At 69.2% G+C, this 43,575-nt stretch carries 39 protein-coding genes and 2 pseudogenes (1 of these 41 only partly in view); 25 read left to right on the top strand and 16 right to left on the bottom strand.

From position 1 onward, the window contains the following. Nucleotides 1–296 precede the first annotated feature (296 nt). Nucleotides 297–1,580 carry a hypothetical protein gene (locus tag QLQ12_RS40290; protein ID WP_282766269.1) on the top strand — a complete coding sequence of 428 codons (1,284 nt, stop codon included), beginning with the start codon at nt 297–299 and terminating at the stop codon, nt 1,578–1,580. Nucleotides 1,581–2,022: 442 nt separating this feature from the next. Beyond that, nucleotides 2,023–3,078, top strand: a complete 1,056-nt coding sequence (locus tag QLQ12_RS40285) for a helix-turn-helix domain-containing protein (protein ID WP_282766268.1) — start codon at nt 2,023–2,025, stop codon at nt 3,076–3,078. 181 nt (nt 3,079–3,259) lie between these two features. Here QLQ12_RS40285 and QLQ12_RS40280 read toward each other — a convergent pair whose 3' ends face one another. After that, nucleotides 3,260–3,481 carry a hypothetical protein gene (locus QLQ12_RS40280; RefSeq protein ID WP_282766267.1) on the bottom strand — a complete coding sequence of 74 codons (222 nt, stop codon included), beginning with the start codon at nt 3,479–3,481 and terminating at the stop codon, nt 3,260–3,262. Nucleotides 3,482–3,764: 283 nt separating this feature from the next. Between QLQ12_RS40280 and QLQ12_RS40275 the strand changes: the two genes are divergently transcribed. From QLQ12_RS40275 to QLQ12_RS47250, 10 genes are all read left to right on the top strand, one after another. After that, a complete protein-coding gene (locus QLQ12_RS40275) occupies nt 3,765–4,376 on the top strand; it encodes a helix-turn-helix transcriptional regulator (protein ID WP_282766266.1) in 612 nt (203 codons plus the stop codon). Nucleotides 4,377–4,556: 180 nt separating this feature from the next. Next, nucleotides 4,557–4,688, top strand: a complete 132-nt coding sequence (locus tag QLQ12_RS40270) for a hypothetical protein (protein WP_282766265.1) — start codon at nt 4,557–4,559, stop codon at nt 4,686–4,688. Between the two features lie 112 nt (nt 4,689–4,800). Next, nucleotides 4,801–5,949 (top strand): SagB/ThcOx family dehydrogenase, encoded by a 1,149-nt coding sequence (locus tag QLQ12_RS40265; protein WP_282766264.1) that lies wholly within the window; start codon nt 4,801–4,803, stop codon nt 5,947–5,949. Next, nucleotides 5,946–6,995, top strand: coding sequence for a SagB/ThcOx family dehydrogenase (locus QLQ12_RS40260; RefSeq protein ID WP_282766263.1), 1,050 nt, complete (start codon nt 5,946–5,948; stop codon nt 6,993–6,995). The genes QLQ12_RS40265 and QLQ12_RS40260 overlap by 4 nt, the downstream gene beginning before the upstream one ends. After that, on the top strand, nt 6,992–8,791 hold the full coding sequence (locus tag QLQ12_RS40255; RefSeq protein WP_282766262.1) for a S9 family peptidase: 1,800 nt from the start codon (nt 6,992–6,994) through the stop codon (nt 8,789–8,791). Before QLQ12_RS40260 ends, QLQ12_RS40255 begins: the two co-directional genes overlap by 4 nt. Then, entirely contained in the window at nt 8,736–9,995 is a 1,260-nt protein-coding gene (locus QLQ12_RS40250; protein ID WP_282766261.1) for a tetratricopeptide repeat protein, read from the top strand. Before QLQ12_RS40255 ends, QLQ12_RS40250 begins: the two co-directional genes overlap by 56 nt. Before the next feature lie 9 nt (nt 9,996–10,004). Beyond that, nucleotides 10,005–11,390, top strand: coding sequence for an MATE family efflux transporter (locus tag QLQ12_RS40245; RefSeq protein ID WP_282766260.1), 1,386 nt, complete (start codon nt 10,005–10,007; stop codon nt 11,388–11,390). Further along, entirely contained in the window at nt 11,387–11,980 is a 594-nt protein-coding gene (locus QLQ12_RS40240; protein WP_282766259.1) for an O-methyltransferase, read from the top strand. Before QLQ12_RS40245 ends, QLQ12_RS40240 begins: the two co-directional genes overlap by 4 nt. Nucleotides 11,981–11,997: 17 nt before the next feature. Beyond that, nucleotides 11,998–12,501 (top strand): flavin reductase family protein, encoded by a 504-nt coding sequence (locus QLQ12_RS40235; RefSeq protein WP_282766258.1) that lies wholly within the window; start codon nt 11,998–12,000, stop codon nt 12,499–12,501. 17 nt (nt 12,502–12,518) lie between these two features. After that, nucleotides 12,519–13,007: a hypothetical protein gene (locus QLQ12_RS47250; protein ID WP_407651689.1), complete on the top strand. Its 489-nt coding sequence runs from the start codon at nt 12,519–12,521 to the stop codon at nt 13,005–13,007. Between the two features lie 416 nt (nt 13,008–13,423). Here the strand turns inward: QLQ12_RS47250 and QLQ12_RS40225 are convergent, their stop codons facing one another. Then, nucleotides 13,424–13,945: a GAF domain-containing protein gene (locus QLQ12_RS40225; RefSeq protein WP_282766257.1), complete on the bottom strand. Its 522-nt coding sequence runs from the start codon at nt 13,943–13,945 to the stop codon at nt 13,424–13,426. Nucleotides 13,946–14,354: 409 nt separating this feature from the next. On the opposite strand from QLQ12_RS40225, the gene QLQ12_RS40220 reads away from it, so the two are divergent. Continuing rightward, nucleotides 14,355–16,394 (top strand): GGDEF domain-containing protein, encoded by a 2,040-nt coding sequence (locus QLQ12_RS40220; protein WP_282766256.1) that lies wholly within the window; start codon nt 14,355–14,357, stop codon nt 16,392–16,394. 450 nt (nt 16,395–16,844) lie between these two features. On the opposite strand, the gene QLQ12_RS40215 is transcribed toward QLQ12_RS40220, so the two are convergent. Further along, complete coding sequence (locus tag QLQ12_RS40215) at nt 16,845–17,105, bottom strand: hypothetical protein (RefSeq protein WP_282766255.1); 261 nt, start codon at nt 17,103–17,105, stop codon at nt 16,845–16,847. A 436-nt stretch (nt 17,106–17,541) separates the two neighbouring features. Between QLQ12_RS40215 and QLQ12_RS40210 the strand changes: the two genes are divergently transcribed. The 4 genes from QLQ12_RS40210 to QLQ12_RS40195 all read left to right on the top strand — a co-directional run bounded on the left by QLQ12_RS40210 (nt 17,542) and on the right by QLQ12_RS40195 (nt 20,783). Continuing rightward, entirely contained in the window at nt 17,542–18,483 is a 942-nt protein-coding gene (locus QLQ12_RS40210; RefSeq protein ID WP_282766254.1) for an aldo/keto reductase, read from the top strand. 167 nt (nt 18,484–18,650) lie between these two features. Further along, the gene (locus QLQ12_RS47245; protein WP_407651690.1) at nt 18,651–18,992 is read left to right on the top strand and encodes a diguanylate cyclase domain-containing protein; all 342 of its coding nucleotides are present in this window, start codon (nt 18,651–18,653) and stop codon (nt 18,990–18,992) included. A 270-nt stretch (nt 18,993–19,262) separates the two neighbouring features. Then, the gene (locus QLQ12_RS40200) at nt 19,263–19,889 is read left to right on the top strand and encodes a flagellar brake protein (RefSeq protein WP_282766253.1); all 627 of its coding nucleotides are present in this window, start codon (nt 19,263–19,265) and stop codon (nt 19,887–19,889) included. Between the two features lie 309 nt (nt 19,890–20,198). Beyond that, on the top strand, nt 20,199–20,783 hold the full coding sequence (locus QLQ12_RS40195; protein WP_282766252.1) for a winged helix-turn-helix domain-containing protein: 585 nt from the start codon (nt 20,199–20,201) through the stop codon (nt 20,781–20,783). A gap of 460 nt (nt 20,784–21,243) precedes the next feature. On the opposite strand, the gene QLQ12_RS40190 is transcribed toward QLQ12_RS40195, so the two are convergent. Further along, the gene (locus tag QLQ12_RS40190; protein ID WP_282766251.1) at nt 21,244–22,206 is read right to left on the bottom strand and encodes an NADP-dependent oxidoreductase; all 963 of its coding nucleotides are present in this window, start codon (nt 22,204–22,206) and stop codon (nt 21,244–21,246) included. 1,275 nt (nt 22,207–23,481) lie between these two features. On the opposite strand from QLQ12_RS40190, the gene QLQ12_RS40185 reads away from it, so the two are divergent. Further along, the gene (locus tag QLQ12_RS40185) at nt 23,482–24,030 is read left to right on the top strand and encodes a hypothetical protein (RefSeq protein ID WP_282766249.1); all 549 of its coding nucleotides are present in this window, start codon (nt 23,482–23,484) and stop codon (nt 24,028–24,030) included. Continuing rightward, nucleotides 24,027–24,707 carry a hypothetical protein gene (locus tag QLQ12_RS40180; RefSeq protein WP_282766248.1) on the top strand — a complete coding sequence of 227 codons (681 nt, stop codon included), beginning with the start codon at nt 24,027–24,029 and terminating at the stop codon, nt 24,705–24,707. The genes QLQ12_RS40185 and QLQ12_RS40180 overlap by 4 nt, the downstream gene beginning before the upstream one ends. Here the strand turns inward: QLQ12_RS40180 and QLQ12_RS40175 are convergent. Further along, nucleotides 24,629–25,135, bottom strand: a complete 507-nt coding sequence (locus QLQ12_RS40175) for a hypothetical protein (protein ID WP_282766247.1) — start codon at nt 25,133–25,135, stop codon at nt 24,629–24,631. The genes QLQ12_RS40180 and QLQ12_RS40175 overlap by 79 nt on opposite strands. A gap of 534 nt (nt 25,136–25,669) precedes the next feature. Between QLQ12_RS40175 and QLQ12_RS40170 the strand changes: the two genes are divergently transcribed. Continuing rightward, nucleotides 25,670–28,252: an NACHT domain-containing protein gene (locus QLQ12_RS40170; protein ID WP_282766246.1), complete on the top strand. Its 2,583-nt coding sequence runs from the start codon at nt 25,670–25,672 to the stop codon at nt 28,250–28,252. A gap of 71 nt (nt 28,253–28,323) precedes the next feature. On the opposite strand, the pseudogene QLQ12_RS40165 reads toward QLQ12_RS40170, so the two are convergent. Further along, nucleotides 28,324–29,394 (bottom strand): annotated as a pseudogene (locus QLQ12_RS40165) (transposase); the annotation flags it as partial. Between the two features lie 62 nt (nt 29,395–29,456). On the opposite strand from QLQ12_RS40165, the gene QLQ12_RS40160 reads away from it, so the two are divergent. From QLQ12_RS40160 to QLQ12_RS40145, 4 genes are all read left to right on the top strand, one after another. Next, entirely contained in the window at nt 29,457–30,011 is a 555-nt protein-coding gene (locus QLQ12_RS40160; RefSeq protein WP_282766245.1) for a hypothetical protein, read from the top strand. 87 nt (nt 30,012–30,098) lie between these two features. Next, the gene (locus QLQ12_RS40155) at nt 30,099–30,413 is read left to right on the top strand and encodes a hypothetical protein (protein ID WP_282766244.1); all 315 of its coding nucleotides are present in this window, start codon (nt 30,099–30,101) and stop codon (nt 30,411–30,413) included. Nucleotides 30,414–30,536: 123 nt separating this feature from the next. After that, nucleotides 30,537–31,304 (top strand): hypothetical protein, encoded by a 768-nt coding sequence (locus QLQ12_RS40150; protein ID WP_282766243.1) that lies wholly within the window; start codon nt 30,537–30,539, stop codon nt 31,302–31,304. A 9-nt stretch (nt 31,305–31,313) separates the two neighbouring features. Beyond that, nucleotides 31,314–32,192 (top strand): hypothetical protein, encoded by an 879-nt coding sequence (locus QLQ12_RS40145; RefSeq protein ID WP_282766242.1) that lies wholly within the window; start codon nt 31,314–31,316, stop codon nt 32,190–32,192. 624 nt (nt 32,193–32,816) lie between these two features. On the opposite strand, the pseudogene QLQ12_RS40140 reads toward QLQ12_RS40145, so the two are convergent. The 4 genes and pseudogenes from QLQ12_RS40140 to QLQ12_RS40130 all read right to left on the bottom strand — a co-directional run. Beyond that, nucleotides 32,817–32,921, bottom strand: a pseudogene (locus QLQ12_RS40140) (IS5 family transposase); the annotation flags it as partial. Between the two features lie 164 nt (nt 32,922–33,085). Continuing rightward, nucleotides 33,086–33,439, bottom strand: coding sequence for an MASE4 domain-containing protein (locus QLQ12_RS40135; protein ID WP_282766240.1), 354 nt, complete (start codon nt 33,437–33,439; stop codon nt 33,086–33,088). Between the two features lie 937 nt (nt 33,440–34,376). Continuing rightward, nucleotides 34,377–34,571, bottom strand: a complete 195-nt coding sequence (locus QLQ12_RS47240; RefSeq protein ID WP_407651688.1) for a transposase — start codon at nt 34,569–34,571, stop codon at nt 34,377–34,379. 101 nt (nt 34,572–34,672) lie between these two features. Next, on the bottom strand, nt 34,673–35,095 hold the full coding sequence (locus tag QLQ12_RS40130) for a hypothetical protein (RefSeq protein WP_282766239.1): 423 nt from the start codon (nt 35,093–35,095) through the stop codon (nt 34,673–34,675). A 244-nt stretch (nt 35,096–35,339) separates the two neighbouring features. Here QLQ12_RS40130 and QLQ12_RS40125 point away from each other — a divergent pair, with 244 nt between their 5' ends. After that, the gene (locus QLQ12_RS40125; protein ID WP_282766238.1) at nt 35,340–36,635 is read left to right on the top strand and encodes a GAF domain-containing sensor histidine kinase; all 1,296 of its coding nucleotides are present in this window, start codon (nt 35,340–35,342) and stop codon (nt 36,633–36,635) included. A gap of 82 nt (nt 36,636–36,717) precedes the next feature. Here the strand turns inward: QLQ12_RS40125 and QLQ12_RS40120 are convergent, their stop codons facing one another. From QLQ12_RS40120 to QLQ12_RS40095, 6 genes are all read right to left on the bottom strand, one after another. Then, nucleotides 36,718–37,506, bottom strand: a complete 789-nt coding sequence (locus tag QLQ12_RS40120; RefSeq protein WP_282766237.1) for an FHA domain-containing protein — start codon at nt 37,504–37,506, stop codon at nt 36,718–36,720. Nucleotides 37,507–37,578: 72 nt separating this feature from the next. After that, entirely contained in the window at nt 37,579–39,354 is a 1,776-nt protein-coding gene (locus QLQ12_RS40115; RefSeq protein WP_282766236.1) for a serine/threonine-protein kinase, read from the bottom strand. 858 nt (nt 39,355–40,212) lie between these two features. Further along, entirely contained in the window at nt 40,213–40,530 is a 318-nt protein-coding gene (locus QLQ12_RS40110) for a DUF6355 family natural product biosynthesis protein (protein WP_282766235.1), read from the bottom strand. Nucleotides 40,531–40,781: 251 nt separating this feature from the next. Continuing rightward, nucleotides 40,782–41,468 carry a DUF6348 family protein gene (locus tag QLQ12_RS40105; RefSeq protein ID WP_282766234.1) on the bottom strand — a complete coding sequence of 229 codons (687 nt, stop codon included), beginning with the start codon at nt 41,466–41,468 and terminating at the stop codon, nt 40,782–40,784. 693 nt (nt 41,469–42,161) lie between these two features. Next, nucleotides 42,162–42,977: a ferritin-like domain-containing protein gene (locus tag QLQ12_RS40100; protein WP_282766233.1), complete on the bottom strand. Its 816-nt coding sequence runs from the start codon at nt 42,975–42,977 to the stop codon at nt 42,162–42,164. A 351-nt stretch (nt 42,978–43,328) separates the two neighbouring features. Then, nucleotides 43,329–43,575 carry the final stretch of a hypothetical protein gene (locus tag QLQ12_RS40095; protein WP_282766232.1) on the bottom strand. Its footprint extends 395 nt past the window's final position, so 247 of the gene's 642 nt are visible here — the last part of the coding sequence; its start codon lies beyond the right edge, outside the window; it ends in the stop codon at nt 43,329–43,331.

Below are 43,575 nucleotides of genomic sequence, written 5' to 3'. Positions count from 1 at the left end.
GGCAGGCGCATGCCATGAGTGAGTCACACCGAACCTGCGGTGGACAGCCGCGAGCGAGCGATCCCACCGGTCACCTCGACCAAGCCTGGCCGGGCTGCGGTCGTAGATCAATGAAACAAGTAGCCGCTGACAAAGCGTGCTGAGCGCCGTGCGAGCGGTCGAGGCGCTGGGCGGCCGTCATCGCTCGGGGAGAACCTCACGAAGTTGTATCGCCGCCCGGCACCCTGCCAGGGTAGGCGTCGCTGGGGGCGGAAAACGGTCGCCGGATCGGGAATGCGCCCCTACGGTGGGGCGCGATGAGCGGTGACGGGGAAACAATCGAGTACGAGACGGCCGGCACACTGTTCGGGGCGTTGCAGCGCGGGCTGGGACGGGGTGCGATCCGGGCGGCTACCGAGGCCGGAGCAGCGGAAGCCGTTTTTCGGTGCGTGAAACGTGATCAGCGATGGGACACCCAGGTCGAGGACCGGACCGTCTACCTGGCTCGGCTGGTTCGTGATCTCGAGCTCCCGTTGGCGCCGTTGCTGGGGCTGCTCGGCAACCCGCCCGGTGCCGACGGTTACGGGCGCGATGAGACGTTCGGCAACGTGCTTAGCGTCCTGACAGCGCTGGGCACGGCCGGGAACGACGAGGCCGTCGAAGGCCTGCGGCTCTATGTGGCCGCCGGGCCGCGCTGGGCCGAGGTGCTGGAACAAGTAGCAGAGGAGTGGCCCCGCGACTGGTGGGATGGTCTGCTCACGGTCGCCCGGCACCGGATTCCGGACGCCGGTGACAACATCTGGTGGGGCGGCCGGCCGTGGACCGACTGGGCGGCGGCGGACGAGGCGGTCGAGGCGCGGTTGGCCGTTTGGGAGGCGGGGTACGCGGCGGCCCGGGCCGCGCCGTACCGGCTTGGTGCCGGTGGCATCGCGGACGCACCGGCCGAGCGTCTGCTGGCCGCGATCCGTGCCGATGGTGGCCCGTGGCTGTCGGCCCTGATGGAACTGAACCGTCGCGGCCCGGAGCCTGCCCTGCTGCCGTTGCTGGACATGCTGGCGGAGCGGGCGGAGTCACCGGGAGCGCAGTACGCGGCGGTGGGCAAGGCCGTACGCCTGCTCGGGCAACGTGCTCTGCCGCACGCGCGGCGTTGGGTCGCCGGCCCGGAGCATCCGCTGGCCGACCAGGCGGTGCACGTCCTGGCTGACCACGGGGACGTCACCGATGTGCCGGTGCTGCTCGCCGTGTGGGAGCGGCTGGCGCGGGAACCGGAGCAGCACTGCGGCTACGACGTTGTCGCCGAAGGACTCGCGCGCATCGGCGGACCGACGGCCGGGCGGGTGGTGCCGTGGCTGCGCGAGCGGTGGGTCACCCCGCACAGTTATGAACGGGCCGCCTACCTGCGGGCGTTGCTAGCGCTCGACCCAGAGGGCGCGGACCCGCTGCTCGTCGAGGGCCTGTGGGACTGTGAGAAGGCGGTGCGGACGATCGCGGCGCAACGAGCCGGGCTCACACCCGTGGTCCGGGACCAGCTGGCCGCGCTGCGGGACGACCCGATCGAGGAGAAGGCGGTACGAGCGATCGCTGCCGCCCGTCTCGCCTGAAGCCGGGAGATGAAACGGCGACTCACCGAGGCTTCGGGACCCGGTGAGGCGCGCCATCATCGGCCCCCGAAAGTTGCCGGACCAAAGCAACCTCAGCACTGGACATGCAGCGCGAATCCGGTTCGCGGAGAGGTCACGACATGACCGGCAAGAACATCCGGATCGGCCGCAGGTCGGGTGTAATAGGAAACGTTCGAACGATCAGGATCGCCCACCAGGAGATGACAACGGTTAGGTTGTGCCAGCTGGACTGGTCGCCGCGGTTGCTGCCGCCGCGGGGCAAAGAATCACTGTTGCCGATGCAGTGCACACTGCTATCCGACAATGTCCGCTCCGGACACACCGGTCGGTCGGCATGACGGTGGGTCCGCGGGTCCGCCGGGAGGTTCGGGTGCCACCGTCTGCCGCGCCCTCGTCAACCGGCGATGAGGAGGCCACACCTGTGCACGGCACCGACGACATCCACGACCCGGCCGCGGCGCCGCCGACGTCCGCGCAGGCGGCGGTCTACCGCTGGCTGGCGGCCAACGACTGGAACGCCGACGTCGCACGGGCGGCGAACGATCTGGAACTGGATCCGGCGCAGGTGGATGCGGCACTCGACTGGGTCGTACGGATCGGCCTGGTGCACCGCGACGTCACGCTGCCAGGGCGATTCGTGTCGGTGGACCCGGACGTGGTCACCGCGACCGCAACGGCCCGGCTGGAGGAGCAGCTTCGGGCGAGCCAGGCCCGGCTCGCCGAGATTCGGGACGGCTTCCGCGGATTGCGCGGCGACTACCTGGCAAGCGTCCAGCGCACTGCCGGGGCGGTGGAGCTTATCCCGCGCATCGAACAGGTGCGGGTAGCTCTCAATCAGGCCTCCGACGCGTGCCGACGGGAGATGCTGACCAGCCAGCCGGGCGGCAACCGATCGTCGGAGGCGCTCGAGGAGGCGCTGGCCCGTGACACCCGGCTGCTGGGGCGCGGCGTGCGGATGCGCACCCTCTATCACCACACGGCGCGCTTCAACGGGCCGAGCCAGGCGTACGTTGCCACGGCGTCCGCGCTCGGCGCCGAATACCGGACCGCGCACCAGCTCTTCGGTCGTCTGATCATGTTTGACCGGGAGGTCGCGTTCATTCCCGACGGGCACGGCTCCTGGGGTGCGGTGGTGGTCCGGGAGCCGTCCGTGGTCGACTACCTCTACCAGGTCTTCGAGGGCGCCTGGGACGCGGCGCAGCCTTTCTCCGACCCGTACACGGCCGGGATGCAGATCGTGGCCCGAGAACTCGACCGGACGATTCTGCGGCTGCTGGCCACCGGCCTCAAGGACGAGACGATCGCCCGGCGGTTGGGCATGTCGCTGCGGACCGCCCGCAAGCACATCGCCGACATCATGGAGGGCCTCGGCGCGCAGAGCCGGTTCCAGGCCGGGCTGCGGGCTGCCGCGGCGGGTCTGCTGGACGACGAGGACCGGAGCGCCGCCGATCCGGGAGCTTGTACCGCACCGTCGTGACCGCCGGCGATGCGGCGAACGACCGCCTGTCGCGGCCCTATGACCCGGATCAGCCAACGCAAGACACCGCGCCGGGGGTCCGGCCGGCCGGATTCAGCCCGCGCGGGACACCGCGCGGGGGCCAGCACGTCGCCCCGAAGCGGCCGACGTGCCGGACAGCCTGTCGGTGCGCCGGTCGCTCTCAGCCACCCCAGGCGCTGTCGTCGTCGTCGCCGCCTCCCCCGCCGATACCGCCCTCGTTCCCGCTGCCGGTGTCACCGCCGATCACGACTCCGGTCTGGTTCCCAGCACCGGCAATCGGCCCGTCGGCACTCAGCCATCCGCGTGGTGCCGGCTGCCAGGCCCCGGCGGCGCCGAGAGCGAGCAGTGCCGCGAGCACGGCTGCACTGGCGACGAACTTCATGTTTCCTCCATACCTTGGACGGCTCGACACCCATGGACGATCGTCGGCCGGTCGCGCGCGGGCCAGAGCGGTGGGCCCTCAGCAACGTGCGGTGCAGCAAAGGGACCCCCGAAGAAAGGCGGCAAAACAGCCCGCAATCCGACTCCCGCCGGCGGGTGTCGTAATTGCTCGACGTTCGCTTTGCTGCAGCGCAGCAAGGTGAACCCGCGCGCGGCTGGCCGGGGCCGGTGGCCGGCGGGTTAGCTCCGACGCAGTAACGGTTCACTGCTTCGTGGAGGAACCCATGCCCCAGACCACTGTCGTCGTTATCGCCGACGACCCGATCATCAAACAGGGGGCGGACGCCTACCTGCGCACCGTCGCCGAATTGCGGCTCACCGACCAGGACGCTCTGCCCACCGCGGACGTCGTGCTGGTCTTCGCCACCCGAGTCACCGAGGGCACCATGAACGCCCTCCGCCGGATCGCGGTCACCAGCCGCAACCCGGACATGCGGATGATCCTGGTCGTGCACGACATCGGCGAGCCGCACGTGTTGCGGGCCGTCGAATACGGCATGACGACGCTCCTGTTGCGCCCGGACAGCGACTACGGCCGGATCGTCGAGGCCATCACCGATCCCGGGCACGCCGTCCTACCTCGCCGGGCCCTACGGTCGGTGTGCGACCACCTGCGCCGAACGCACGCGGGCGGCCGGTCCGCGCACGGCTTCTCGGAACGTGACATCGCCATTCTGAAGATGCTTGCCGACGGCGCCGCCACGGCCGAGATCGCCGATCGACTGCAATACTCCGAACGTACTATCAAAAATGTCATTAATGCGTTTATGAAACGTCTCGAACTTCGCAACAGGGCACACGCTGTTTCGTACGCTCTCCGCGCTGGTCTGCTCTGACACTGCCAAGATGGTGCCCGGCCGATCATCGGCCGGGATTTTTCAGGGCACTGTGGACTGCCCTGTTTCCCCGGAAACGCTGCACCTTCCCCCCGCCTTCTTGCCGCCCCGGCACGGAATGCCGAAACCTACCGGGCAGAGCCGGGAAGGCCGGTTCGGATTTACCGGAAGGAGTCCGTCATGGACCAGAAGGTTGACACCGCTATCGAAGAGACCACTGTGGCCGTCGCCGACACCGAGGCGTCCGCCGACATCGTCGAGGAGACCTCGGCCTACGAGGTCATGCTCCTGCAGAGCATCGACATGTACTGAGACCGGCCGCGCCTAGCGGCGTAGCGGGCATCCCGCAGGCGGTTCCGGTCCGGTCGGACCGGAACCGCTCCCTACCGGCCAACACCTCCGATCGCCCGAGGAGGGCAGTTCCGTGGAGATACGACTCAATCCGGCTGTCCGGATCCATCCGCCGTCGCCGGTCACCGGCGAGCGGTGGCTGGCCGAGGACATCCTCGCCCGTACGCGCTTCACCGTCTCCCCGGCCGCGGCCGCCGCGCTGGTCGCGTCCGTCCGCCCGCAAGGGGCCGACGAACTCGCCGGCACCCTGGCCGCGGCGGCCGGCGACGAACGCCCACTCGCCGACTGGCAGCGGCTGATCGCCGGCCTGCTCGGCCGAGGCCTGCTCCGGGACGCCGCCGACACCGACGAGGAGTTGGACTGGCTGGTGGACGTGCGCCGTCGGTGGAGCCGGTACGGCTGGCACGAGTCCGTCGAGTACCACACGCTGGCCTTCGACTATCCGTGCGTGGACTACGCCACCGGGGCCGGTTTCCTGGCCGACCGGGACCGGATGCGCCAATACCGCGCCGACGAGCCGGAGACCGAGCGCTTCAAGCTGGACTACGCCGATCACCCCGCCGTCGACCTGCCCGATATCGACGACGACCTGATCCCGGCCACCGCCCGCGACTACTGGGCCGGCGAGATCAAGCCGGTGCCGATCGATTTGGACGGCGTCCGCCGGGTGATCGCCGCCGCGTTCGGCATCACCGGCTGGATCGTCCGCCGGTCCGGGGCCCCGCCGGCGCTGCGCCGCAGCAGCCCGTCCGGCGGCGGCCGGCACCCCAGCGAGGGCTACCTGATCGCGCACGACGTCCCCGGCCTCGAACCCGGCTGGTACCACGTCACCATGCAGCCGTTCGGCCTGCGGCGTGTCGGCGACCTGCCGGTCGACGACCAGAGCCTGTCCCGGCTGTTCCCCAATGCGGCCGGCCGATTCCCGGTACGCGCCCGAGCGCTGCTGGTGGTGACCTCGGTCTTCGAACGCAACATGTTCCGCTACCGCGAGCCGCGCACCTATCGAACCGTCCACATGGACGCCGGCCACATCGCCAAGTCGTTCCTGACCGCCGCCGGCGCGGCAGGGCTGTCCTCGGCGATCTTCTACTGCGACGCCGGCACCGAGATCGAACGGTTGCTCGGCCTGGACGGCCTCACCGAGGGCTACATGCTCACCGTCGCGCTCGGCGACGGCCACGAGGAAGACCTGCGCCAGCTGGTCGGAAGGGTGACAGCATGACCTCCACTTCCCCCGCGTCCTGGCCGGTCGGTGTCGCGCTGCGGCCGCCGGTGGACCTGGAGGCGGCCACTGTCGAGCTGGCCGACCAGGTCACCGGTCGCCGGTTCCAGTGCCGGCCGGAGGCCCTCGCCGCGACCATCCTGTCCGGCCGGGTCCCCGCTCCCCTCGACCAACTCGGCGACCGGACCGCTCTGGTGCCCGGCCTGCGGCACTGGCTCCGCCGTGGCTGGCGTCCGTCCGACGGGGCCTATCTGGCGTCACGCCGTTGGTCGTACGCCGACACCGCAGACCCGGGCAACCGGATCCGGGAACAGACCGTGGCCGGATACCTGGCCGCCGGAGGGCAGCCGCCGGCCGAGCAGCTGCCCGACGGGCCGGTGACGGTCCTCGGCCCGCCCGCCCCTCCCGGCGAGCAGCCGGTCACCCAACTGCTGAACCGGCGGCGCACCGGCCGGGTCTACCGGTCCGAGCCGGTGCCGCTGGCCGACTTCTCCGGCCTGCTTTGGTACGGGTTCGCGCGGGTCCGGTACCGCCGGGAGCGCAGCGACCCGGGCATGCCGCTGTCGCTGCTGGACAGTGTGGGCTCGGCGTGGGACATCGCGCTGGCCGTCTACGGCGTCGACGGCGTCGAACCGGGCATCTACCGCTACGACATCCTCCGGCACGAGCTGCGGCTGGTTCAGGCGGGCGACCACCGTGCCGCCATGGTCGACGTGCTCCAGGGCATGCACTCACCGGAGACCGCCGGGTGGACCCTCGGGCTGGTCGCCGACTTCCCCCGCTACCAGTGGCGTTACCGGCACGAGCACGGGCTGCGCCGGCTGTGGATGGAGGCCGGCATGATCGGCCAGGAGCTGCTCCTGCTCGCGAGTTCGTACGGGATCAGCACGCTGGTCACCCCGGCTCAGAAGGACCGGCCGTTCCTGCGGCTGCACGGCTTCGACGACCGCCGCTACGCCGCCGTCTACACCCTCACTCAGGGCCTGTCCCGCGGCCGGGCCGGCGTCGGGATCAACGGGCACGACATCGAGCAGGTGCCCCGGTGAGGACCATCGACGAGCACCTGCGGGAGCAGCTGCTGGCACCCGAGTACCACACCGGGGTCCGGCTCTCGCCCGACGGCCAGTCAGTAGCCGTGATCCGGACCACCGCCCGCGGGCCGGAGATCGTCCTGGACGACCGGCTGCTCGCCGCCGAACACGACCAGACGGTTACCGACCTGCGCTGGGCCGCGGACGGGTCCGCGCTGTACTACCGCCGCGCCCTGCGGGGAACCGAGAAGTGGCAGCTGGTGCGCCTCGAGCCGGGCGGCGCGGCCGAGGTGGTGCCGGCGGCCGGGCCGGTCGCCGAGTTCTGGACCGCTGGTGACCGGGTCGCGTTCGCGGCCGGCGGCGTGCTGCACGTCAGCGCGCCGGGCCGCGAACCGGACCAGGTCTCCGCGGACCGGTATCACCGCTGGCTGGTCGACCGGGAGCTGCGCCCGCGCGGCGGCATCCGGCTGCAGCCGGACGGTGGTCTGCACCTGGTCGTGGACGGCGCGGTGCGGCTCGCCCTCGGACCGGACGACAGCACGACGTTCGCCGTTGTCGGGTTCGCCGCCGACGGCCGCACCGTCTACCTGCTCTCCGCGCACGACGCGCCGACCCGGCGGCTGCTGGCCCTGGAGTGCGCGACCGGCCGGCAGCACACCGTCTTCGCCCATCCCGATCTCGACGTCGAGGGTTACCCGATCGGCGGGCCGGGCGTCTGGTGCGACCCGCGCACCGGCGAGCCGGACATCTGCCAGACCGTCGGCCAGCGGCCCCAGCTGCACGGGCTGGGCCGGCCCACGCCGGTGTTCGCGGTCGGACCGGACGAGGCGATGCTGCTGCTGGACCGCAGCACCGACGACAGCACCTGGCTGACCGTGCGAGTCCGGTCCGACGGGCCGATCCGCTACGAGCTGGTCGCCCCGGACACCGGCGCCACCCGGCCGCTGCTGGTGAACCGGCCCGGCCTGGCCGGCCGGCGCCTGCCCCGCCTCGACGACCTGCACGTCACGGCCGGCGACGGGGTCTGCCTCCACGGATACGCGATGCGCCCGCTGGACACCACCGGGCCGCTGCCCACGGTAGTGATCGTGCACGGTGGTCCGGCCGGTCGCGACTACTTCCGCTTCCACGCCCTGGCGCAGTACGTGGCCGCGCTGGGCTTCCAGTCCCTGCACGTCAACTACCGCGGCTCCCGTGGCTTCGGCACGGCGTTCCGACGGGCCGGTGACGGCGAGTGGGGCGGCCGCATGCAGCAGGACCTGTACGACGCGATCGCCGACGGGGCGCGGCAGGGCCTGGTCGACCCCGACCGGGTGGCCCTGCTCGGCGCCTCCTACGGCGGGTACGCCGCCCTGCTCGCCGCCTGCACCCGGCCCGACCTGGTCCGTTGCGCCGTCGCCTTCAGCCCGCCCTGCGATCTCGCCGCGCTGGTCGGCGACACGCCCGCGTACTGGCGGCCGTTGGCGGCGACGCTGCACCGGCACATCCTCGGCGACCATCCAGCCGACGCGGACTGGTTGCGCGGCCGCTCACCGCGACACCTGCTCAGCCCCGACGCCGCGCCCATGCTCATCGCCCACGGCGCCCGCGACCCGCGGGTGCCGGTGGCCCAGGCGGAAGACTTCGTGGCCGCCGCAGACCGAGCCGCCGCACCGGTGACCTATCTGCGGCTGGACGGCGAGGGGCACCACGTCACGACCACACAGAGCCGGCGCGTGCTGTTCCGCCGGATCGAGGAATTCCTGGAGGTCCACCTTGTCCACGACCACCGTACGGCCGCGCCTGCACCTGCAATCGCGGTACACCCGTAACCAGGCGTACGGGCGCCCGCCCCAGGTGACCGGCATGCCCGACCTGGAGCAGAACCGCCTCGGCATCTTCTGGCGCCCGATCATCGACATGGCCGACAGCCCGTTCGCGCCAATGCGGCTGCGGCTCATCCAGCACATTTCGGGGTGGCTGGCCGAGCCGGCGGCCGGCCACGTCTCCTGGTTCGCCCGGATCGGCTTCCCCGAGTTCCGCCGGCAGGTGCTGGCGCACGCCGGCCTGACCCGGTACGCGTGCCGCACGCCGGCCGGCCTGCCCGCCGAGCTGCGTACCCCGCAGTGGCAGCTGCTGGTCGACCGGCTCGACGACTACGACCGGCTCGACGACGGCACCCGCGCTCTCGTCGTGTTCCACGTGGCCCAGCTGTCCTTCTGCGAGTACGCCGCCGACCTGGCCGGCGTGGTCCGTCCGACCGGCGACCCGGCCCGCGACCGATTGGCCTACGAGGTCGCCCGGGTCACCGCGCGCGTGCCCGGCCGGGTCCGGACCGCGTTGAGCGTCTTCGCCGAGCTGGCCACCACCGCAGCTGATCGCCGGCTCGCGCTGGCCGCCTGCGCGCAGGGCATCAGCCACGCCATTCGCGGCGGCGACGACACCGAGCTCGCGGAGACCTTCACGACGTACGCCACGGCCCTGCACGCCGGCGACCTCGACGACTGGCACGGACACCTGGTCCGCAGCCGGTACCACCGGGCGGTGGCCCTGCTGCGCCTGATCCAGCGACGTCCGGTGGAGATGCGGGCCGAGGTGACCACCGCGCTGTACCACGGCAACCTGCTCTACACCGACGGTCTGGGCGGCACGGACCGGCTGGTCGCCGACGAGAACCGCCGGATCATCCTGGAGTCGCAGATCAAGGCGGCGGCCCGGGCCGCCGGCGGCGAGACCACCGCGCAGCTGCGCGGGTTCTGCGAGGCGCTGTACGCGCTCGACCCGTACTGCCAGAACGCGCTGCTGGTGATCGGCGACGGGTATGCCACGGCCGGCCAGTTCGCCGAGGCCGCCGGCTGGTACACGCGTGCCGGCGAGTTGGGCACCGCGGGCGGCGCCTACGGCTGGTACCGGGCCGGTCAGTGCTTCGACCTGCTCGGCGACGTCGGCAGCGCGGTCAACGCGATGGGCCGCTGCCTGGAACTGGACACCACCGCCGTCGAACCGGGCGCGTATCTCGCCGCCCGCCAGAAGTAGGGGCGAGCCGTGGAGACGACCGACAACCGCGGTCCTGCCCGGCAGCTCACCGCAGTAGGCCTGCCGCTGCTCATCGGAGCGGTGTCCGCCTCCCTGTCCGGGATCATCGACACCGCCATGATGGGTCGCTACGGCACCACCGACCTGGCCGCCGTCGCCGGCACCGCCGCGGTCTTCGACGTGTTCGGCAACGTCGCGATGGCCTCCATGATCGGTTATCAGATCCTGGCGCCACGGTTCGCCGGCCGGCAGGACCCGGCCGGGATCCGGCGTGCGCTGCGCGCCACGGCCTGGTGGTGCGGCGGCCTCACGCTGCTGCTCACCGCGCTGTGCCTGAGTGCCGGCGGCTGGCTCGCCGGGCTGATCGCCGGCGGCGACGCCCAGGTGCAGGCGATCGGTGCGGACTATCTGACGGCGCGGGCGCCCGCGATGGTGCTGCTGGTGCCGTTCGCCCTGTTGACGGTCAGCTTCAACGCGTACGGCGAGACGCGGTGGCCGGCCACGGCCGGCGTGCTGGTCAACGTGGTCAATCTCGTCCTGGACGCGGCGCTGATCTACGGCCCGGGCCCGTTGCCCCGGCTCGGCGCGACCGGCAACGGCCTGGCCACCACCCTGGCCTCGGCGGCCGGCCTGGCCTTCCTGATCGTCTGCGCGCGGCGGCAGGGCCTGTTCCGCCGGCTCGCCGAGCGCGGCCCGGACCGGCCACCCGCCGACTTCGAGACGTCCGTACCGAAACTTGCCTGGCCGGCCATGGTGTCGACCGGACTGGACTACGCCATCCTCGCCGTGTTCTTCGGCGTGCTGGCTGCGATCGGCACCACCGCGCTGGCCGGCGGTCGCATCGCGTTCGAACTCATGGTGTTCCTGTTCGGCGTCGGCATGGCGTTCGCCGCGGCCGCCCGCATCCTGGTCGGCCGGGCGATCGGCGCCAGCGACCGGCACACGGCCTGGCTGCTCTGGCGGGCCGGCCGGCGGATTCTGCTGGGGTCCGGCGTTCTGGTCGGCGTGCTCCTGCTGCTGGCGCCGCGGATGGCGGCCGGCCTGTTCACCTCGTTCCCGGCGGTGCGCGATCAGACCGCGGCCGTGTTGCCCCTGCTGGCGGCGGCCCTGCCGCTGATGGGGTTGACCCTGGCCAACCTCAGTCTGATCCGGGCCCTGGGGCATACCCGCTGGGATATGTACGCGAACCTCACCGCGGCCGCTGGCATCCAGCTGCCGATCGGCTGGTGGTGCTCGTCGTTCGCCGGGCTGCCCGGCGCCTTCGTCGGCGTGTTCGCCTACTGGCTGGCCCGCGCCGTCTTTACCGGCGTCATCTGCCGCCGGCTCACCCGCGGCTGGCGCACGACGGCCGCGCAACCCACAACCCCCGGCACCGAAGTGGAGACCACCCGATGAACGACTTCCCGATCGACATTCCGGCTGCCAGTGAGCGGGCCCGTAAGCGGGCCGAGGCCGGCGGGTTCAAGATGTCCTCGGATCCGCGGACCGGCGCGCTGCTGCGTACGCTGGCGGCCAGCAAGCCGGGCGGCAACATCCTTGAGGTGGGCGCCGGCATCGGCGTGGGAGCCGGCTGGCTCCTCGACGGCATGGACGCCGACGCGCGACTCACCTCGATCGAGGTGTACGGGCGCTATGCCGAGGTGTGCCGGCAGATGCTGGCCGGCGACGACCGGGTCGAGGTCGTCACCGCCGACGCCACCGAATGGCTCACCGGCTACGACGGTCCGCCGTTCGACCTCGCGTTCGTCGACACCACGGTGACCAAGTTCGAGCGGCGCGACACCCTCTACCGCAACCTGGCCGACGGCGCCATCGTGGTCGCGGACGACCTGCTTCCGCAGAACAAGTGGGCGGCTGCGCATCCGGACCGGGTCGAGCGGTTCCGCAAAGAGATCATGACCGAGCCGAACCTCGTGCCGACCCTGCTGGATTGGGCTTCCGGCCTGGTCATCGCCACCTACCGCACACCGCGCGCGGCAAGCTGAGCGGCGGAGCTCCCGCCATGACCGTCGTCAGTGGTCGCCCCGTCGACGCCGCCGACGTGCTGCGGCGTGCGATGCGCCGGCACCCGGCCGGAGTCACCGTGGTCACCGTGCCCGGCCCGGCCGGCTTCACCGCCACGTCGTTCGTGTCGGTGTCGCTGCGCCCGGCGCTGGTGGCATTCTTCCTCGACGAGTCCGCCTCGGTGGCCGGCGCGGTGCGCCGGGCCAGCCACTTCGGTGTTCACCTGCTCCATCAGGGGCACACCGAGGTGGCGCAGCGCTTCGCGCGCTCCGGGGCCGACCGTTTCGCCGGACGGGCCTGGCACGCCGGCCCCGCCGACGTGCCGCTGCTGGACGGCATCGACCACCTGGTGGCGCGCACGGTGTCGGTCTGGCCGGTCGGCGACCACCTGCAGGTGGTCGGTGAGGTCGTCGGTGCGTCCACCTATCGACCGGCCGCGCCGCTGGTCTACCACGACGGCGGCTACGCGACCGCGGCGCCGTCCGGGCAGCCAGCAGCCTAGAACGCATCCGACGGATCATGGTCGGCTCCGGTCCGGTTTCGCGCGGAGCCAGATCATGCCCCTTGTCGAGGTGGAACTGCCCCGACCTGGCCGCCGAAGCCGTCGACCGCCGGATCGTCGCGGCGATCTCGGCGTCTACCATCCGCCGGATCCTGGCCCGCGACACGATCAAGCCCTGGCAGCACCAGTCCTGGATCTTCATCCGCGACCCGCGGTTCGCCGTCAAAGCCGCCCGCGTGCTCGGCCTCTACGCCCGAACGTTCGACGGTGTCCCGCTCGGCGATGACGAGTACGTGATCTCCAGCGACGAGAAGACCAGCATCCAGGCCCGCTGCCGCCACCCCACCCGCCCGGCGTCGCCCGCACGATCCGGGTCAACCATGAGTACCAGCGCAAAGGGATCGCAGAGAGATAACAAGCTGCGCTGCTGCCCGCGCCAGGCCACCGTGATCGTGCAGGCAATCCTCGTCCTGGACCACGTCGAAACCAACCGCTACGCAGGATGAAAAAGGCTCAGTGGAGATCCTGATACCCGGGCTGAACTCATCCACGGCGTACTCCCGTCAGATGGCTCTCGGCAAACCATCAGCCCGGTCGCGGCCGGCTTGCAGGAATTATTGCCGACGAATCGGCGCGGCTCTTTCCCCGTTGGTCTCAACTGCGGCGGCGCTGGCGCTGGCGCTCGTATGCGGGAACGCGTCGGCGAAACAGTCCACGAAAACGGAATCCGACTACGCGGTGGCCTCAGGGGCGGCCGAGCTGATAGCCCAGCAGCAGACGGGTGCCGGTGGCGTCGGTCGTCGCCTTGCAACTGGTGCGGGCCCGCCGGATGATCCATAACCCGCGTTTGTCGAGCAATCCGGCGTCGGGAGGACGGACCGGCAACCTCTCGTCGGGAAGGCCGGGACCGTGGTCGGTGACTTCACACCACAGGTGCTCGCCGGACCGCCAGCACAGCAACTGACCGCGGCCGCATCAGCACGGCGGCGTGGCGGGCCAACGCGCGAAGTGCTTGGCGTTGCTGCGCCGCAAGGACTCGCGGCTGGGTGTCGATGACGCAGAGGCTGCCGACGTGGTGTCCGCCCTCGACCGCGATAGGGACGCCGGCGTAGAACCGCACGGCCGGGTCCCCGGTGACGGCGGGGTTGTCGGCGAAGCGGGGGTCGGCGGTGGCGTCCGGTACCTCAAGCACGTCGCGGCCGCTGATGGTGTGCGCGCAGAACGACGCGTCTCGGTTGGTCTGCTGCAAGCTGGGGCCGACCTTGGCCTTGAACCACTGCCGGTCGGCATCGATCAGGCTGACCAAGGCCATCGGCGTGCCGCAGATCTGTGAGGCCGGTTCCACGACCGCATCGAAATCCGGATCCGGTGGGCTGCCGAGGACCTGCAAGTCGTGCAGCGCCGCCAACCGTGCGGCCTCGCCGTCGGCCGCCGGTGCCGGCACCGTTTACTCCCCCGTGGCTCACCGCATCTTCTTGGTTGCCCAGTTCAGCAGAGACACCAGCACGAAGGAGAGGAAACCGGCGACATTCCCCGCGCCGATAGCAGCGGGTCGGCGTGGCGGTGGCAGCCACCCCGCCCACCGGCGGTGTCGGCGGCCACGAGATCCGGTACGGGGACGACGCCGGAGGCCGCGGCCACGCCAGCGTGGCCGCGGCGGCGCGGACACCCGGCCAAATTAGGCCGTAGCCGCGCTTCCCGGCCATCACCCGGGCGTTCTTGTGCTCCCGGCCGGCCGGGGACCTCGCGCTCGGTTCGTCGATCCCGCACCTGCTTTTTCTCAACTTCGTAGCGGGTTTTCCGACGAGACAGAGAGGGACCGTGCAGCGAGCAACGGCGGATGCGGAGGATCGATGCGATATCGGACGCCCTCGGTAGCCTTGGCCGCCCTCGCCCTGTCGGCGTTTTGGGTGCTCGTGCATCTGATCGGTGTAGGCGGGTGGGCTTTCCAGTTCTACGGGTATCGGTTCTCGGCACCTGTGCTGCTGCTGACGTCGGCCTGGCTGTCTTGGCGGACTGCCCGGCTGGCCACCCGTCCCGGCGCGCGGCGGTTCTCGCTGCTGGCTGCGGCGTCCTGGACCACGACGGCGTGTGGCTCGACGATCGCTCTGGCGGAGTCGCTGGTTACCGGCTCTGCGACATATCCGTCCGGTAACCCGGTGGTCCAGCTGATCGACGTGGTGGCGCTGAGTTTCGCGCTTGTCGCCCTGCTCAGCGTGCCGGTCCGATCACGCTGGTCGGCGAGCAACGTCCGGCTCGGCCTCGACATGGCCATCGTGATGGTCACCGCGGTGCTTTTCTGCTGGTACTTCTTCGTCCAGCCCGCCCTGGGCGACGACGCCCGCGGGTTCCTCACGGCGATGATCCTGATCCGGACCTGCGGCATCCTCGTCGCAATCTTCGCCGTGGTCCGGCTGCTGCTCGGCGGGGTGGCCGAGATCAGCCGCCTCGCCCTGATCACCTGGATGATCGCCGGCGTCTTCCTCGTGGCGGTCAGTGTCCTGCAGCGCACGCTGCCCGGCCCGCACCTGCATTTCGCGCTGGCGCTATGGGCGCTCTACCTGCATCTGCTCACCAAGGTCGCAGTGGCACAGCACCGGAAGGTCACCGGCCACGGCGAGGCGACCGCGAACACTTCGGCGCCGGTGCAGCGGCCGAACAGCCTGAGCCCGTACATCGCGGTGGCGCTCGGCTACGCGCTGCTTGTCGTCGCCCTGACGCGCGGCCTCGACAACCGCTCCTGGCCGCTGGTCGCCGGGGCCATTCTGCTCACCGCCCTAGTCGTGGCCCGGCAGATCGTCGGCCTGCGCGACAACGGCCGCCTCGTCGTGAAGATTGACGCCAGCATGCAGGCGCTGCGCGAGGCGATGAACCGCGAGCAGGTGCTCAACGACCTCGGCACCGGCCTGCTCACCACCACCGACTCCGCGCAGGTGCACCGGCTGGCCGCCGGGGCCGCAGCCACCCTCGTCGCGGGCTGCCCCGGCGCACGGGCGGCGATCGTCCGGGTCACCTCCGACGATCCGGACACATGGACGGTCCTGCACGCGGCCGGAGCCGGCGCCGAGGTGGTGGCGGGCGTCCGGCTGGCCTCCGATTGCGTGCCAGACGAACTGCTGGCCCGCCTCGCCGACGGCCAGGTGATCTCCGGACCAGGACTGACCGCGCTCGGTGTGGCCGGTCTGGACACCGTCGGCGGGCGGCCCGTGACGCTATTCCCGCTGCTCAACGGCGCCCGGTTCTTCGGCATCATGACGGTGAGCGCGGACGGTGAACTGCCCGAGGATGTGCTCAAGTCACTGCAGACCCTGCGGACCCAGGTGTCGCTGGCGCTGGGCAGTGTGGCCCTCACCGAGGAACTCACTCGCCGGGCCACGCACGACATGCTCACCGGACTCGGCAATCGGGCACTGCTGCGGGATCGGCTCACCGCGGCGCTAGCCCGGGCACGGCGCAACGGCAGACCGACCGGGGTGCTGCTGCTCGACCTCAACGGCTTCAAACCCATCAACGACACGTACGGCCACGACGCCGGTGACCTAGTGCTGCAAGAGGTGGCGCAGCGGCTGCGCGACTGTATGCGGACCGAGGACACGGTGGCCCGACTCGGCGGTGACGAGTTCGTCATCCTCGCCGAGGACCTGCTCGACGTGTCCGGTGCGCTGACCGTCGCCGACCGGGTGGTGCAGGCCCTGAACGAGCCGATGACAGTGAACGGGCACGAGCTGCGCACCCCGGCCAGCATCGGGATCGCACTGTCCTACGGGCACAGCGGGCCGGACGACGTGCTGCGCCACGCCGACACCGCGATGTACGTCGCCAAGCGCCGCGGCGGCGGCTGCTACCACGTGCACGAAACCGTGGACGAGGAGACTGCCATCAGTTCCGCATAGGGATGCGATCGTGAACGAGCAAACGCCGTCGAGGATCAGCCGCGCCCGTCGGCCGTGTCCGCACAGCCGGTGCCGCTGGCCGAGAAGGCGACCACGGTACGCAACCTGGTCGCCGTCCGCCCGGCAACGCACCATCCCCAACCCCTGGCCCGCACCCGACAACGCCTTGATGACGGCAACCGTGGAGAGCTCGTTGCGCGGAGACGCGAACGGCAGGTTCGGCGAGCGGCCCGGAGAAGCGGACCAGCGGAAACGCAGCAACCGCGCTCCAAGCCGTCTCAACTAACCGATCCCGGACCCAGCAGCACACGCCCTGGACGTGATGCGCTGGCTCACCGAACGGCGCGACAACATCATGAGTAGGTTCGCGTACGAACCCCGGCTTCCTCACGGAGCCGGGGCTGTTCGCTGTGAAGACACGGTTCGGGCACGGGCGCTGCTACGCCGATCTCATCTCGGTGTGGTGTTCAGACTGCACAGATCGCAGGAGTCGCCACGGCGCAGCGCATCGAGGTCCGCCTGCGTCGCCAGCCGGGTGTCGCTATGGCGTTCGGTGTCCACCGATGCCCCGGTCATCGGCCCATGATCGAAGTCATGCCACATGAACCGGCAGTCGTACTCGGTGGGGCCGTACGAGATCGGATGGCCGCACCGGGTGGCGTACAGCACCCATCCGCCCACGTAGCCAGCAAGATTCGCCGGATCAGTCATACAGATCTTGGCAGAACAGTCCGCCGTACAGCTCCTCACCATGCTCGTCGGTTTTCGGGCGGTGTTATTCACATGCCCTCGGCGATGGTGGCGGTGACCTGTAGCCAGGCGCTGCGGCTGGCGGGGGTCAGGGCGTCGTAGCTGATGGGTCCGCCGCCGACGAGGGAGGGGTCCGTGGGGTACGTCGTGCACAGCCCGGGTGAGCTGCTGGAGTCGTCTGGCAGCTGTAGCAGCGGGAGCGGGCGCTCGCTTCAGCAATCTCCGCGATGCTGGGTACGACTACCGGCTTTCGGCAAAGTGGCCGTATCGGCGCCGTCAGTACGCATAGGTGGCCGTGGCCCTCGTGTGACGACAACCCATGCCGCAGTGCTTGACCTGGAGCGCACTCCAGGTGGAAGCGTGGTCGCCGTTGATCCACGGAAAGGACACCACGGCGATGACGGAACGCGGAATGATCCTCGGTGCCATGTACTTCGGTACGCGACTGGACGAAACCTCGTCCATGAGACTGCTGGACCGTTTCGTCGACCAGGGCGGCACCTGGATCGACACGGCCAACAACTATGCGTTCTGGGCCGACCCCAGCGGTGCCGCCGGGCAGAGCGAGGCACTCATCGGGCGGTGGCTGGCCGCCCGGCCCGGAATGCGCGACCGGGTGCGCATCAGCACGAAGGTCCGGTACCGGCCGACCGTGCCGGGCCGCTGGCCGGAATCCGCCGAAGGCCTGTCCGCGCCGGTGATCCGCCAGGCGGTCCAGGACAGCCTGAAACGGCTCGGCACCGACCGGATCGACCTGTACTGGGCGCACGGCGAGGACCGGACGGTGACGCTGGAGGAGACGGTGGTCGCCTTCGGCGACCTGGTGCGCGACGGCACGGTGGCCCGGCTCGGCGCTTCCAACCATGCGACGTGGTACGTCGAACGAGCGCGGCAACTGGCCCGGCAGCAGGGGGTCGAAGGATTCACGGCACTGCAACTGCGGTGGTCGTACGTGCAGCCGCGCCCCGGTGCCGTACTTCCCGACCAGGGACACCGGCTATTGACACCGGAGGCACTCGACTACGCCCGGTCCGAACCCGGCCTGGCCGTCTGGGCGTACACGCCGCTGATTAACGGTGCCTACACCCGCGCCGACCGGCCCCTGCCCGAGGCGTACCGGCATCCGGGAACCGAACGCCGCCTGGTCGCGCTGGCCGAGGTGGCCCAGCAGCTCGGCGTCACCCGCAACCAGGTCGTCCTGGCCTGGATGGCGACCGGTAACCCGGCCGTCACCCCGATCGTCGGCGTCAGCACGGCCGCCCAGCTCGACGAAGCGCTCCGGGCCGACCGGATCACCCTCAGCGACAATCAACGCCGCCACCTGGACGAGGCCCACTGAGCGCCACCACCGGGCCCCGGCACCTCGTCAGTGGTTCTCGTCCCGGGGTGGCTCGCAGCGTTCGGGCGCCTGCGGTGATCCGGATATCTGGATCGTCGCGGAGGGCCTGAGCGACTCGATTTTCCCGGCCTGGGGAGGCAACCCTCAGAAGCCTCCCGCCGTGTCCGATCAGACACTGCGGGGGTGACCGTGCGACACCTGCGTCTGCGCATCGCCGCGGTCATTGCCGCGGGTGTGTTCGTGCAGTTGATCGTCCCGTTGATGCCGGCACGCGCTGCCGTCGACGAGGTGCTCGCCGCGTCGGCCGCTGTTGCCTCGCCGGCCGCGTTGGTGCCGTTGGGCGCGGCGGGTTCAAGAGAGTCAACGACACCCTCGGACATGCGGCGGGAGACGACCTGCTCGTCGGGGTCGCCGACCGGTTGCGGGCAGCCGTCCGCTCCGGCGACACCGCCCAGGTCCTTATGGGGAAGGCACGGCTACTCGCGCTCGCGAACGCCGTAGACAGTTGAGCCGCCGCCCCGCCCGGGAACCGGCTTCAGAAGTGACCCCACATCCGCTCCCAGAGCCGGGGAAACCGTCGACACCAGGAGCGCGGCCGGTTCCGGCTGACCAGTACGGCACTCGCGGGGAAGGCACGGGAGGCCCAGGCTCATATCGCACCGCCGTCAGCCGATTGAGGGCGGCGGGTCGACATGCCCGGGATTCGCGACGCGGACGGGACAGACGTGGCGTTCCCTCGTGACGGATTCATACCGCAAAGACCTGACTGGAGGCGTGCTATGGCTGATCTTCCGCCGATCGGAACACCGGTGTACCTGGTCCCGGGTGAGGATGTCAGCTATCGCTCCCGTGTGGAGTTCGTGGACGGGGACAGGTTCGCCGTGGCGGCGCCGCTGGAGACCTCCGACCGGGATGCCCTGCAGCCGGGACAGCGATGCGAGGTCTTCTGGGCTCGGGCGCGAGCCCGCATCCTCGTTCTCTGCGAGCTGGTGGAGGTCATCGACAGCGCGCCGTCGCGGTGGGTTCTCGCCGCCACCGGGCAGACGCGTGAGGGCAACCGCCGCCAGTACGTGCGTGGTGGCGGGGGCACCGCGGTCGGGCTGCATCCCGGGTCGACCAGCGGGCCGGTGCAAGGGCGGCTCATCGACATCAGCGAGGGTGGTCTGCGGTGCTGGACGGCCAAGGCTGCGGACATCGCGGCCGGCGATCGGATGCGGGCGTCGGTATCGCTCGGCGCCGGCGAGGTAGAGGTAACGGGCGTAGTGCATGCCGTCCGTGAAGCCGTCGACGAGGCGGGATACCACCTCATCCTGCGGTTCATCAGCAGCGAACCGGTGGCGCAAAGGATCCGGCAGCACATCTTCGCCTGGGAAATCGCGGAACGGCGCCACGCCCAGGGGGCGTAGCTAACGAGCGACCAGGATCAGAAAGTTGATCAATGGTTGAGGGGTGGTCCTGGTCTGGTCTCGCACGGAACCAGATCGGTCTGTGGCTGCTCTGCCGGAGAACCTTCCTTGATCTGGAGGCAACAGTCTCCGGTAGGGCGGCTTTGGCGAGCGTGGCGCCCTCCACTGGGTCGCATAAAGTCACCATCATGTAACCATCTGTCTATGTAAGTAGATTGAAATGAGTGTGCAATGGGTTCGATGGTCGCCGACAGGGCGATACGGGGGCCACGGGGGTCATGACGTGAACTGATTCTTCAGGGAGAACCGATGCGGGCGCAGTTAACCGATCACCCCCTGCCCGGGCCGGCGACGCCGGCCGAACCCACCGAGGTCGCACACCACCTCGACGAACCCGACTGGCCGGCCCCGGCACACGTCACCGTGACCCTGTCACTGCCGGACCCCGACAACGCCCCGCCCTGGGTGCTGTCACTGTCAGCCTGGCTGAATCAGCTCGCCGGGGAACAACCGGCTGGCGAGCGCGGCGAGCCCGCCCGCACCGAGCAGCCGCAGGCGACGCTCACGCCGCTACCCGACCTGATGCTCAACCCCGTCGCCCGCACCGCGCGCCTGGCCGGCCACCCGGTACGGCTGACCCGGCTGGAGTTCGACCTGCTGCTGTTCCTCATCACCCACAGCGGGCAGGTCTTCACCCGCGCCCAGCTGATGCAACAGATATGGGGAACCCCCGCGGGCAGAGGCGAACGAACCGTCGACGTCCACATCCGGCGGCTGCGGGTGCACCTCGCGGGGAACGGGCCGGCGATCACCACCGTCCACGGGATCGGCTACCGCCTCGACCACAGCGACCGCGCCACCGTCACCCCGAGACGGCCAGCGACCCGGGCGTAGACCAACCCGCCTCCCCCTGCGGCTAACGGTCTCCCGCTGTACGGAAGTGGAACAGGTGTTTCACCCCTGGGCTCAGAGGGCTGAGCAACGACCGTCGGGGATGGTGTCGCTGACCTCCGTCCACGTGGGGCCTCGCGCAGATCGGCGTACGCGACGATGCAACCTTCGGACAAGACATACATGATCACGCCCGGCACAGGCAGGGACCATCCGCAGTGATCTGGCCCGGGCTGCACGCCATCATCGATGACCAGCCGTCGATCTCCGGCGGGCTCCGTGTAGCACTGTGCGGTCCGGACCACGTACCGGCGGCGTGACCGTTCGAGCGATATCGGCGGGCTATGAGCCGCGCGTGAAGCCCCGCGAACGAAACTTGACGACGCCATGTGGACTGTCGGCAGGGTGCGTTCTTTTCTGAGTGAGCTTCCGGTTGGTTGATCATGCGGCGAGGCCGGTCGAGTCAGCTCGTGCCGTGAACCCGGATGACGTACTTCCCGCGGACATGGTTGTCACGCATGGCGTCGATCGCCTTCGGAGCGTCGGTGAGGTTGAAGATCTCCAGGGCGGGTGCGCGCAGGGTGCCCTCGGCGGCGAGTGCGGCGAGCCGGTCGAGGGTGCCGTGCGGAGCCAGGTCAGCCATCACGTTGACGGTGTCGATGCCCCGGGTGGCCAGGTCTGCGCTGTCGGCGACCATGACCGTGGAGGCCACGCGGCCACCGCCGCGCACGTGCCGGGTCAGTGCGGCGAAGACGGTCGGGTCCTGGGTGACCGCGTCGATGAGGGAATCGATCCCGTCGGGGTAACGGTCGCTGAGCGCGAGCGTCAGGTCGGTGCGGTAGTCGAGGATCTCGGCCGCGCCCAGGTTTCGCAGGTACGGCTCGTCCTCGGGCAGGCCGGTGGCGATGACATGGGCGCCCTGGCTCGCGGCCAGTTGCACGGCGTAGCCGCCGATACCGCCGGTCGCGCCGACCACGAGGACCCGGTCCCCGGCGCGGACGGCGACCGCGTCCACCGCCCCGACGGCGGCCAGGCCCGCCAGCGGCAGCGTCGCCGCCTCTGCCGGCGGCAGGGTGCCCGGCCGGTGGGCGAGGTGGCGGGCGGTACTCAGCACGACGTACTCGGCGATCGCGCCCTCATGCAGGTGGCTGACCTCGAACAGACCGATCACCGCGTCGCCGGGGGTGAATCCGGTGACCTCGGCACCGGTCTCGACGACGACGCCCGCGAAGTCATGGCCGAGTGTGATGGGGAAGATGTGTTCGAGGTGCTCTGTCATCTGGCCGTCCAGGACGAGCAGATCCCAGCGTGACAGGGTGGCGGCTTGTACCTTGACGAGAACTTCGTCGGGGCGGGTGACGCTCGGGGTCGGCATGTCGGTGACCGTTGCCGGCGTGCCGAAGTCGGTCATGACCAATGCGCGCACCGTGGCTCCCCCGTGAGAACGATCCGTCATCAACCAGCCTTGACGACCGATCCGCGGCTGTCTGCCAAATTGATCTTTTGCGACCCTGCACCGCCAGGCCGACGACGGCGGGTTCACGGTCCTTCGAGACTCCGGCAGCTGCGCGGGCGGGCGAGCCAGTCCTGCCGGATGGCGCCGGCACGGCGAGCCGGTGCTCGTCGTCGCCGGCCAGCGGCTCGATGTCGCGCAACGGTCTGGAACAGGTAAGTCGCATGAAGTGCCTACGCTGACGGAGCGCCGGGTTGACGGCCCCATGTCGTGAGGTTCTCCCCAAGCGATGGCCGCCACCCAGCACCCACACGATTCGGACGGCGAGCTCTCAACACGCGTTATCAGCGGCAAATGAGTACAGGCCCGCCGGGCCGGGCAACGGTCGCGAGTTTGATCCGGACGGTTAGCGTTCACTGCGTGGTCAGCCAAGGACGTGCTCTCGCCGTTGCCGCCGTCTGGATCGTCCTCCCGTTGACGATGGGCGCGGCGATGCTCAGCCTCGCCTCTCCCCAGCGGGACGGATGGAACGCAATAGTGCCTGCGCTGGGACTTGCGGCGACCATCTACCTGACGCCATTGGCCTTACTGGCAGCCGGCATATGGATTGCTCGACGCGCCAGTAAGGCGCGATCCGCTGTCGGCCTCGGAGCACAGGCAGGTTTGATGGGACTGGCCACGACCGCCTTAGCCGTAACAATTCTCATGGCCTCTCACTGGAACTGACAAGCACAGTGCAGCCGATCGCAAGCCAGTGACCTGCTCGAGCGCGGGGGCTGACGCCCGATGACAGACGCGCTGCCCCTCCCCCACATCGTCGGACACACACTACTTTCGGCATGTGATGGCACCAGCAGATGTGAAAATCAACGGCGGCGGATGCGGAATGCCGCCAGCCGCAACTGGTGATGTCGCCTCGTGATCCGTCCTGCCGGGCGTCGCTACCACAATGATTTTGAGCGCATCTATATGTGACGCAGGCGCTCCTGGATTAGCGGTGGCTCGGCGAGTGCCGTACTGCAACGCACCCGTCAACCACCCTGCACAGACATCAGCCCAGAACTCTGCCGGCCGAGCGAAGCCGCACCATCAGATGAGAGTGGTCATCGGTGACGGTGATCCCAGCGGCATCCGACGGACACCTTCGGGGACCGGCGTGACGATCTAGCGGAACAGACCCACAGGACCGGACGGTCGCCGGATACTCGTCGACGGGGCTGGCCGTCGGTTGCCGGGTGGAGGACGCGGGTGCAGGAAGAGGAACTGTTTCGTATTGGTGATGCGCTGCGCCGGATGTGCGGGGAACAGAACCTGACGTGGGTTATCGAAGCGGTGGACGCGGCGGCCAGGGAGGGCTTCACCGAATCGGTTAACCCGGACAGCAGCGCCTATCCTCGTGGCGACGACGACAGCTGGCCATACCCATTCTCGTGGCAGCCGGCGCCGCGCGGTAGGCCACAGGTCGAGATTCGTGAACGCGCCTATACCACCCAGGAAGAGGTCCTGCTCCTGCTCGACGCCATGCTTGCGATCTACCGCGACCTCCCGGATCTGTGTGCTGAGACCATCGCTGTTCTCCGCAGAGGCTGGGAGGGGCGAGTTCCCATCCCTGACTCGGTGGTGTTCATCGACCCGACGCCGGCGACCACCGAGTTCGACTCCCCGTTCACCTTCAGGCGAGCGGAGCTCGACCGGTCAACCGAGTTCGCCCTGGAGGTGGAGACCGAGGAGGAACAGCGTAGGCGGCAAAGAGTTGTCGACTCCTTGCTCGCTCTACGCGGCGAGGTGCTGCGATGACGCCACGAGTAGACGAGTTACTCGCTGAGATCAGAGCGGCGCTGCCGCCGGTCACGACGCCGTTCACCCGTGCCGACCGGGCCGACCGCGTCTACGAGGGATACCTGTTCGCGCAGGTGATCGCCGCGGCAGCGGAATGCGGCGCTGAGGTGGTGTTCAAGGACCGGGATGGCGACGAGGTCAGGGACCTTGTCTTTCGCGGTGCTCCAGGTTCGTTGTACACATGGAGCCGGTTCACCTACGCGGTGCTGTACCTCGGTCAAGCGCGTCCGGTCGAGGTACATCTGCGGGTCAAGGTTCAAGGCAGAGTCCTTGCCTGCGAGTCCGATGTGCTGCTGATCGACATGCAGGCGGCCTCTGACAGCCGGGACAAGAAGAAGTTGCCGAAACCCTCGGGATGCGTCCTGACGGTGGAAGGCAAGCACTACCTCGGGCCGCTTCCCCGCGATGAGGTCATGCAGTACCGCGGTGTACGCAGCGAGTTCCCGTCCACCATGACCAGTCTGTTCGTCGCGAACTCCTTCTCCGTGCCGGCGAATCAGTGCTTGAGCGGGTTGAAGCAGCCGTACGAACTCGGCGTCATGCCCCGCACCCGGTTTCAGCAACACCTCCGCTCCCAGATCCGCGAGGCGCTGCGACGCCATGTCATCAAGTTCGACTTCAGCCACCGCATGTGATGACTGATGGATTCGAGAGGTTGCCTCGTAGTCGGGGTGGTCGAGGTCGCGGCCGATGTAGGGCGACGGAGACCGATCAGGCAGGCCGGCAGAGGCGATTTCCGGTCGAGCGCGGTCCGGCCGGCGATGACCGCGCCGGGGGCCAGGACGGACTTGTGGTCGCGCAGCACTTCCTGATCGCTGATCTGGGCGTAGATGAACGCCATGGAAACCGAGGAGTGGCCCAGAACCTTCATGATCGTGTGCAGCTTGGCACCGCGTTCGGCGAGTTGGGTTCCGACGGGTGTGCCGGAAACGGTGGGCGGAGATGGTGCCCCGCACTCCTGGCCCGCCCTTCTTTGCCGCCCAGGCCGGACGGCGATCTCCAGCTTCACCACGGTCGCGGGCGCGTCGGTCAGGCGCCGGGCGGCCAGCCACTTGTCCGCCACCGCCTGGATCCGCGGCGATAGCACCAGCGGCTGTTTCCGAGGGCTACGGTGCCGGTCGAGGCCTCACACTTGAGCAGAACCTCGCGGGACGGCTCAGAGGCCGGCTCGATGTGGGACGGGCGTCGTCCCTCGGCAGGTGGCCGGGCGTACCGCGCCCGAGGGAAATAGCATCGGACGACGTCACGGACGGCGACTTCGCCGGGCGATCCGACGGTGACGCGGCCGCCGCCACCGTCTTTCGCTCGGCAGGGGGTTACTGCTGCTTACGCCCCTTGATGAAGCTCGCCACCAGGTTGATGACGGAGGCCGTCAGGTTCAGCAAGCCACCGAGGACGTGGTGCGGACCGAGCCAGTCGGGCATGACACTCTCCTTTCGTTCGTTGTCCGATCAGCCTGCCGTCCGCCGGACGGCGCCGACAGGTTCGCGGCCGTCCGCGCTGTCCTTTCCTCGACGGGGACAGCCGCACTACCTCTGAACCGCACGGATCGGTTCGCGGACAGCCGATGACGGACTCGCGGCGGGACAGTGGGAGGGTGACGATGACCACCGAGTACTCCAGGTTTCTCAGCGCACTGGCCGCAATGGACAGCCGCTGCTCGCCCGGAAGGACGGGCTGCCACAGCCTTCGGTCTGTCGCCGAGCGGACCCAGAGCAACAAGAACAAGATCGCAGCCCTTCTCCGGGGTACGGCAGACCCGGACACCGAGAAGTTCGCCAGGGACCTGCTCGTCGCCTTCCACGCCGAGGGCGACGAGATCGACGAGGGCCTCGCCTGCCTCGCCCGCGACCGCGCGGCCGGGACCAGCGAATTCGCCGCCTATCTCGCCGTCGCCCGCCGTCCGTCCGAGGTCACCGTCCCGTACGTCCCGCAGTCCGTGGTGAGCTGGAATGACGGCAACTCGGCACCCCGCTCGACGGCCCGCCCGGCGACGGACGTCTTCATGTCCGAGCCTCTCGTGGCCGTGCTCGGCGAGCCCGGGGGCGGTAAGTCGGAGCTTCTTCGCCTGCACGAGCGCGACGTGGCCGCACGGTGGGCGGACGGGGACCGGGCCGAGCCGCTACCGGTGGTGATCCCGGCGACGGCACTCAGCGGCACTCCTGAGGACGTGGCGGGTGCGGCGGCGCGCGCGTTGTCGTACGCGCTGGAGTTGCCCTCGTCCTTCTTCCGCGATCCACCGGCGCCGGGCAGACGATGGCTCGTGCTGCTCGACGGCCTGGACGAGATCACCAACGTGCAGTCCCGCCGGCGCGTGCTGCACGCCGTGGTGCGCTGGATCGCCGAGCGGCCGGATACCCATCGGCTCGTCGTCGCCACCCGGCACCTGTCGCGTGACGAGTCGCAGATCTTCGCGGGTGAGCGGGCGCACTTCTTCGAGCTGCTGCGCTTCGAGACCGCGGACGTCCGGCGGCTGGCGGCCGACTGGCTCGGCGACGACCGGGCGGACGGGCTGATGACCGCGGTCGGCGACGCCGGGCTCGGCGACCTGGCCCGGATCCCGCTGATCGGCTCGATCCTGTGCCGGCAGTATTTGGACGATCCGGAGGCCCCGCCGGCACGTACGCGCGGGGCGATCTACGACCAGTTCATGATCCGGCTGATGGCCACCACGCCGTACACCGCCACGAGTCCGCGCGATCATGTCGGCGACCGCTCGGAGACCGGCCAGTCGCCGGCCTGGCACGGCCCCGAGGTGGAGCAGCGGATCCAGCGGCTGGGAACCCTGGGCCCGGTCGCGCTGCGCCGGCTGCTGCAGTGGGTGGCGCTGCGGCGCCGCAGCGACACCGATCGGCGGGAGGCCGGCCGGGTTCGTTCGTTCCTGGACGTGGCCCTGGAGCACGATTCGGTCGAGCCGCCCGCCGGAGTGCCGGTCGACTGGTGGCGCCGTGCGGTCGTCGCCTGCCTGCGGCGCAGCGGTGTGCTGCGGGTGGAGGCCGGCACCCTGGAGTTCGCTCACCCCACGTACGAGGAGTTCCTCGCCGCCTGCGAGATCTGCGCGGACCCGGGGCGGGGCCTCGTGGAGCTGCGCCGCATCCTCGGCGACCACCGCCTGCGGCACTGGCCGTGGCGCCCGGTCCCCGGCTACGCCCGCCAGTTCGCCTGGGGCCGCCGCATGTGGACCAGCATGGCCCCGGAGAACACCTCCTACTTCGGATTCCTGATCGACCGGCTCGCCGACGCGGCCGGCACCGACCTGACCGAACTGACCCGCGGACAGGGCGTCGACGGCTGCATGTACCTGGCGACGCAGAAACAGCTCGGCACGTACCTCCCGGCCGAGGTCGAGCAGCGGGCGGTGGCGAAACTTCGACAGCACATCGTGGTCACCCCACGCGACCGGAGCCGGTCGCAGATCGACTTCGACGCGGTCAACCAGATAGACCCGAACTCGGTGCCGATGGCGGAGACCATCGCGGCCTTGGCGATCGACGACTCCCGGGTCGGGGCCGCCGAGGCGCTGCTGGCCTTCACCGACACCAGGGAGGAGGGTCTGACCGCACTGCGCGAGCTCGCCGACGCACCCCGGCTGACCAGCATCGGAGGCCGGACCGTGGCCGCGGTTGCCCTGGTCAACGCCGGAGACGAGTCCGGTCTTACGCTCCTCGAGCGAATGATGCGGGATTGTTTCCGGGACGACGATCGCCTCAACATCGCCTGGCGGCTTGCCGAACTCGACGCGGAACGCGTCATCCCGCACCTGCAGGAGTGGGTCGGGAAACGCCTACGCGGCAACACCTGGCCGCCGCTCTGGTACCAGGCCGGCCGCATGCTGATCGAGCTCGATGAGGTACGCGGAGTCGCCGCGTTGGCAGGGATCGCCGGCGACGAGGACGCCAAGATCGACGACCGGCTCAACGCGGCCGGCGTGCTCGCCGCGCGCCGCCACGCTGTCGGCGCCGAGTCGCTCGCCATGCTGGCCCGCAACCCACGCGCCAAGGCCCGTCACCGGATCTCGGCCGCGGAGTCGCTGGTGAAATGCGGCCAACCGGAGACCGCGGCCACGATCTTCGCCGGCCTGGCCGGGGACGCGGCCCTCAAGTCCCGCTTCCGCCGCACCGCGAGCCGCCGCCATCGAGAGCTCAGCAACGCCGAACCGGGAGTCCCGACGCCACGGTGAGCCGCCCTCCGGTGGCGGGCTTTCGGGCCGGTGGCCAGGAAGGCCTCGACGTCGTGCCCGTCGACGACGGCCCGGTCGCTCTTGCCGCCCGGCGAGGTTTCGCGTTTGACGGTTTTGCCCACGTCGTAGCGGGTCGCGCGGCTGTGGTTCTTCGATCCCCGCGGCCGTCCGGGGCCGGGGCGCGCGGGTTTCGGTGCTGCGGCTGGTAGAGCCGATGTCGGGCGCAGGTTCCGAAACCCTTGCCTGACCCGGGCTGGGGTGAGCCGCTCGGGCGGTGCCGGTAGTTCCCATGGGCGGCGTAGATCGCTGGCCAGGGGTCGGGCCAGTCGTAGTGGGATGTGGGCGGCGATCATGATCCATGTCCAGCGGTCGACTGCCCGCGGGTCGCGTAGCTTCGGCCTGGTCCAGCCGAGCGTCTGCTTGAACAGGCGGAACGTGTGCTCCAGATCGAAGCGTCGTAGGTATGCCTGCCAGATTCGGTCCACATCCTGAGGATCCGCGCCGGTGCCCGACCACCACAGCCACATGGGTGGCGCGTCGCGGTTACCGGGCAGGTATTCGACCTTCAGCCGGATGAGGGTGCCCTCGACGATCGGTAGCGTGCCCTCGTGATCGAGCCAGGCGGCGCGGTGGGTCAGTCGCGGGTGCAGCCGGTCCCAGGCTCGGGTTTCGGCTTTTCCGTAGCTGGTCGTCTCGTTGATCGTGGTGACAGTCGAGTCGGGCCAGGTGGCGGGGTTCTTCAGGTCGAACTCGCCGCCGTGCTTGGGTGGCCGGCCGCCGTACGGGTGGTGTTCCTGGGGCGGGGCTGGTAGTCGCAGGACCCGGTCGGCGCGGATGCGCCCGGCCACCTCGACCGGCAGATCACTTAGCACCCAGGCCAGCCGGGTCACGTCATAGCCGGCATCGCAGACGATCAGGATGTTCGGGTCGCCGGGTTTCTGCTGGCCGCAGGCGATCAGCCGGTCGATCACGTCACGTAACTGGCTCGCGGTGACCGCTGTGGAGTCGTCGGCGGGGCCGAGACGTACCAAGTCCAGCATCGCTGTCCAGGAGGTGCGTCCGGGTTCCAGAGCCGCAACGAAGGAGTATGGCCAGCCGGGGATGAACTGCGCGGCGCTCTTGGCGCGCCCGTGCACACGGCAGAGCGCCGCGACCTCTCGAACCTGGACGAGATCGTCTGGACCGCTCTGCGAGGATTGGGACGATGACATCCGACGACGCCGTACGCGCGATGGTCGATCGCCTGAGCGCGATCAACTGGGAACGCCACGGGCACCGCTGCTGGTCGAAGGCGGCGCTGCTGAAGGAGTACTTCCGCCGAGCCGCACTGTGGGCGGACGCCTACCAGTGCGACACTCCCGTCCCGTTCTTCGACATCGCCGCCTGCGTCGACCCGGGTGTCCGCGCCGACCAGGCTGCGATCGACGGGTTGCTCGCCAAGGTGGACGGCGGCTGGGATGTCGACCATGTAACGCCGTACATCCTGCACTGGGCGGCCCTGCGTCGCACGGGCTTCGTCTTGCCCGCCGATTTGGACGACCCGTTCGAGCCGCTGGTCCTGCTTTTCGAACGCGACGGCGGTTTCCACACCGAGAACGGCGAGGTGGACCTCGAGTACCTGTCGGTCTCCATGCGCCGCTGGCGCGCCCGGGCCGGCAACCCGCCGATGGCCAGCTTTGCCACCGGCACCCTCGACGAGATCGATCGGGCCGGCTCACTCGCCCAGTTCGGTTACGTCATGGGCCCGGACGGCAACTGACGGAACCAGAATAGAATGACGCCATCGAGAAGGGGACCTATGAGCTTCCCTGTGCTGCCGGAACGGCCTTTACCAACGGTAGGCGAGATGAGCAATGTCGAATTGGCTCGGCTCGCTCGTGACAGTAACCGGTTCCGCGGCAGAGCCGTCTATGAATTGGCGGACAGGGCGGCCGCTGGCGAGGATGCTGCGACCATCCTCGGCCAGTTGACGACCCTCTCCGCGCTTCGCGAAGACCGCTTCCACCTGGTGTCGATGGCCTGGGCCGCGATCGTCGCACTGCTTCAGACACAGACGGCCCACGCTCGGCGGGTGGCTTACGGTTCGTTCGCCGCCTTGCCGGAGCAGGAGCAGGAGAACTTCCTCGAATACCTCGGCTGTGACCGGATCGAAGATGCATGAGCGGCGGAGTTTCTTCGAGATGTCCAGGATGCGGTCGAATGCAGGGTGCCCGATACCCCGCTTCCGAGAGTGCTGACGGAAGGGTGGACGCATCTGATCATCGGCGGGAGGGGAAGGTCTGAGATGGCCGACGCACGGGTTGAGTTGGGTGAGCAGGGGTGGCGGTTCTTCAGTGGGCTGCATCGGTTGCTGCTGAGGCTGGCCGGCCGGGTGCCGGACGAGTGGCTGGACGAGATGCGGCGGATGCTCGCCGGCGGTGACCTGCCGCAGGTTCCGGACGCGGTGATGGGCTCGATGGTGGAGTTCGGCGAGCCGTTGACCGCCGGGGACGTGGCGCTGATCCGCGAGATCGTGCTTGCCTTCTTCGGCCGGGACCCGGTCGCCGTCGACCGGGTGCGGATCGTGGACGAGGTCCCGGTCACCGGCCACCGGTTCTTCCCGGCGCCGGCCGAGGTGCTGGCGACGGACGCCGCGCGGATCCCGCCACGGCTGGATCTGACCGGTCGTCCCGGCGACAACCTGTGGGAGTTGCCGCCCGCTCTGGCCGCCCTCGGTGACCTGGCGACGCGGTTGACCGACATCCGGGACCGGTCGCAGGTGGGCGCGTCGCGTCTCGTCGAGGACGTGCTGTCGACCTCTCGGGCCTGGCGGTTCGCGCCGGGCGACTCGTACGCGGACGGGGTGCGGGTGATCCTGGTCGAGGTTGTGCCGTACGCCGCCGCCTGGGACGTCGCGGGGCAGGTCCGGCGCGACCTGGAACGGCCGGGCGCGGCCGCCCCACAGATCGAGGTCTTCTGGGCAGGAGAGAGCCTGCCGCCCTATCACCAGGCAGCGCTCGCCGGGTCGGCGCTGCTCTGGCAGGCCCCCACGGGCCGGGTATCGGACAGGTAGGGTCCCGGGGTGACTGTGGAGACATCCCCCGGTGTCGACACGACGCATTTCGCTCGCCTGCGTCCCGGTGAGACAGTGGCCGATGCGTCCTGGGTGTTGCGCCGGGTCGTCTCCGCCGCCGGCTCGGTGGACGAGCTGCTCGGGCGGGACGGGGTGTGGCGGCCGTCGGACATGCTGGCCCGCACCGAGCGGGGTGAACTGCCGGGAACATTGAAGCGGATGTCCCACCGGCTCCCGGCGGCGACGGCGAAAACCTTGCGGTCGCACTACGGGGCGATCCGGCGTGCGCTGGACCGGCAGCAGGCGGGCGATTTCCTGTTGCGGCTGGCGCGGCCGGGCACCGGGACGGCGTTCGGTGCGTTGGATGCGGAGGCGCAGGCCGAGGTGGTCGCGTTTCTGGCTCAGGCGCCGCTGGTGGTGCCGGGGTTCCGCACCGACGGGATGTGGGTGTGGCCGGAGTCGATCGCCCAGGAGGTATTGGCCACCGGGGCGCACCCGGAGGATCGGTTCTACTGCCACATCGAGTCGCGGCACTTCTTCCTGCCGGAGATGCCGGCGCCGAGCGTGATCGAGCGTGCCCGGCGGCTGTTGGAGTTGGCGGCCACAGCTGACGGCGCGGCTCGGGTGCAGGAGACGAACGTGCCGGGGCAGCCGCCGCCACCGACGCAGGAGGAGCGACTGCGTGCGGTCGGGTCCTGGCATGCGGACTGGGAGCGCAAGCATGCCTCGACGACGCCGTTCCGCCCGGAGCGGCATGCGCCGGATTCCGGCTACAACCTGCACCACGTCGACGTCGATGCGTCCTCCGAGGCGGACTGGGAGTACATCAGACGGTCCCGCGAAATCATGGGCCTCGACCCGGAGACCGGCCTGAACATGGAGATCTGATCGGATCATCGAGGTGACTTCGCTGCGGCTGTTGACGTTCAACACCCTTTTCAAAGGCGAAGTCCGGGTACGGCTACGGGCAGCTTGACGAAGGATGCGAAGAGACGGTACGGCGGCCAACGCAATGCCCTCCAGCTGGCGCAACGATGCGAAACAGCAGGAAACAGATCTTCACGGAGACCGCCTCGAGACCGACCGGGCCCAGCATCAAGTCTCACCGTCCACCTGTGCCTGCCCCAGGTCGTGGGCTCTGCCGGCCCGACGTTGAACGAGGTCAGCCTTGGAAGCGCAGAGCCGAGAAGTCGACGGTGAACCGAATGCCAGCGACCGTGCCGCAAACCTGGTGGAGCGCGTCAATGAACGCCGACTGGAGGTGGTCCCGACCGTCGGCGCCCGCAGGTTCTCGGCGTGACTCACCGAACCTCTGGTGCAGGTGTTCCCAGCCGTAATCGGCGGTACGTCCAGCATGGTCGTATAGCCAGATGACCAGTTGGGTTCGCAGATTGCTGCCAAGGCTGGCGATGATCGCGGCCGCTGGAACCGTCGTCTGATGTACGCGGGCGAACTCGGTGAACGCCTTGCTTAGAGGACGTCTGATTGGTGTAGTTAGTGAGTTATGTGACTTTAGCTGTATCGCCAGGTTGGGGTGGTTTCGGCGGTGAGCCGTTTGGCGAGGTTGTCGATCATCGCCAGGGTGATCATGCTGGCGGAGTTCTCGGGCCGGGCTTCCACCAAGAGGTCGGGCACCGACACCCCGAGGTCCAGGCTCTTACTGTGCGCTAGAGGTGCGAGGGCGCCGGCCACCTCCGTCGCGACCGCCCGCAGCGGGACTGCCCGGCGGTGCAGGCGCAGCTTGCCGGCCTCTGCTTTGGCGAGCTCAAGGACCGCGTTGATCAGCTCCAGCAGGTGCTGGCCGATGGAGCCAGTTCGCCGGTCAGCCGGATGCGCTGGTCGAGCAGGTCGGCGCGATGTGCCAGCGCGGCTTGCAGCTCCAGGTTGGCGGCGCTCAGGTGGTCGGCCCGGCGGCTCAGCTCACGGTGCGCCCGGTCGAGGTCCTGGTGGGCTGCCGCGAGCCTGCGGTAGAGCTTCGCCGTTTCGGCGAGCAGTACCAGCAGCACGACCCCGGAGGAGACCAGCAGCGTGACCCGGGCCGCGTAGTAGCCCACCGAGTAGCGGTTCGGAGCAGCCAGGAACAGGATCGCGGTGGCCATCGACGCACTGATCGCCACCACCACCCGCTGCTCCACCGCCGGTCGGTGGCGTAGACAATCGCCCATCGCGTTAGTAGTGCTCTGATCCGCGGGGACCTTCTGCGAGGTGGGCAACAGGGTCTGGGTCAAACACGGCGCATACCGTCGCGGGCGGCCGCCTCGACCCTACTCCTTGTTCAGCTGTCCACCCCTGCGTCGGTGGGCGATCACCTCACGGGGCAGCAGCGTCCCCGCTGCCCATGCCGGACAGCGCGACCCGCTGTCACGTACCGGGCTCGGCCACCTTGGTGACCACCGCGGCATCCGCACTGACCAGGTCAATCGATGCTCATATGCGTCAAGTCCGCCGGAGATTCGATTCGATACATCAGTACGCCTTCATCGATGCTCACGCTTGCTACGGTGGTTGCATGCCGCGTCACCTGAACGTTGCGTACCTGCTGACCCTGCTAGCGGTCACGGTCTTGGGGTTCGCTTGGGAAGGCCCCACGGCGGTAAAGGCCCTGGTAGGTGCGGCCGCCATGATCCCCGTTTGTGTGGCCATCCTCGTGGCCGAGCGACGACGGCGCGCGGGCCGGGCGGCCAGCACAGGGCGTGGGTAGAAATGGGGCTTTCAGGCCGGGACTGCCCTGACTGCGGTCGCAGTGTCCGCGAGCCGTTCGAGGAGACGATCACAGGACGCGAGGTTTGCCCGGACTGCGCGAACGCCCTGTTCATGGGCTCTGCCGCCGGGGCGATCACCGGTGATGTCGGGTCCGAGTACGGGGTGTGAGCGATGCTCATGCGCAAGGTCCGACGCTCCGGCTGAACGCACGCAGGCCTGTCCGTCAGCGATGAGGGCGTGAAAGATTTCGCGGGCGAGGTAGCCCTTGATGCAGCGGATGATCTCGCGTTTGGTTTTGCCTTCGGCGGTACGCCGGGCTGCGTACTCGCGGGTGCGTTCGTCGTAGCTGAGTCGGCCCAGCACCAAGACCTAGAGAGGGCGGTTGGCGTCACGATTACCGCCGCGGTTGAGTCGGTGCCGGTTGGTCTTGCCGGACGACGCTGGGATCGGCGCGACCCCGCATAGGTGTGCGAACGCGGACTCGCTGTGCAGCCGTTCGGGGTTGTCACCGGCTGCGGCCAGCAATGCCCCGGCAGTGTCGGCCCCGATGCCCTTGATCGCCATGAGCTGCGGCGCCGCCTGCTGGGCGAGCCGCTCGATCTCGACGTCGAGCGTGGTGATCCCAGCCGTGAGCTGTTGATACCGGGTGGCCAGGGACTTGAGCGTCAGCTTGCTGGCCGCCTCGACCGCGGTGATCTGGCCAGGACGGCAGCGTGCCGCGGCGTCGATGAGCTTGGCGTCGTCCGGTACGGCGCGAGGATCGCGTGCGCGGCGTGGAAGGCCGCCAGATACCAGTCCAGCGGCCGGGTCACCGCTGCCGACCGGTCCGCGGCCGGCTCGTCCGCGGCCAGCCGCTCCCGCGCGTGGCGGGCGATCAGGTCGTGCATCACGTACCGGTCCGGCGCCGGGCGCTCCACCAGGTGGGCGTCGGCCAGCGTCCCGAGCACCTCCTCGATGCCGTCCGCCGCGCCGGCCAGGGCGGCCGTGGCGCCGGTCGCGGCAACCTGGCCGGGCACGAGACTGAGCAGCCGGAAGAGCCGGGCGGCGGGCGGCGGGCGGCGGGCAACTTGAGGTACGAGAGGTCGCACGCCAAGGGAGGCAACCCGGCCGAGCACCCGGTCCTCGGCTGCTCCACCAAGTCGAATGCATCTCGGCCCCGGACCCGGCCTCGCCCAATACCGCACCACCCGAAGGCCCCGGCAACATCCACTGTCCCGTGGGCCGACCACACCAGTACCCGACATGCCGCCTGCCGCGCCCCCAGTCGGGCTTACGCTGAAACTTCAGCGCTTCCGGGATACCGGCACTGGCCAGGACGGAGGGGTGTCAGAAGTGAGCGCGAAAGCCGACGGTCCTCCTCGTGCGCAGCTGGCGGCCCCGGAGCGGGAACTGCTGGCCGAGCTGGAGGCCTACGGCGTTCTCGACGGTGACCGCATCGCGGACCTGGACGCCATCGTCGGCATTGCGGCGACCCTGTGCGACGTGCCGACCGCGGTGATCAACATCCTCACCCCGGACCAGCAGCTGCAGATCGCCGCCATCGGCTTCGAACCCCACGCGTGCCGCCGCGAGGACTCCATGTGCGCCATCACCGTGGTTCAACCGGGCCCGGTCTACCTGACCGACGCGTCCACCGACCCCCGGTTCGCGAACAACCCGTTCGTCACCGGCGTCCTCGCCTCCATACGGTTCTACGCCGCCACCCAGCTACGCGGACCCTCCCGGCACGTCCTGGGCACCTTATGCGTGTTCGACACCGCTCCCCGCACCCTGACCGCCAACCAGAAGGCCCGCCTCAACGAACTCGCCGCCCTCGTGATCGATGTCCTGGAGTTACGCCGTCACACCCAGGAGCTGGAAACCAGCCTTACCGAACGCGACCAGGTGATCGACGAGCTCGGCCGGACGCGGGCAGAGTTGGAGCGCTCGAATCAGGCGCTGCACCGTTTCGCCGGCACCGTCGCCCACGACCTGCGAAGCCCGCTGATGAGCATCACCGGCACCGCCACGATCCTCGCCGAAGAAGCCCATGACAGCGACCCCAACGCGGTGGAGGCCGATGCCCACACCATCGCCCGGGCGGCGGGGCGGATGGACACCATCCTGCAGGACCTCCTCACCTACGCCAGCGTCGGCGGCCGGCCCCGACAAGCCCGGATCGATCTGGCCAGCCTGGTGACCGCGGTGACCGAAGACCTCCGCACCACCATCACCGGCGCGCACGCCACCATAAACACCGGTGACCTGCCCACCGTCGACTCCGACCCGACCCAGATCCGGCTACTCGTGCAGAACCTGCTCAGCAACGCGCTCAAGTTCCGCCATCCCGATCGGTCCTGCCAGGTCAGCATCGACGCCGCCGCCGGGGCGGACCAGTGGCGGCTCCGCGTCGCCGACAACGGCATCGGCATCCCCACCGAACACCGCGACGACGTCCTCCGGCCGTTCGTACGGCTCAGCCACGACGCCCCCGGACACGGCATCGGACTGGCCACCTGCGCCGAGATCCTGCGCACCCATCACGGCCGGCTCACCATCACCGACACCCCCGGTGGCGGCACCACCTTCACCGCCACCTTCCCCACCCACAGCAACGACCCCGACGACCGCACCCCGGCCCCGTCCTGAAGCCGGTGCCAATGGCCGTCGGGACCATCTCAAGATCCGGATAGGTCGTGTCAGGTTCGCGGGCTGTGACACCGTGGAGGTCTCAGTTGTCGTGGTCGAGGATGCGCAGGTCCGGTGGCACGAGGGTGGTGCTCTCCATCAGTTCGCGGATGAGGTTGTGGTTCAGCGTGTTCCCGATGGGCTCACCGACCTCCTTACGGGTCAGGCCGGAAACACCGTTGCCGCTCAACCGGTTCCGCACCTCGGTGACGACGCGCTCGACCTTCTTGTGGTTCCAGTTGTCGTCTGGCCGGATCTCGTTGAGGTGTTCCGCGACCTGACGCCAGGACAGAGGAATCGGGTGCCGCTCGTGCAGGAGGTACCGCTGGGCGAGCGCGACGACCACGCGCTTCTCCACGGAGGTCAGGTGCCACGTGCGCGGAGGCCTGGTTGGTGCGTGGTGGTCGGCCGGTGGTCGGTTGCCGTGCCTGGGTTGCACGTGAACTTCAAGCAGGTGCAGTCGTTCGTGTGATCCGCGGACGAACAGCGGGGTGTACCCCGTCTGCAACGGGATCGGCTCGTCCTGCCGGAACAACAGGCGAGATTCGGGCAGCCGCAACGGAAGACGACCCAGCGTGCTGATCCACCACCGGTCACCGCGACAGGTGAGCGCCCCGTGCTCCCTGCTGATGCGCAGGTCGTCCTCGCCGACGCAGACGTGCACATCCGGTCTGCTCCGTCCGAAGAGGACGGTCCGCCCCTCCTTAAATCCGACGGTCGTGCCGCCGGTCGCCGCCAGCACGTGCAGCATGCCGGGTGCGACGCTGATGGGGACTCCGAGGGCGAGGCTGTGGTGGTTCGCCGGGAGCTCGTTCAGCCGTTCTTCTGGCATGTTCGCCTCCTGGCACCTCGTGTGAGCAGCGCACCCGTCAGCCTGTCCGGGATCCGCGGGAGGGTTCCCGCGTTACCGTGGCGGGAAGAAGGCGGTGGCCAACCGGGTCGTGAGCAGGCACCGCTCGTCCGGCGACAGGCTCCTGCCGACAACAGTGGCTTCCAACACCTCGTCCTTGTCATAGCCGTATGCGTCCACGTAGGTGAAGTTGTGCGCTTCGACCTCACACGTGTCGTCGCCAGGTGCGTCTCCGGGATAGGAGATCACGGAATACCGGCCGTCGATCGTCACCTTCGTCGCGCTGGACTTGACCAACGGCTTCGCCCGGGTGAAGCGCAGCCGGTAAACGATCCCGTCGGCGGTACTGGTCCAGGTGCACTTCCAGCGGCCGAAGCCGACCTCCGGGTTCCCGCGGTCGATCCCGGGCCGATCGGGGAACGACGGCGAGTCCTTGGCCCTGCAGGCGTCCGCCCTGCTGAAGGAGTCCGGCCGCAACGTCGGGTTGCCGGGTCGGCGCTCCGGAATCGGTCCTCTGGTGATCACCGCGTCGGCACTCCGGACGGCGACGTCGGCCATGACGCACGCGTCGGCGTCGATCAGGTTGGCCCTGGTCACCTCGATCCGGATCTCGTAGCGGTCGGGTAACAGCAGCCGGCGCCCGCAGGACCCCTCACCCGCCGGTTCGTCGACGAGCCGGTACCGCCCCTTGTCCTGTGCCTGCACGGGCGACTGCTCGCCGGGAGTGCTGTCGATCAACGCCAGGAGGTTCGCCTCCTTCCTGTCCTTCTTCACGATGACGTTGCACTGGTTGAACCCGGAATCGTCCGAGACCAGGTTGGGATTGCCGAACGGCTCCAGAGCCGCGTCACGGATCAGCGAGCATGGATCGGCGGTACGCTGGTCGGCACCGAGCACAGGCCCCGTCGGTGTCCCGGGCTCATCGATGAACACGATGCAGCTCGCCACCACCGCGACCGCGACCAGCACCCCGGCAGTCACGAGAAGCCTGCGGCGCCCAGCGAACCTCGAGCGGGGTGCGCGCCGGGTTGCCCGCACGCCGGCGATGTCCGCGAGGATCTCGTGTGCCTCGGCCGCGGTGGGACGTTGTCCGGCGTCGACCCGCAGCATCCGCTCCAGCACCGGCGCGAGCGGGCCACTCCTGCGCGGCGAGGCGATGGCACCGTTGGCGGCCCGTCGAAGGCGCATCCGTATGTCGTCGGTCGTCGACCCGACTGGTGACTCGCCCTCCACCACGGCAAACAGCGTGGATGCCAGCGAGAACACGTCGGACGCCGCCGTGGGCGCGGCACCGTTGGCCACCTCCGGCGCCACGTACCCCGGTGACCCGGTGAGCAGACCAGGGCAGGTCACGGTCGCGTCACCCGCGGCGTCGCGAGAGATGCCGAAGTCGGCGAGCTTCACCTCGTCGTCGGAGATCATGAGGACGTTGCCGGGCTTGATGTCGCGGTGCAGGATTCCCTTCGCGTGCACCGCCGCGAGCGCATCGGCGATCTGCGCGCCCAGCTTCGCCGCCTGCCGAGGTGCGACGACGTCCAACTCGGCCATGCTCCGCGCCGGCACGTACTCCATGACCAGCCAGCACTCACCGTTGTCGTCCAGCACGTCGTAGATCGTCACGACGTGCCGGTGGTTCAATTGGGCAAGCAGCTTCGCCTCGCGCTCCAACTGCCGGAACCGCTGCGGGTCCCCGTCCCCGGACAGGGCTCGCTTCAACGCGACCGGCCTGCCGAGGCGTTCGTCGGTGGCCCGCCACACGACTCCGCCGCCCCCGGAGCCGATCTGCTCTTCCAGCCGGTACCTGTTGGCGACAACTCGCTCCGTCTGCACGATTCGCTCTCCCCGCATGGCCTCGTCACATCGTATCCAGTCAATATCTCTCCAGGCTTCCGCAGGGAACCAGCCGGCCCTTCGCCGCACGCCGGGTGCAGAACGTTTCCGGCCCTCAAGACCCTCGCCGCTGAAGGTTTCTCCGTCGACCGGCCACTGCATCAGACGCCGACCCCGCGGAACAAGGTCACGTTCGAACCGCGGCCTGCGGGACCGAAGAACAGCACGAACTCATGGCGAGCGACGCGAAACAGGACGGTGGACACAAGGCCGACGTCAACATCCTCGACGTGGTGTGGATGTCGGAATTCGCCGGGTGGCCGTCCAGGTTCGGGGCCGACGGGGCCGCAAGGGCGACCGGGAGTGGGAGTTGCGCAACCGGCTGACCCGCTCCGCCGCCCAAATGCACGCCCTACACCTGGACCCCATGATCGACGACTTGCACGCGCTGCCGGCGGGGATCGGGACACCGAATCCGACCAGCGCGAGACCTGCCGCAATCCACTTCAGCGTGTACGCGGGGCGTGCTTTTATCAGAATCTTGGCGAGCACACGCATTAGACCCGAGAGTGTAACGACCCGAATCCACAGGACCATCCGAAAGAAACCGGGCCCAGAGAAGAGCGAGACGGGGTCGCGAACGTCGAACTGAATGCTCCCGGGGCGAAGAATCCGCTGAGGAAGGCCCAGGCAAGCAGGTTGCCGGGGACGGTTGTGGCGGCGCGATGTTCCGCAATGTCACTCAAGAGGAGAACGAGTACATATACCAACGGCGCCATGTGCCAGAGCGGAACTCTCTGGCACATGGCGCCTGGGCGGGGTGCGCCGACACGCGACGCACCCCACGACACCGACTGTTCAGCAAAGCCTGCCCGTGTAGTAGGCGTTGCTCACCACGCTGGCCGGGCCGAGTCCGACAGTGCCGGGCCGGACACAGATGAGGGAGCCGGGGCCGGTCCTGGTCACGACTTTCACCTGCACGACCGTGTACACACTGCCCGTGCAGTGGGTGTAGAACGCCCAGGCCCGGCTGTTGACCCAGAAGCCGCACGCCCTCGCCTGCACGTCCTCCGGGGCGGCTGCCGACGCCGCGGCCGGTGCGGCGGCCCCGCCGACGAGGCCCGCGACGACCGTCGCGCCAATGAGCAGCTTCTTGAGGCCGTTTTTGCCTGTCATGGAAATCCCTCCGATTTAGCTGACCGGCCACAACGGAACCGGTTCGTGATCGACCAGAGGACTGTATGGCCGACCCGCCGGGAGGGGTCCCGGTACTACATTCCGAGATCTTGCGGAAGTGGATCACCTCGTCGGCGATCGTGACGGTTCGACTTCGTGAGGTTCTCCCCGAGCGATGGCAGTCGCCCCGGCACGTCACTTCACACGACGAGCGCTCAGTGCGCTTATCGGCGGCATGTGAAGGCATCCGCTTAGTCGGGGCCGACCAGGAGGACGAACACGCGTGCCAGCCCAAACTGGCTGGTACGTGGCCAATCCAGCGCGGCCAGTGCCGCCGCGGACGGTTCGTGCTTCTGGCCGTTGATCCGGACCTCGCACTCAGTGAAGTCACCGCCCTGACCAACCAGCATGCGGATGCCGTTGAGATGTGGTCGGTCGAGTCCGGCAGTGATGACGGGCGCCAGGGTCGACCAGGGCATCGCTTCGGCGAACCACTGTTGCTTGTCCTGCGATCCGTCGACGGACCACCCGGTGACACTGCCGACGATGGCGTGCCACCCGCTGAAACCGCCCTGCTCGCCGGACCTGAAGTGACCTGCTAGTCGTCCTTGCTGCTGAACCATCTCGAGTACCGTCACCAGGCAGGTGTCAATCCACGCCTGGATCGCCTGACGGGCCGCCTCGACCGGATCAGTCGCGATGCCGACCGTGCAGTCGACGATCGTTGGCACATCCAGCCGGTCCGCGTTCAGCAGGATCTCCAGGTCAAGGTGCCGGTAATCGTCGCTGTCCGCGGGAAGAACCCGAACGCCCAACGACCCCGATCTCAGCATCGGCCCATCAGCCAGCCGCCACGTGCCACCCACCTCGGCAAGCATCGGCGCTGCGATCTCCAGTACACGCTCGGCCGAAAGAGGCGACGGCAACGGGTCGATCATGGTGAATCAGCGTACCCGCACCGCTCACGTAGGTGCTTGCACGAAGAAGCCCGTTGACGGCGGTTCCTAGGATCCTTGTGTGCTGAAGTCACGCGTGACCCGGCTGCGAGTCTTCTGGACGTTCTTCCTCCTTCTGACCGCCTGTGTGACCGTGGCATTCTCGTGGTCCACGGTCAGGGACTCCCGCGGCTCGAACGCGGATGCCGAGGTCGTGAGGGTGGAGAACCGCGGCCACCGTGCCTTTCTCAGGGTTCGCTTCACCGCCCGCGACGGGCAGCGGTGCGAGTCAGATTTGTACTGGTCGCAGGGAGCGACGAGCTTGCGTGCGGGCCACCCGGTAACGGTCCATCATCCCAGCGGGAACGCCTGTATCAACGTGCGCAACCCCCGGAACCAGGGATCATGGCTGGGCGTGGTCGTGGGAGCGCTGATGTCCATCGTGGCCGGGGTCGGAACGTATGTCGCATGGTGGCAGCCCTACATCCCGCCTCCCCGATACGCCGACATGCCATAACGGCCGCTTCCAGCGCCGTGGAATCCGAGTTTCACCAAGGACAAGGTACGGACGTTCCTTCCACGACTCGGTCAAGACGGCCAGGTTCCATCAGACGTAGGCACGACGCACCTTCAGGCACCGAGCCGGCAAACGCACGCTCATCGGCACGAGCGCGCGCCGGCCTCCGGCGGAGGCCGTTACCATGGGGTGGCCGTCTTTGTTCCCGCAGAACCCGAAGTCAAATCACGAACGGCGGCTGCCGTACCGGAAGAATGAATGGCACCTGATGCCGGACGAAGACCTTGGCCGGCTGCGGTTGCCCGCTGCCGGAAGACCGATGCGGCCATCGGGCGAAACAGGCGCAGCACGTCGATGATGAACCGCCGCCGGGTCACGCCCAGAACCCGCAGCGCACTTCCATGGTCGAGGGCGACCACGAGTACCGCTCCGAGCATCAGTACCCCCCACCCCCCGGCTGCGGCGACCCGACCGGCGAGCGGTGTCCGGGCGAAGCTCTGACGCAGGCGATCGAGGTGGAACGGCACATGCCGTTTCTCGTCGGCGAGGATCCGGGCGGCCACATCGGCCACGTAGGCGTCGCCGGACCCGTCGCGGAGCGCCCGGTAGTAGCGCAACGCCACTACTTCGGCCAGCATCAGCGTCAGCAGCTCCAGCCGAAGGCCGCCACCGCGGCGTACGAGGACGAAGACGGTGTCGGTCCAGTGCCCGCTGATCGGGGCCGCGCCGGCGTAGCGCAACACGTTCGCCAGCCGGGCCGCGTGGCTCTGCTCCTCGGCCACGAAGAGCCGGACTGCGGCCAGGTAGACCGGATCGCCGGCCCGTGTCGCCGCCGCGATCAGGCCGGTCCCGTCGCCGTCCTCGCCGGCTTGGAATCGCTGGATACTACGGATCAGTGCCCGGTGGAGGTGCCCGCCGAGCGGCTGCGGTTCGGTGCGCACCGCCTGGCTGCGGGCGTGCTCCTCGAACGTCACGAGATGTTGACGGTAGTTCATGGGGGGATCTTGTGCCCGCGGGCCGCCGCTTCGGAAGGCGCGGCGCAGAACCTCCACACGATCTCCCCCGCCTCTTCGCTGGGAGGCGTCCGCCCGAAAGCTCTCACTCGAGAGCGGCGAGAACGAACGTTGCGATAGAAGCTGCCGTCCATCACCTTCTGCGCGCATCGGGAACGCACTCTCTTCAGCACGAGCGTGTGCTGTCCGACGTAGCAGGACCGTGACTCTGTAGCGCCCGGTCGGCGGCAAGAGAGTGCGCCCGTCGCGGACTGTTCGGCCCGAGCCTGCAGGGCGAATCACCGCATCCGAGGGTGCACCGGCGCCGAGGTGACGGTTCAGGGCGCCTAGGTATCAGCCAATCGATCGTATGGCTCCGTATCCGAGCAGTACCAGGACAACGCCAAGGCTGATGTACGACAAGATTCGCAGCATCGGACGTCGTTGTGGTGCGCGCAGCAGCACCGCGGCGGTGGTCAGCTGCCCGACGAGGACGGCCAACGGGGCATAGATCAACAGCCCGGTCCCGGTGGAGCCGCGGAAGGCAGGTACTGGGTACAGCGTCTGCAGCGCGGAGTCGATCGCGCCGGGCCACGGGCCC

Source organism: Actinoplanes sandaracinus (genome assembly GCF_030009775.1).
GTDB classification, from domain to species: Bacteria; Actinomycetota; Actinomycetes; order Mycobacteriales; family Micromonosporaceae; genus Actinoplanes; species Actinoplanes sandaracinus.
This window is presented reverse-complemented; position numbering and strand designations above follow the sequence as displayed.

Bases quoted from the DNA above. Each gene is read 5' to 3' on its own strand.
- QLQ12_RS40290 (WP_282766269.1), top strand. From the start codon at position 297: ATGAGCGGTGACGGGGAAACAATCGAGTACGAGACGGCCGGCACACTG.
- QLQ12_RS40280 (WP_282766267.1), bottom strand. From the start codon at position 3,481: ATGAAGTTCGTCGCCAGTGCAGCCGTGCTCGCGGCACTGCTCGCTCTC.
- QLQ12_RS40275 (WP_282766266.1), top strand. From the start codon at position 3,765: ATGCCCCAGACCACTGTCGTCGTTATCGCCGACGACCCGATCATCAAA.
- QLQ12_RS40270 (WP_282766265.1), top strand. From the start codon at position 4,557: ATGGACCAGAAGGTTGACACCGCTATCGAAGAGACCACTGTGGCCGTC.
- QLQ12_RS40260 (WP_282766263.1), top strand. From the start codon at position 5,946: ATGACCTCCACTTCCCCCGCGTCCTGGCCGGTCGGTGTCGCGCTGCGG.
- QLQ12_RS40240 (WP_282766259.1), top strand. From the start codon at position 11,387: ATGAACGACTTCCCGATCGACATTCCGGCTGCCAGTGAGCGGGCCCGT.
- QLQ12_RS40235 (WP_282766258.1), top strand. From the start codon at position 11,998: ATGACCGTCGTCAGTGGTCGCCCCGTCGACGCCGCCGACGTGCTGCGG.
- QLQ12_RS47250 (WP_407651689.1), top strand. From the start codon at position 12,519: ATGGTCGGCTCCGGTCCGGTTTCGCGCGGAGCCAGATCATGCCCCTTG.
- QLQ12_RS40220 (WP_282766256.1), top strand. From the start codon at position 14,355: ATGCGATATCGGACGCCCTCGGTAGCCTTGGCCGCCCTCGCCCTGTCG.
- QLQ12_RS40215 (WP_282766255.1), bottom strand. From the start codon at position 17,105: ATGACTGATCCGGCGAATCTTGCTGGCTACGTGGGCGGATGGGTGCTG.
- QLQ12_RS40210 (WP_282766254.1), top strand. From the start codon at position 17,542: ATGACGGAACGCGGAATGATCCTCGGTGCCATGTACTTCGGTACGCGA.
- QLQ12_RS40200 (WP_282766253.1), top strand. From the start codon at position 19,263: ATGGCTGATCTTCCGCCGATCGGAACACCGGTGTACCTGGTCCCGGGT.
- QLQ12_RS40195 (WP_282766252.1), top strand. From the start codon at position 20,199: ATGCGGGCGCAGTTAACCGATCACCCCCTGCCCGGGCCGGCGACGCCG.
- QLQ12_RS40180 (WP_282766248.1), top strand. From the start codon at position 24,027: ATGACGCCACGAGTAGACGAGTTACTCGCTGAGATCAGAGCGGCGCTG.
- QLQ12_RS40160 (WP_282766245.1), top strand. From the start codon at position 29,457: ATGACATCCGACGACGCCGTACGCGCGATGGTCGATCGCCTGAGCGCG.
- QLQ12_RS40155 (WP_282766244.1), top strand. From the start codon at position 30,099: ATGAGCAATGTCGAATTGGCTCGGCTCGCTCGTGACAGTAACCGGTTC.
- QLQ12_RS40150 (WP_282766243.1), top strand. From the start codon at position 30,537: ATGGCCGACGCACGGGTTGAGTTGGGTGAGCAGGGGTGGCGGTTCTTC.
- QLQ12_RS47240 (WP_407651688.1), bottom strand. From the start codon at position 34,571: ATGGCGATCAAGGGCATCGGGGCCGACACTGCCGGGGCATTGCTGGCC.
- QLQ12_RS40120 (WP_282766237.1), bottom strand. From the start codon at position 37,506: ATGCCAGAAGAACGGCTGAACGAGCTCCCGGCGAACCACCACAGCCTC.
- QLQ12_RS40110 (WP_282766235.1), bottom strand. From the start codon at position 40,530: ATGACAGGCAAAAACGGCCTCAAGAAGCTGCTCATTGGCGCGACGGTC.
- QLQ12_RS40105 (WP_282766234.1), bottom strand. From the start codon at position 41,468: ATGATCGACCCGTTGCCGTCGCCTCTTTCGGCCGAGCGTGTACTGGAG.
- QLQ12_RS40100 (WP_282766233.1), bottom strand. From the start codon at position 42,977: ATGAACTACCGTCAACATCTCGTGACGTTCGAGGAGCACGCCCGCAGC.